Annotated in this window: 57 protein-coding genes (2 of these 57 cut by a window edge); 46 read left to right on the forward strand and 11 right to left on the reverse strand. The window is 39.4% G+C overall.

All coding sequences use genetic code 11. The features are described 5' to 3' along the window. The 4 genes from napA to PVK71_RS01185 all read left to right on the forward strand — a co-directional run. Positions 1 to 572: the final stretch of a periplasmic nitrate reductase subunit alpha gene (napA, locus tag PVK71_RS01170; protein WP_274417363.1), read on the forward strand. Its footprint begins 1,918 nt before the window's first position; 572 of the gene's 2,490 nt are visible here — the last part of the coding sequence; the start codon falls outside the window, past its left edge; its stop codon occupies positions 570 to 572. Between the two features lie 77 nt (positions 573 to 649). Further along, positions 650 to 1,123 (forward strand): nitrate reductase cytochrome c-type subunit, encoded by a 474-nt coding sequence (locus PVK71_RS01175; RefSeq protein WP_130047668.1) that lies wholly within the window; start codon positions 650 to 652, stop codon positions 1,121 to 1,123. Positions 1,124 to 1,155: 32 nt separating this feature from the next. Further along, entirely contained in the window at positions 1,156 to 1,731 is a 576-nt protein-coding gene (locus tag PVK71_RS01180; protein ID WP_274417360.1) for a NapC/NirT family cytochrome c, read from the forward strand. 9 nt (positions 1,732 to 1,740) lie between these two features. Beyond that, positions 1,741 to 1,872 (forward strand): TIGR02808 family protein, encoded by a 132-nt coding sequence (locus PVK71_RS01185; protein ID WP_069593672.1) that lies wholly within the window; start codon positions 1,741 to 1,743, stop codon positions 1,870 to 1,872. Positions 1,873 to 2,018: 146 nt separating this feature from the next. On the opposite strand, the gene PVK71_RS01190 is transcribed toward PVK71_RS01185, so the two are convergent. After that, on the reverse strand, positions 2,019 to 2,372 hold the full coding sequence (locus PVK71_RS01190) for a DUF2956 domain-containing protein (protein WP_274417359.1): 354 nt from the start codon (positions 2,370 to 2,372) through the stop codon (positions 2,019 to 2,021). Positions 2,373 to 2,597: 225 nt separating this feature from the next. Between PVK71_RS01190 and PVK71_RS01195 the strand changes: the two genes are divergently transcribed. The 3 genes from PVK71_RS01195 to PVK71_RS01205 all read left to right on the forward strand — a co-directional run bounded on the left by PVK71_RS01195 (position 2,598) and on the right by PVK71_RS01205 (position 4,444). Beyond that, on the forward strand, positions 2,598 to 3,047 hold the full coding sequence (locus tag PVK71_RS01195; RefSeq protein ID WP_130047667.1) for a DUF2919 domain-containing protein: 450 nt from the start codon (positions 2,598 to 2,600) through the stop codon (positions 3,045 to 3,047). Positions 3,048 to 3,063: 16 nt separating this feature from the next. Continuing rightward, positions 3,064 to 3,456: a hypothetical protein gene (locus PVK71_RS01200; protein ID WP_130047666.1), complete on the forward strand. Its 393-nt coding sequence runs from the start codon at positions 3,064 to 3,066 to the stop codon at positions 3,454 to 3,456. Positions 3,457 to 3,538: 82 nt separating this feature from the next. Beyond that, the gene (locus PVK71_RS01205) at positions 3,539 to 4,444 is read left to right on the forward strand and encodes a Dyp-type peroxidase (RefSeq protein WP_274417357.1); all 906 of its coding nucleotides are present in this window, start codon (positions 3,539 to 3,541) and stop codon (positions 4,442 to 4,444) included. Between the two features lie 148 nt (positions 4,445 to 4,592). On the opposite strand, the gene crr is transcribed toward PVK71_RS01205, so the two are convergent. The 5 genes from crr to cysZ form a co-directional block, all read right to left on the reverse strand. Continuing rightward, positions 4,593 to 5,102: a PTS glucose transporter subunit IIA gene (gene crr, locus PVK71_RS01210; RefSeq protein ID WP_130044093.1), complete on the reverse strand. Its 510-nt coding sequence runs from the start codon at positions 5,100 to 5,102 to the stop codon at positions 4,593 to 4,595. A 74-nt stretch (positions 5,103 to 5,176) separates the two neighbouring features. Beyond that, the gene (ptsI, locus tag PVK71_RS01215) at positions 5,177 to 6,901 is read right to left on the reverse strand and encodes a phosphoenolpyruvate-protein phosphotransferase PtsI (RefSeq protein ID WP_130044094.1); all 1,725 of its coding nucleotides are present in this window, start codon (positions 6,899 to 6,901) and stop codon (positions 5,177 to 5,179) included. Positions 6,902 to 6,957: 56 nt separating this feature from the next. After that, positions 6,958 to 7,215, reverse strand: a complete 258-nt coding sequence (gene ptsH, locus PVK71_RS01220; protein ID WP_005420435.1) for a phosphocarrier protein Hpr — start codon at positions 7,213 to 7,215, stop codon at positions 6,958 to 6,960. 319 nt (positions 7,216 to 7,534) lie between these two features. Next, on the reverse strand, positions 7,535 to 8,503 hold the full coding sequence (cysK, locus tag PVK71_RS01225) for a cysteine synthase A (RefSeq protein WP_274417354.1): 969 nt from the start codon (positions 8,501 to 8,503) through the stop codon (positions 7,535 to 7,537). A gap of 129 nt (positions 8,504 to 8,632) precedes the next feature. After that, a complete protein-coding gene (cysZ, locus tag PVK71_RS01230; RefSeq protein WP_274417353.1) occupies positions 8,633 to 9,391 on the reverse strand; it encodes a sulfate transporter CysZ in 759 nt (252 codons plus the stop codon). Between the two features lie 302 nt (positions 9,392 to 9,693). On the opposite strand from cysZ, the gene zipA reads away from it, so the two are divergent. The 7 genes from zipA to gltX all read left to right on the forward strand — a co-directional run bounded on the left by zipA (position 9,694) and on the right by gltX (position 19,034). Beyond that, on the forward strand, positions 9,694 to 10,647 hold the full coding sequence (gene zipA, locus PVK71_RS01235; RefSeq protein ID WP_274417351.1) for a cell division protein ZipA: 954 nt from the start codon (positions 9,694 to 9,696) through the stop codon (positions 10,645 to 10,647). A 91-nt stretch (positions 10,648 to 10,738) separates the two neighbouring features. After that, positions 10,739 to 12,745 carry an NAD-dependent DNA ligase LigA gene (ligA, locus tag PVK71_RS01240; RefSeq protein ID WP_274417350.1) on the forward strand — a complete coding sequence of 669 codons (2,007 nt, stop codon included), beginning with the start codon at positions 10,739 to 10,741 and terminating at the stop codon, positions 12,743 to 12,745. Positions 12,746 to 13,271: 526 nt separating this feature from the next. Beyond that, the gene (locus PVK71_RS01245) at positions 13,272 to 14,669 is read left to right on the forward strand and encodes a multidrug transporter (RefSeq protein ID WP_274417349.1); all 1,398 of its coding nucleotides are present in this window, start codon (positions 13,272 to 13,274) and stop codon (positions 14,667 to 14,669) included. Between the two features lie 70 nt (positions 14,670 to 14,739). Beyond that, entirely contained in the window at positions 14,740 to 15,096 is a 357-nt protein-coding gene (locus PVK71_RS01250) for a DUF2799 domain-containing protein (protein WP_274417348.1), read from the forward strand. A 364-nt stretch (positions 15,097 to 15,460) separates the two neighbouring features. Continuing rightward, the gene (locus PVK71_RS01255; protein WP_274417556.1) at positions 15,461 to 16,549 is read left to right on the forward strand and encodes a porin; all 1,089 of its coding nucleotides are present in this window, start codon (positions 15,461 to 15,463) and stop codon (positions 16,547 to 16,549) included. A gap of 93 nt (positions 16,550 to 16,642) precedes the next feature. After that, a complete protein-coding gene (locus tag PVK71_RS01260) occupies positions 16,643 to 17,437 on the forward strand; it encodes a hypothetical protein (protein WP_274417346.1) in 795 nt (264 codons plus the stop codon). 169 nt (positions 17,438 to 17,606) lie between these two features. After that, the gene (gene gltX / locus PVK71_RS01265; protein ID WP_274417345.1) at positions 17,607 to 19,034 is read left to right on the forward strand and encodes a glutamate--tRNA ligase; all 1,428 of its coding nucleotides are present in this window, start codon (positions 17,607 to 17,609) and stop codon (positions 19,032 to 19,034) included. Positions 19,035 to 19,108: 74 nt separating this feature from the next. On the opposite strand, the gene PVK71_RS01270 is transcribed toward gltX, so the two are convergent. Together PVK71_RS01270 and PVK71_RS01275 are read right to left on the reverse strand one after the other, a co-directional pair. Further along, complete coding sequence (locus tag PVK71_RS01270) at positions 19,109 to 20,578, reverse strand: tetratricopeptide repeat protein (RefSeq protein WP_274417344.1); 1,470 nt, start codon at positions 20,576 to 20,578, stop codon at positions 19,109 to 19,111. Positions 20,579 to 20,718: 140 nt separating this feature from the next. After that, a complete protein-coding gene (locus PVK71_RS01275) occupies positions 20,719 to 21,855 on the reverse strand; it encodes a flagellar assembly protein FlgT (protein WP_274417343.1) in 1,137 nt (378 codons plus the stop codon). Between the two features lie 162 nt (positions 21,856 to 22,017). On the opposite strand from PVK71_RS01275, the gene PVK71_RS01280 reads away from it, so the two are divergent. Both PVK71_RS01280 and PVK71_RS01285 read left to right on the forward strand, forming a co-directional pair. Beyond that, positions 22,018 to 22,653: a FlgO family outer membrane protein gene (locus PVK71_RS01280; RefSeq protein WP_274417342.1), complete on the forward strand. Its 636-nt coding sequence runs from the start codon at positions 22,018 to 22,020 to the stop codon at positions 22,651 to 22,653. Between the two features lie 11 nt (positions 22,654 to 22,664). After that, complete coding sequence (locus tag PVK71_RS01285) at positions 22,665 to 23,096, forward strand: LPP20 family lipoprotein (RefSeq protein ID WP_274417341.1); 432 nt, start codon at positions 22,665 to 22,667, stop codon at positions 23,094 to 23,096. A gap of 307 nt (positions 23,097 to 23,403) precedes the next feature. Here PVK71_RS01285 and PVK71_RS01290 read toward each other — a convergent pair whose 3' ends face one another. The 3 genes from PVK71_RS01290 to flgA all read right to left on the reverse strand — a co-directional run bounded on the left by PVK71_RS01290 (position 23,404) and on the right by flgA (position 25,141). Further along, a complete protein-coding gene (locus PVK71_RS01290; RefSeq protein ID WP_274417340.1) occupies positions 23,404 to 23,832 on the reverse strand; it encodes a flagella synthesis protein FlgN in 429 nt (142 codons plus the stop codon). Between the two features lie 52 nt (positions 23,833 to 23,884). Beyond that, positions 23,885 to 24,196, reverse strand: coding sequence for a flagellar biosynthesis anti-sigma factor FlgM (flgM, locus tag PVK71_RS01295; RefSeq protein WP_274417339.1), 312 nt, complete (start codon positions 24,194 to 24,196; stop codon positions 23,885 to 23,887). Positions 24,197 to 24,394: 198 nt separating this feature from the next. Then, a complete protein-coding gene (flgA, locus tag PVK71_RS01300) occupies positions 24,395 to 25,141 on the reverse strand; it encodes a flagellar basal body P-ring formation chaperone FlgA (protein WP_274417338.1) in 747 nt (248 codons plus the stop codon). Between the two features lie 74 nt (positions 25,142 to 25,215). Between flgA and PVK71_RS01305 the strand changes: the two genes are divergently transcribed. The 30 genes from PVK71_RS01305 to fliH form a co-directional block, all read left to right on the forward strand. After that, positions 25,216 to 26,136 carry a chemotaxis protein CheV gene (locus PVK71_RS01305; protein WP_130086015.1) on the forward strand — a complete coding sequence of 307 codons (921 nt, stop codon included), beginning with the start codon at positions 25,216 to 25,218 and terminating at the stop codon, positions 26,134 to 26,136. 83 nt (positions 26,137 to 26,219) lie between these two features. After that, a complete protein-coding gene (locus tag PVK71_RS01310; protein WP_274417337.1) occupies positions 26,220 to 27,047 on the forward strand; it encodes a CheR family methyltransferase in 828 nt (275 codons plus the stop codon). Positions 27,048 to 27,240: 193 nt separating this feature from the next. Next, positions 27,241 to 27,636, forward strand: a complete 396-nt coding sequence (gene flgB, locus PVK71_RS01315; RefSeq protein WP_130048968.1) for a flagellar basal body rod protein FlgB — start codon at positions 27,241 to 27,243, stop codon at positions 27,634 to 27,636. Between the two features lie 2 nt (positions 27,637 to 27,638). Next, positions 27,639 to 28,055 carry a flagellar basal body rod protein FlgC gene (gene flgC, locus PVK71_RS01320; RefSeq protein WP_045102654.1) on the forward strand — a complete coding sequence of 139 codons (417 nt, stop codon included), beginning with the start codon at positions 27,639 to 27,641 and terminating at the stop codon, positions 28,053 to 28,055. 15 nt (positions 28,056 to 28,070) lie between these two features. Further along, the gene (gene flgD, locus PVK71_RS01325; protein ID WP_274417336.1) at positions 28,071 to 28,781 is read left to right on the forward strand and encodes a flagellar hook assembly protein FlgD; all 711 of its coding nucleotides are present in this window, start codon (positions 28,071 to 28,073) and stop codon (positions 28,779 to 28,781) included. 171 nt (positions 28,782 to 28,952) lie between these two features. After that, the gene (gene flgE, locus PVK71_RS01330) at positions 28,953 to 30,251 is read left to right on the forward strand and encodes a flagellar hook protein FlgE (RefSeq protein ID WP_274417335.1); all 1,299 of its coding nucleotides are present in this window, start codon (positions 28,953 to 28,955) and stop codon (positions 30,249 to 30,251) included. A 213-nt stretch (positions 30,252 to 30,464) separates the two neighbouring features. Next, positions 30,465 to 31,214, forward strand: a complete 750-nt coding sequence (locus PVK71_RS01335; protein ID WP_130044117.1) for a flagellar basal body rod protein FlgF — start codon at positions 30,465 to 30,467, stop codon at positions 31,212 to 31,214. Between the two features lie 55 nt (positions 31,215 to 31,269). Further along, on the forward strand, positions 31,270 to 32,058 hold the full coding sequence (gene flgG, locus PVK71_RS01340; protein ID WP_130048971.1) for a flagellar basal-body rod protein FlgG: 789 nt from the start codon (positions 31,270 to 31,272) through the stop codon (positions 32,056 to 32,058). Between the two features lie 12 nt (positions 32,059 to 32,070). Beyond that, entirely contained in the window at positions 32,071 to 32,862 is a 792-nt protein-coding gene (gene flgH, locus PVK71_RS01345; RefSeq protein ID WP_130044119.1) for a flagellar basal body L-ring protein FlgH, read from the forward strand. A 2-nt stretch (positions 32,863 to 32,864) separates the two neighbouring features. Beyond that, on the forward strand, positions 32,865 to 33,986 hold the full coding sequence (locus PVK71_RS01350) for a flagellar basal body P-ring protein FlgI (RefSeq protein ID WP_274417334.1): 1,122 nt from the start codon (positions 32,865 to 32,867) through the stop codon (positions 33,984 to 33,986). 130 nt (positions 33,987 to 34,116) lie between these two features. After that, entirely contained in the window at positions 34,117 to 35,121 is a 1,005-nt protein-coding gene (flgJ, locus tag PVK71_RS01355) for a flagellar assembly peptidoglycan hydrolase FlgJ (RefSeq protein WP_274417333.1), read from the forward strand. 274 nt (positions 35,122 to 35,395) lie between these two features. Further along, positions 35,396 to 37,276: a flagellar hook-associated protein FlgK gene (gene flgK, locus PVK71_RS01360; protein ID WP_274417332.1), complete on the forward strand. Its 1,881-nt coding sequence runs from the start codon at positions 35,396 to 35,398 to the stop codon at positions 37,274 to 37,276. 16 nt (positions 37,277 to 37,292) lie between these two features. Then, entirely contained in the window at positions 37,293 to 38,486 is a 1,194-nt protein-coding gene (flgL, locus tag PVK71_RS01365; protein WP_130048974.1) for a flagellar hook-associated protein FlgL, read from the forward strand. 608 nt (positions 38,487 to 39,094) lie between these two features. Continuing rightward, positions 39,095 to 40,234 (forward strand): flagellin, encoded by a 1,140-nt coding sequence (locus tag PVK71_RS01370; RefSeq protein ID WP_274417331.1) that lies wholly within the window; start codon positions 39,095 to 39,097, stop codon positions 40,232 to 40,234. A 251-nt stretch (positions 40,235 to 40,485) separates the two neighbouring features. Then, positions 40,486 to 40,866: a hypothetical protein gene (locus PVK71_RS01375; protein WP_274417330.1), complete on the forward strand. Its 381-nt coding sequence runs from the start codon at positions 40,486 to 40,488 to the stop codon at positions 40,864 to 40,866. 56 nt (positions 40,867 to 40,922) lie between these two features. Further along, positions 40,923 to 42,056: a flagellin gene (locus tag PVK71_RS01380; protein WP_274417328.1), complete on the forward strand. Its 1,134-nt coding sequence runs from the start codon at positions 40,923 to 40,925 to the stop codon at positions 42,054 to 42,056. Between the two features lie 406 nt (positions 42,057 to 42,462). Then, positions 42,463 to 43,596: a flagellin gene (locus PVK71_RS01385; RefSeq protein ID WP_274417327.1), complete on the forward strand. Its 1,134-nt coding sequence runs from the start codon at positions 42,463 to 42,465 to the stop codon at positions 43,594 to 43,596. Positions 43,597 to 44,043: 447 nt separating this feature from the next. Continuing rightward, positions 44,044 to 45,171 (forward strand): flagellin, encoded by a 1,128-nt coding sequence (locus PVK71_RS01390; RefSeq protein WP_274417326.1) that lies wholly within the window; start codon positions 44,044 to 44,046, stop codon positions 45,169 to 45,171. Between the two features lie 242 nt (positions 45,172 to 45,413). Then, positions 45,414 to 46,550: a flagellin gene (locus PVK71_RS01395; RefSeq protein ID WP_274417324.1), complete on the forward strand. Its 1,137-nt coding sequence runs from the start codon at positions 45,414 to 45,416 to the stop codon at positions 46,548 to 46,550. Between the two features lie 124 nt (positions 46,551 to 46,674). Next, positions 46,675 to 47,094 carry a flagellar protein FlaG gene (locus PVK71_RS01400; RefSeq protein ID WP_274417323.1) on the forward strand — a complete coding sequence of 140 codons (420 nt, stop codon included), beginning with the start codon at positions 46,675 to 46,677 and terminating at the stop codon, positions 47,092 to 47,094. 23 nt (positions 47,095 to 47,117) lie between these two features. Next, positions 47,118 to 49,085: a flagellar filament capping protein FliD gene (gene fliD / locus PVK71_RS01405; RefSeq protein ID WP_274417322.1), complete on the forward strand. Its 1,968-nt coding sequence runs from the start codon at positions 47,118 to 47,120 to the stop codon at positions 49,083 to 49,085. 29 nt (positions 49,086 to 49,114) lie between these two features. Next, positions 49,115 to 49,405 carry a hypothetical protein gene (locus PVK71_RS01410; RefSeq protein WP_274417320.1) on the forward strand — a complete coding sequence of 97 codons (291 nt, stop codon included), beginning with the start codon at positions 49,115 to 49,117 and terminating at the stop codon, positions 49,403 to 49,405. Positions 49,406 to 49,420: 15 nt separating this feature from the next. Then, a complete protein-coding gene (gene fliS, locus PVK71_RS01415) occupies positions 49,421 to 49,831 on the forward strand; it encodes a flagellar export chaperone FliS (RefSeq protein ID WP_065624088.1) in 411 nt (136 codons plus the stop codon). Positions 49,832 to 50,047: 216 nt separating this feature from the next. Next, entirely contained in the window at positions 50,048 to 51,529 is a 1,482-nt protein-coding gene (locus PVK71_RS01420; protein ID WP_274417319.1) for a sigma-54 dependent transcriptional regulator, read from the forward strand. Between the two features lie 129 nt (positions 51,530 to 51,658). Then, positions 51,659 to 52,720 (forward strand): sensor histidine kinase, encoded by a 1,062-nt coding sequence (locus PVK71_RS01425; RefSeq protein WP_274417318.1) that lies wholly within the window; start codon positions 51,659 to 51,661, stop codon positions 52,718 to 52,720. Positions 52,721 to 52,722: 2 nt separating this feature from the next. Next, positions 52,723 to 54,156, forward strand: a complete 1,434-nt coding sequence (locus PVK71_RS01430) for a sigma-54-dependent transcriptional regulator (RefSeq protein WP_274417317.1) — start codon at positions 52,723 to 52,725, stop codon at positions 54,154 to 54,156. A 100-nt stretch (positions 54,157 to 54,256) separates the two neighbouring features. Next, on the forward strand, positions 54,257 to 54,568 hold the full coding sequence (fliE, locus tag PVK71_RS01435; protein WP_274417316.1) for a flagellar hook-basal body complex protein FliE: 312 nt from the start codon (positions 54,257 to 54,259) through the stop codon (positions 54,566 to 54,568). 17 nt (positions 54,569 to 54,585) lie between these two features. Next, positions 54,586 to 56,316 carry a flagellar basal-body MS-ring/collar protein FliF gene (gene fliF, locus PVK71_RS01440; protein ID WP_274417315.1) on the forward strand — a complete coding sequence of 577 codons (1,731 nt, stop codon included), beginning with the start codon at positions 54,586 to 54,588 and terminating at the stop codon, positions 56,314 to 56,316. Beyond that, on the forward strand, positions 56,309 to 57,361 hold the full coding sequence (gene fliG, locus PVK71_RS01445; RefSeq protein ID WP_274417314.1) for a flagellar motor switch protein FliG: 1,053 nt from the start codon (positions 56,309 to 56,311) through the stop codon (positions 57,359 to 57,361). Before fliF ends, fliG begins: the two co-directional genes overlap by 8 nt. A gap of 100 nt (positions 57,362 to 57,461) precedes the next feature. Beyond that, a protein-coding gene (gene fliH, locus PVK71_RS01450; RefSeq protein WP_274417313.1) for a flagellar assembly protein FliH crosses the window boundary here: on the forward strand, positions 57,462 to 57,671 show its beginning. The gene runs 588 nt beyond the window's last position; 210 of the gene's 798 nt are visible here — the first part of the coding sequence; its start codon is at positions 57,462 to 57,464; the stop codon falls past the right edge of the window.

A 57,671-nucleotide genomic window follows, 5' to 3' on the forward strand; every position in this document is an offset into this window, starting at 1 on the left:
ACGGTCATGATTTAGCTCCATATGATACCTACCATAATGTACGTGGTTTGCGTTGGCCTGTTGTTGATGGCAAAGAAACATTATGGCGCTTTAAAGAAGGTTCAGATCCATACGCTAAGAAAGGGTCGGATTGGGACTTCTACGGCAAGCCTGATGGTAAAGCGTTGATTATCTCTGCCCCATATGAAGCGCCACCAGAAATTCCTGATGATGAGTTTGATATGTGGTTATGTACGGGGCGTGTTCTTGAGCATTGGCATACCGGTACTATGACGCGTCGTGTTCCTGAGTTGTATAAAGCAGTTCCTGATGCGCTTTGTTATATTCACCCTGCGGATGCGAAGAAACGTAACCTGCGCCGTGGTGATGAAGTGTTAATTTCTAACAAACGTGGAGAAGTACGTGTTCGTGTTGAAACTCGTGGTCGTAACCGTCCGCCTGAAGGATTAGTATTTGTTCCATTCTTTGATGCTCGCATCTTAATTAACAAATTGATTTTGGATGCAACGGATCCTCTGTCTAAGCAGACAGATTATAAGAAGTGTCCAGTTAAGATCACTAAAATTGCTTAATTAATATATAGATAGGTTATTGGCCAAGATGTGAGTAACCTATTTCAAAGAGTTTGCCTTAAGGCGGAGAAATTAGAATGAAAAAATTCATTATAGCGCTTATGTCAGCAGGACTTTTGTTTGCTGGTGCAGTACAAGCAGAAACCGAACAATCTGCAGAATTGAATAATCCAGGAGGCATTGGTGGTGTTGAATCATTACGTGGTGCATCGGAATTAGAAACAACGCGTCCAGCGGATGATTTTAAACGTTTTCCACGTGATCACGCATTAGACAGTGATTACGTATACCAACCACCATTAGTACCTCATACTATTCGTAACTATGAAGTATCGTTAAATGCAAATAAGTGTTTATCATGCCATAGTTGGAAAAACGCAAAAGAAATGGGAGCCACTAAGATCAGTGTAACTCATTACGTAAACCGTGAAGATGCTGTACTTTCAGATGTATCACCTCGCCGTTACTTCTGTCTACAATGTCACGTACCTCAAGCTGATGCTAAACCATTAGTTGAGAATGAATTTGAACGTGTGGACTCATTGCGCTAGTTAATAGCCAATACCGTTAAGAGAGGCTATACATGAAATTTTTAAAAGCATTTTGGAAGCGTTTTTCATCACCAAGTAAAGCAGCGGTAGGTGTTGTCCTATTTATGGGCTTTATAGGTGGTTTGCTTTTCTGGGGCGCATTTAACACGGGTATGGAAGCAACCAACACAGAAGAATTCTGTTCTGGTTGTCATGCTCCAATCGTTAAGGAAATCCAAGAAACGATTCACTACTCTAACCGTTCGGGCGTACGTGCTATCTGTTCAGATTGTCACGTACCTCATAACTGGACTGATAAAATTGTACGTAAAGTTCAAGCGTCAAAAGAGCTGTTTGCGCATTATGTCACTAAAACAATTGATACTGAAGAGAAGTTCAAAGAGCGTCGTGGTCATTTAGCTGAGCGAGAATGGCATCGAATGAAAGAGAATAATTCTCAAGAATGTCGTAATTGCCATGAATTCGACTTTATGGATTTCTCAGAGCAAGGTCCACGTAGTGCGAAACAACATTCAACGGCATTAGCATCGGGTGATAAAACCTGTGTAGATTGCCATAAAGGCATTGCACATAAGCTGCCTGATATGTCTGGAATTGAAGGTTGGTAAGGAGATAGCATGAGTACATTAGAGTCTGTTATTTGGCATACGTTGGGTTACATCGCAATGCCGAGCATTATTCTTGGTGGTTTTGCTGCGGTTGCAGTGCTATCAATTTGGATATTGTCATTAAAAGCAGATAAAGAATAAATAATTTAGCTTAATCTAAGTAGATAACAAAAAGAGATGGGTATTTATAACTCATCTCTTTTTTTGTATCTGCTTGTTTGCAGTGGTCAAGTTAAAATCGACTTTTCCTACGCAATTATCTGAACAAGTACTGATTCAGAATGGTATTAGATACCTAAAAAAGTGTAGTAAATAAAGGCAGCCCAGCTTACCGCAAGTAAAATCCATGGCAAGTTTTTGCTTGATTCTTTATTAATGTGATCTTGTTGAGCTTGTTTACCTTCTACATCAGAGTGATTGTGTTTACTCTGCTTTTGACGCTGCGTCTTTTTCTTCAGCTTATCTGCTTCTCGTGATTTTTCTTTTTGCTGTTTCTTGTAAAGCGCAATACCTTTTTCTATACCTTGCGCAATCAATTTAGTTTGTTCTTTTGTTTGTGCTGGTTTTTGTGTAGCTTTAGCAATTGCCATTGCTTCTTGTTGAGATTCTATTGATATCTGTGCTTTATTGTTATTTTTCATACGGGCATTCTTAATTCTTCATATTTGATTTTATCTTTATACATCGTTGAAATGTAAACGATACAAAGTGTGACGGCAATATAGATTTTGAATTTAAAGGTGTATCTAGCTCAAAGTTTTTATTTTATTCAATCGTTATTTTTAATCATTTCAGTAGTCTGGACAAGTCTACTGAGAAGATTGTTAGTTAATTCTTTCGTCTGTTTAATGTTCAAAGGTAGATAAATGCTGTACTCGTTTGATGCATACGACCAACATGGATGGTTAAAACCACCTATTTGGTTATGGTTTGGTTGGGCTATTTTAATTCGCTCCGTTGTCGTTTTTGTTATGGCCGGCGCTAGTCGTGAGCAAGGTACTGATTTATTGGCCCTGTTTTACCCAAGTCATGCGCATTTATATACTAGTTTGTGTTTGAGCTTACCCATTGTATTTTATATGTGGTTAAGTAGTTTTAAAAAGCCCACACGCCCTTTTATGCTGACTCTTTGGAAGCAAGGACGGTGGCTAACCATTATGATGGTTTTGATCGATCTCATGATGTTAATTCAATCGGTTATTGTTAATCGAGGAGAGTTTCAGCCAGGAAGTGCAATGATTATCTTACTTCTTAGTTGGTTTCTTATATTTTTATGTCGCAGTAAACGAGTGAAAATATGCTTTAGTCTGACTTAATGAGAGGGGGCAGACAATGGATTTATCAACAGGTGCATTATTATTTAGTGCGTTATTAAGCCCGCTAGCAATGGCGGATTGGCAGTTAGATTTAGGATTAGAGATTAATCGTCCTAACTTGCAACACATTACTAATTCATCAGCGTCGTTAGTGCTGGGTGAAGAAACATTAGTGTTTAATTCATTCGATAAGAAATCTCAGGTACAAGCTTGGGCGGAGTTAAAAAACATTGATGCTGAGAATGTTGAAATTGCTTTTCGAGTAACAGAGGAGGAAGGGGAAGGTAAAGTAAGAACATTATGTGCGCCAACCATTATCACCAAGTTGAATAATTTAGAATCTTACATGGTGTCTGATTCATCAGCGAATGAAACCGTAAAGCTTTCAGTGGAAGTTATTTCTTCATAAACTCTTATCTTTTATCAAACAATCTTATGTTTTATTGCATATAATGAGCTCAGTTAATTCAAAATAGAAAGGAACTGAGTTCATGTCTTACACTCCTCAAACGGCATTACTGCCAGAACCAGATCGATTTGCATTATACGTTACCTTAAATATCAAAAGTAACCCTCAGCTTGTTTTAGAGCAGCTACAGACACTTCCTGCATTAATTGTCGAATTAAATGAGAATCAGCCAGACGCTAACTTAAGCAGTGCAGTTTCTTTTGGTGCTGATTTCTGGACTACATTGTCTGCACCTATGCCGCCAGAATTGGTAAACTTTAAGCAATTAGGTAAAGGTGACATCATTGCACCAGCGACGCATGGTGATGTGCTAATTCATATTCATTCAAATCGCCATGACTTACATTTTTATATCTTACGTAAGTTAATGAATGTGATTTCTGAACACGTTGAGATTAAAGAAGAAGTATCAGGTTACCGCTTTTTAGATTCGCGCGATATGACAGATTTCGTTGATGGAACAGAAAATCCTAAAAATGAAGCGCGCGCTGAAGTTGCATTGATTGCTGATGGTGAATTTGCTGGCGGCAGTTACATGATGTGCCAACGCTTTGTTCACAAACTACCTGCGTGGAACCGTTTGTCCGTTTCAGCTCAAGAAAAAGTGATTGGTCGTACTAAACCTGATTCAATAGAGCTAGAAGACGTTCCAGCTGCTTCACACGTAGGCCGTGTTGATATTAAAGAAGATGGTAAAGGGGTTAAGATCCTACGCCACAGCTTGCCGTATGGCTCGGTTTCTGGTGACCATGGTTTATTGTTTATTGCTTATTGTCACTCTGTACATAATTTCCAAGTGATGTTGGATAGCATGTATGGCGAAGTCGATGGAAAAACTGATCAATTATTGCGTTTTACAGATGCGGTAACTGGTGGTTATTTCTTTGCTCCATCACAAGAAATGTTCACTGAGCTAAAAGTTAAATAATTTTGTTCTAAAGTTTAAGTGGGTATCATTAGAAATAATGGTATCTGCTTGATTATTTATATTAGAGCAGATACAAAAAGGCCGCTGTTTTCTTTGAGATAACAGCGGCCTTTTTATTGTCTTTAATTAACTAGTTTATCTTTAAAGATTACTTAGTTACTTTAAGAACTGGAGATTCACCAACAGTAACAGCACCAGAAAGCTTAGTAAGCTCTTTGATTTCGTCCATGTTTGAGATTACAACTGGAGTAAGCGTTGATTTAGCGTGCTCTTCTAAGTACGCAAGATCGAATTCGATTACTGTGTCGCCAGCTTTAACTTCTTGGCCTTCTTCAGCGATACGAGTAAAGCCTTGACCTTTAAGTTCAACGGTATCGATACCAAAGTGAACGAAAAGCTCGATGCCGTCGTTAGATTCGATAGAGAAAGCGTGGTTAGTTTCAAAGATTTTGCCGATTGTACCGTTTACTGGAGCAACCATTTTGTTGCCAGCAGGTTTGATAGCAATACCGTCACCAACGATTTTTTCAGCGAACACTACGTCTGGCACATCTTCGATGTTTACAATTTCACCAGAAAGAGGTGCGATGATGTCGATTGCACCAGCTGCAGTGCTTTCAGAAGAAAATGCGCTTTTAATTTTGTCAAACAGACCCATTGTGTAGCTCCCTAAAGTTATATTAAATAGCCACTAAACTTAGTGGCTATATTTAATTCTTTGCAACTATACTATTACTTAGTATTTTCTGCGATAAATTTTTCAACGTGCGCTTCAATTTCTGCTGCTGTAGGCATTTGAAGAGCTTCATCTGCCATTGCTTTCACTGCTGCAAAGTTTGAGTTACGAACAATTTTCTTAACTAGAGGGATAGAGATACCGCTCATGCTGAACTCGTCTAAGCCCATACCTAGAAGAAGTAGACTAGCACGCTCATCACCAGCTAGCTCACCACACATACCAGTCCATTTACCTTCTTTATGAGAAGCGTCGATTACTTGCTTGATTACAAGCAAAACCGCTGGAGATAGTGGGTTATATAGGTGAGAAATCATTTCGTTACCACGGTCAACTGCAAGAGTATATTGCGTTAAATCGTTAGTTCCGATAGAGAAGAAGCTCACTTCTTTCGCTAAATGGTGTGCAATTGCAGCGGCTGCTGGCGTTTCAACCATAACACCGATTTCGATGCTTTCATCAAACGCATGGCCTTCAGCACGAAGTTCTACTTTGTATTCTTCGATTGCATTTTTCAGCTCACGGATTTCTTCAACAGAAATGATCATTGGGAACATGATACGCAGTTTACCGTGTGCAGATGCACGTAAAATACCACGTAATTGGTCACGTAGGATTTCACGACGGTCTAAACTGATACGGATTGCACGCCATCCTAAGAATGGGTTCATTTCTTCTGGGAGATCCATGTATGGTAGATCTTTATCACCACCGATATCCATAGTACGGATGATCACTGGCTCACCATGCATCGCTTCAGCTACTTCTTTATAAGCAACATATTGCTCTTCTTCAGTAGGAAGTGCATCACGATCCATGAATAGGAATTCTGTACGATACAGACCAACACCTTCGCCGCCGTTACGGATGATACCGTCACAGTCTTTAACTGTACCGATGTTACCGCAAACTTCAACTTGGTGGCCATCTAGAGTGATAGCAGGTAGGTCTTTTAGTTTTGCTAGCTCTTCTTTTTCTGCAATTTGTGCATCACGAATTTGCTTAGCTTCTGCTAGTTCTGCTTCTGATGGGTTGATAACAATTTTGTTGTTAACCGCATCAAGAATTAGCATATCACCGTTCTTCACTTGCTTAGTGATATCGTTAGTTCCAACGATAGCAGGTAGTTCAAGAGAACGAGCCATGATAGAAGTATGAGAAGTACGACCGCCGATGTCACAAGCAAAACCAAGAACGTAGTCTAGGTTGATTTGTGCTGTTTCAGAAGGCGTTAAATCGTTAGCAACCAGGATAACTTTTTCATTGATAGCACTTAGTGAAACAATGTTGATACCTAATGCATTTTTAACAAAGCGGCTACCGATATCACGGATATCTGTAGCACGCTCTTTTAGATAATCATCATCCAATGACTCTAGTGCACACGCTTGCTCTTCAATTACAGAGTAAATTGCAAAGTCTGCAGCCATTTTATCATCTTTGATAAGGGCTAAGATTTCTTCTTCTAGCTCTTCATCTTCAAGAAGCATAATGTGCCCCTCAAAAATAGCTTCTTTTTCTTCGCCGAAAGTAGCTAGCGCTTTTGCTTTAATAGCTTCTAATTGCTCAGAAGACTTATTACGAGCATCAAAGAAACGTTGAACTTCTGCTTCTACTTGAGAATCAGAGATTGGAGTTTTGTTTAGGACAATTTCATCTTCCTGAAGTAATAGTGCTTTACCAAAAGCAATACCTGGAGATGCTAGAATGCCAGAAATCATAGCTTTACCTTAAAATTGATCAAATTAGAGAATGAGAATAATAAAGAAAAAGCTGATTAGTGCAGCTCATCCATTAGTTTAACTAGGTGGTCTACTGCTTCTTTCTCTTGAGCGCCTTCAGCAGAGATAGTTACGTTAGTACCTTTAGTTAGACCTAAAGTTTGAAGTTTGAAAAGGCTAGTAGCACTTGCACTTTTACCGTTAGAAGTAACAGTGATTTTTGCATCAAAACCTTTAGCTTCTTTAACGAACTGAGCCGCTGGACGAGTGTGAAGGCCGTTTTCTGCAGTGATTACTACGTCTTGTGAATACATTGTGTATACCCCGATTTATATTTTATGTTGAATTAATGTCGTTAACCAATTCGGTTTGCGAATCTACTTTCGCATATCATAGACTCAGAAACAATCTATCTTCAATCAAATAAGTTAATGGCAGTAATTTATACATTCTTTCTTATTTTGTAATATTAAGTTGCCTTAATACTGATACTTTATACTGGATTGTAATTATTTTACACCTAAAAATAAAGTGGTTTGATTATTACTAAGGAGGGAAATGAAATCAACAAAAAAACCCCATAAGGGGCTTTTTTGGCGTAAAAATTGATTTGAACACATAGATATTACAAAATTATTGCTCATTTTCCTGTTCTGTAAACAATCCTGCAAAGAGTGCTGTACTTAAATAACGTTCACCTGAACTTGGTAAAACAACAACAATTTGCTTATTTTCAAACTCAGGAAGTTCTGCAATACGGTTAGCTGCTACAACAGCAGCACCTGAAGATATACCTGCTAAAATACCTTCTTCTTCCATTAAACGACGAGCCATGGTAATTGCGTCATCTGACGTAATCGCTTCAACACGATCAATCAGTGTAAGATCTAAGTTACCAGGAATAAAGCCAGCACCAATACCTTGTATTTTGTGCGGTGCAGGTTTGATCTCTTCACCAGCAAGGGCTTGAGCGATAACTGGAGATTCTGCAGGCTCTACAGCAACAGACAAAACGGCTTTATTTTGAGTGTGCTTTAGATAACGACTTGTACCTGTTAATGTACCACCAGTACCTACACCAGCAACGAATACGTCTACATTACCTTCTGTTGCTTCCCAGATCTCTGGTCCTGTTGTTTTTTCATGAATAGCAGGGTTTGCTGGGTTATTAAATTGCTGAAGAAGTAGATACTTATTTGGATCGCTCGCTACAATTTCTTCTGCTTTAGCTATTGCGCCACCCATGCCTTTAGGTGCTTCGGTTAATACAAGATTAGCACCTAGAGCTTTAAGTAACTTACGGCGTTCAAGACTCATTGAGGCTGGCATAGTTAGTGTTAACTTATAACCACGAGCTGCAGCAACAAAAGCCAGAGCAACACCAGTATTACCTGATGTTGGCTCAACCAGTTCGATCCCTTCTTTTAACGTGCCTGCTTTTTCTGCTTCCCAAATCATATTTGCGCCAATACGACACTTCACGCTAAAGCTAGGGTTACGAGCTTCTACTTTTGCTAATACGTTGCCGTTACTAACACGGTTAAGACGTACAAGAGGTGTGTTACCAATAGTTTGAGAATTATCTTCGTAAATCTTTGTCATGATCTGTTCCTTCATTTCACGTAACGCGTGATTCAATATGGAGTAAATTTTTGGTGATTCATTTGAGTAACTCGACCTACTTAGAATACGAAGAGTTTCTTAAATGAGAAAGGATCAAAAGGTTATAAGTTATGGATTAATAGCTTTATGTGTATCACGGTAAACATCAACCCACATAGCGGTTGCGCCACAAACTGCGATAGGCATAACAAATAGGTTTAAGATTGGTGTCATCGTAAAGAGAGTAACGAGTGAACCAAAAGATAAGCATTTACCGCGTTTGGTCTTTAGTTCATCACGCATTGTTTCAAAAGGGACTTTATGGTTATCAAACGGATAATCACAGTATTGAATTGCCATCATCCAAGCGGTAAATAAAAACCATAAAACAGGCGCTATACTTTGACCAATTGCAGGGATAAAGAAAAGAATAAACAAGCCAAGCGCCTTCGGAATATAGTATTTTAGCTTTTGCCATTCGCGCTTAAAGATCCGTGGTAAATCTTTTAATGCGTCTAAAATGCCACCACTTGGCGCAGGTTGCCCGGTTAACTTCGCTTCAAGGTGTTCGGAAAGTAAACCATTAAACGGCGCCGCTATCCAGTTAGCTATAGTACTAAAAAAGTACGAGAAAACAGCAAGAATACTAATAACAATTAATGGCCACAATATATAGGAGAGCCAATCAAGCCAACTTGGAATTTGAGCTAGGATCTGTTCAATCCATCCGCCAATTTGATTAAATAGATAAAAAAATGACCCACCTAACAACGCAATATTGATTAAAAGAGGGATAAAAACAAAGCGTCGAATACCTGGCGTCATCGCCAAAGATATCCCTTTTAAAAAATATTGTACGCCTGATTGAGTTTGCTTATATGTATTCATTATTCGCATTTATACTTAGGTATCATGTCTTCACTATACTCAAAAATGGGCATAAATAAATGCTGTTATTGCAGTTTATGCCATTCTAAATAGTTCAAATGTAAGATTTATGTCACCACTTTCATTTTGTTATTCAAAAATAGGGGTATTATTTGGTACATTACCAATAAGTAGTGGTAGATTATCGTTTATGGATAAACTACCTTAATAGTAGTTGAGAGTAGATTTCCCTTTTTATGTTCCTTTTATGGGATAAAAAACACTAGGGAAGTTCAATAAAGCAGAAGAGCAGAGAGTTAGCGATGCAAGAATTGCGATTAGTGTTGATACTTGTTGGGGCATTAGCCATTGCGGCGTTATTGTTTCATGGCTTATGGACAAGTCGAAAGGAAACAAACTCAAAATTTGGGAAAAAAGTAGACATAGATTTTGATATTGATGAAGAGCAACCTACACCAGAACGTAGCTTTGCTAAATCTAAAGATGACATTGCTGCGCCAAAAGAAAGAAAAGAACCTGCATTTGCTCGTGAGGAGCCTGCTTTTTCAAATGATCCTCTTTTCGATTATGAAGAACAAATTATTGAATCCAATAAACCAGAATCAATAAGCGAGTCGTTTATTGATGAACCTGTAGTTCAAACCAGTAATAAAGTTATTGATGAACCTACTGTTAAAGAGGAACCAACGATTTCATTCTCTGCGATTGATGATGCGGTTGTTGCACCAAAAGAAGAACCTCAAATTATTTCTCAACCAGAAGAGGTTACGGTTGTAGTACCTGAACCTATTATTGAGCCAATTCAAGAGCCAATTCAAGAGCCAGAGCCGGAACCTGAAGTTAAAGAAGACGCAATTATTATTAATGTGCACGGAATGGGAAGTGAGCGCTTTAATGGTAGTCGATTATTTAATAGTTTAGAGCAAAATGGCTTAGTATTTGGTGATATGGCTATTTACCATCGTCATTCAGATCTCTCAGGCGCGGGTAAAGTGTTATTTAGTGTGGCGAATATGGTTTCTCCTGGTCATTTCCAAGTATCAGAAGGCGAAGAGTTTTCCACTCCAGGTATTTCCTTTTTCTTACCTTTGCCTTGTCATGGCGAAGCTGAGCACAATTTTAAACTGATGCTACAAACAGCACAGCTAGTGAGTTCAGAGTTAGGTGGCAATATTCTTGATGAAAAGCGAGATATGTTGACACCAAATAAGATTGATGAATATAAGCAGCGAGTAAAAGTTTTCTGCCGTAAATAGATCGTCTATCATAGTATTATTGTGAATTGAGAAAGGCTCTTTATGAGCCTTTTTTTATTTTTAGAAAGACAGAACAAGAAGTTGATGAATCATGACTATTGAACAGACCTTAGATCAGCTAAGACAGCAATTGAATTACCACGCTTATCGATATTATGTAGAAGATAGCCCAGAGCTGCCTGATGCAGAGTATGATCGTATGATGCAGCAATTGCTTTCTATTGAATCTGAACACCCAGAATTTGTTACTGTCGACTCTCCAAGTCAACGCGTTGGTGGTGAAGCTCTTGATGGCTTTACCCAAGTTCAACATGAAATTCCAATGCTTTCTTTAGATAATGCTTTTAATGATGAAGAATTAGAAGCATTTGAGAAAAGAATGAATGATCGCCTCGTCTCTAAATCCGTTTCTCTTTTTTGTTGTGAACCTAAACTCGATGGCCTTGCGGTAAGTTTACTGTATGTAGATGGTAAATTAGTTCAAGCTGGTACTCGTGGTGATGGTGCTACTGGAGAGAATATAACCGAAAACGTAAGAACGATTCGTTGCATACCATTAACACTGCAAGGCGAAGGCTGGCCAACGCGATTAGAAGTACGTGGTGAAGTCTTTATGCCAAAAGCTGGTTTTGATGCTTTAAATGAGCGAGCGTTAAAGCGCGGTGAAAAGCCATTCGCTAACCCACGAAATGCCGCCGCAGGCAGTTTACGTCAACTAGATTCTAAAATTACAGCAACACGTCCATTGAGCTTTTATGCTTATAGTGTCGGTGTTATTGATGGTGGCGAATTAGAAAAAAGTCACTATCAGCGCTTTGTTCAGCTTAAAGGCTGGGGTTTACCTATGTGTGAAGAGACAAAACAATGTCACTCTTTAACGGAAGTAAAAGCCTATTATAAAGACATTCTTGATCGCCGAGATGCACTGAAATATGAAATCGATGGCGTTGTCATTAAAGTTGATGACATTGAACTTCAAGTACAATTAGGTTTTGTAGCTAGAGCACCTCGCTGGGCAATCGCTTATAAATTTCCAGCTCAAGAAGAGTTAACGGTTTTAAATGATGTGGAATTCCAAGTAGGTCGTACAGGTGCTATTACACCAGTAGCTAAACTTGAACCCGTTTTTGTTGGTGGTGTAACCGTAAGTAATGCCACATTGCATAATGCCGATGAAATCGCACGTTTAGGTGTTCATATTGGTGATACGGTTATTATTCGTCGTGCGGGTGATGTTATTCCGCAAATAGTATCAGTCGTCGAAGCTCGTCGTCCTATAGATAGTAAAGCCATTGTTTACCCAACCAATTGCCCCGTTTGTGATTCTAATCTTGAAAGAGTCGAAGGTGAGGCGGTTACTCGTTGTGGAGCAGGATTAGTCTGTCAAGCACAGCGTAAAGAAGCACTAAAGCATTTTGTGTCTCGTAAAGCACTCGATGTTGATGGTTTAGGCGATAAAGTTGTAGAACAGCTTGTTGATAAAGAAATGGTGGAGACGCCTGCGGATTTATTTAAGCTTTCAGCGGGTGTCATCACAGTATTAGAACGAATGGGGCCAAAATCAGCTCAAAATGTGGTGGATGCATTAAACAAAGCTAAAGCAACGACCTTACCTCGATTTTTATACTCGTTAGGCATTCGAGAGGTTGGTGAAGCAACCGCTGCAAACTTGGCCGCTCATTTCTATACATTAGAAGCGGTTCAAGCGGCTACGTTTGAGCAATTAATAGAAGTAAGTGATGTGGGGGATATCGTTGCTAAACATGTTTTAAACTTCTTTTCAGAACCACATAACCAAGCAGTAATTGAAGACTTACAAGCAATGGGAGTTCATTGGCCTGAAATTAAAGCGCTTGATGAGTCAGTACCACAACCATTAGCGGGAAAGGTGGTAGTTCTTACTGGCACACTTCATAAACTAAAACGTAATGAAGCTAAAGCGGCTCTACAGGAGCTTGGTGCAAAAGTCACAGGCAGTGTTTCTAAAAAAACCGACATTCTTTTTGCGGGTGAAGCTGCTGGCTCTAAATTAGCAAAAGCTGAAGAGCTTGGTATTGAAGTGATGAATGAAGAACAGTTAATTGAGTTATTAAATTAACAATAAAACAGCCATTCATTAAAGAAAAGGAGCTTAGAGCTCCTTTTTTTATATCTGAAATTAATGGTTTTCATTGTTTGGTATAACTTAAAAATTTTGTATCGACACTTGTTGTAACTAATTATATGGTTCGATCAACTGTTTTCAAAATAAAGTGACATTCGTCGCATTGAGTATTTTTTTATATTTATAACCTGCTGTTTTAGCTTTAAAAGCTGTTTTTTGAGGTTTTTTGATCTATTTAATTTGATCTTAATCACTAACGCGAAAGAAGTTTGCGCTCGCTCATATTTTTTTTATGAAAAATTAAGTTTTTGTTTTATGTTTTTTTAGCTGGGTTTAGTCTTAATTACATGGATGCACAGTGTGTATGCAGGAAAAAATATAAGGTAATTACGATTTTTAAATTTTCCTTTTCTTATTTAAAAATTGTGTGAATTAGGATAGTTATTTATTGCTTTCGGCGGCCAACTTAAAGCCAGTAAATAACGAACACAGCTATATCCATTTTTAGGAGCTTTATTCCATGGAAAACAAATTTTTTAAAGTATCAGCAATTGCAGCTGCACTTACAGGAGCTTTAATCGCTCCTCAAGTAATGGCAGAAGAAGTTGTCTCTGAACAATATACTAGTGAAGTGTCAAAATTCTTTGAAGAATCGACTATCAGCGGTAATGTTAACCTTTTCATGCGTGCTCGTGATCGTGGTGGTGTTGATGCTAACGGTAATGATACAAAGAAAACAACCAATCTTGATCACGGTTCAATCTTTGTTAATTTAGGTTTTAACTCTGGCTATGCTGGCGGTGTTGTTGGTACTGATATCGTTATCTACTCAACATTTGATATGTGGCAAAATGGTGGGCCAGATCATGAGATGAACTTTTGGGGTGTAAATAACCCATACGATAAGACACCAAGTGATAGTAATTGTTCAGGTACATGGGCGGCAGATTGTACTGATAATGGTGTATCTTTCGCTACAGCGAATGCTAAATTTAAATTTGGTGATAATGTTAATGCTAAATTAGGTTACTTCCAACCATCTGTTCCAAGCACTCTAGGTGTTAACTGGTCTTTCGCTCCTGGTACATATCGTGGTGGTGAGATTGGTGCTAATCTTGGTAATCTTTCTTTGGGTTTAGTTGCTGCGGATGAATATAAAGCACCTTGGTTTAAAGAAACGTATGAATTCCAAGACGGTCAAGGTAATGATGCAGGTACAGCAATTTCTGTTGGTGCACGTTATGTGCTAAACAATGGTATTTCATTTGATGCAGGTTACGGTACGTTAACTGATGGCGACCGTTCAAATATGCACTTTAAAGTGAAAGGTACAACAGACGGTGGTTTCTACTGGTCTCCACAAGTATATATCGTAAGCGATAAAAACCAATATGATGATGACATTGCTGCACAGTTAGCATTCCTATCTGCATTTAGTTCTGGCCAATATTCATTCCGTGCTGAAGCAACAATGACAATGGCGGATTCTACAGAAACTCGCGGTAATGTAGGTAATATGGCTTACCGTTTAACTGAGCAATATGGTGGTTCAAACGGTGCTTATGATATTTGGTGGAATAACCGTTCTGACTTTAACCATGATGGTGAAATTGCAGGTTTCGTTTCTGCTACTCGAGATTTTTCAGATATCGGTGGTACAGGGTTTAGCGCTGGTTTAAGTGCTGCGGCTGGTGGTGGTTCTTCATCTCCGGGTTACGATGACTTAGTTGAATATGCTTATAGTGCATTTGCAAACTATGCAATTCAAGCAGGTGCATTAAAAGGGACAAATGTTAGCTTCTACTACACTGAATACTTTAATGATTCAGATGCAGGTAACTGGGTGCCATACAGTAACGCATTCCAAGACGAAACAGATTTTAAACTTATGCTAACAATGCCATTTGCTGTTAAATAAACTATTATTTAATTAGTTATATATTTTAAGCTGAGCCTTTGTGCTCAGCTTTTTTATTGGGAGGCGTTAAATGAAAGAAATGATAGTTATTTTATCTATATTATTAACTTCTTGTGCCACGGTGCCAACAACTCCGAAAGAATACTGGTTCGGGCAAGGAGAGCGCTTTGGTAGCCGAGGTTACAGTATTGAAACTGATGCGTTAGAAAGCATGAAAGAAAAAGTTCCTTTTGATGAAGTTGCCTACCTTGAAGGCTACAAAAAAGGCATTAATATCTATTGTGATCCTTTTCAGGCTTTTAGTAAGGGAGTTAGTGGTATTAGGTATACAGGGCAATGTGATTCCCAAAAAGAAGTGATTATGATTAAAGCTGAATGGGAGAGAGGGTGGCAATCTTTTATTGCTTGGGATTTCGGTATAAGATAAACGAGTGCGACTTAGTTCGCACTTTTTTTTTATTTAAAATAAATAGTTATAATTTTAGCTAAATTCAACGTGATCTAGATCGACTTAATCTGCATGAATACGTTCTTTTTTTGAGGTTTTTGTCTCTTTTGTTTTATTTTTAATCAATGAGTTTTATTTTTGTTTGGTTGTAACTTTATGATATATAAGTATTATGTTTTTTTATAAATATTGATATTTGAGGTGCATCACTCAAAGAGCGTGACTATATTTTCTTTGTGAAAAAACATTGTCATAGTCCACCCCAGACAACAAATCTAGTGCATGGTTCATTTCGGCGACCAAGTTAAATGACTATGCATTACTTAATTAGTTAAATGAAGGAATTATGACTATGTTCAAGAAAACACTTTTAGGTGCTGCAATCGCATTAGTTGCTACTGGTGTTACAGCAAAAGAAGTTGGTGTTAACTCTGACTTTAATGTTGATGTTTACGGTGTGGCAGCTATTTCACTAGTTAACTATAACGTTACTGATAATGGCGACAAGAGTACTGGTTTTGTAGTAGAAAACGAATCTCGAATTGGTTTCCGTGCACATAAAGAGATGTTTGAAAATGTATTGATTACAATGCAAATTGAATCAGGTTATGTTGATAGTACGGACTGGCCACATGGTGGTGTTTCTGGTGGTGTGTTAGGTTTCCGTGATACCTTCATTGGTGCATCTGGTGATTGGGGTAACGTACGTGTGGGTCGTGTTTTAACACCGCTATATGAAATGGTTGACTGGCCTTTCTCTAACCCTGGTTTAGGTTCTGTATTTGATTGGGGTGGTATTGCTGGTCATTACGATCGTCAATCAAACCAAGTTCGCTATGATTCACCTAAATTTGGTGGGTTCTCTTTCGCAGCTTCTGTTGGCCGTGATGATAACGACAATGGCGGCGGCGTTGCTACTCGTGATGCTAACTTTTTTGGCGCAAACGCAAAATATAGCTTCGAAAAAGTTACATTTATGGGTGCAGTAGAGTCTGGTACTCGTGTAACTGGTGCTGTTGAAGAGCATTATGTATTTGATTCAGAAACTGGTGATAAAAAACTTGTTGAGGCGTCTGCAGCTAAAAAAGATGACGCTTTTGCTTACTTAGTCGGTTTTGAAGCAAGTTTACCAGCAGGTTTTGGTATTGCTGCAGCGTATAAAGGTGAAGAGTTAGGAAATACAACTCAAGATTCTTACTCTGTAATTGGTCAATACTGGAATGGCCCGATTGGCTTCAAACTGGGTTACGCAGCTAATTTAGAGTCAGAAACAAGTGGTAAAACAGATAAAGACTCTGATAGCAACACAATTTCAGGTCAATTAATGGCGGTTCATAACGGTTTCGTACCTTACCTACGTGTAGCTGGACGTACTGTAGGGGCTGCTGATACTGATATCGTTACACGTATCGGTTTAGAATACGGTTTCTAAGAAACGTTGTTACCTAGCTAACTTTAAAAGCGCTGGCAATCATATTGTCAGCGCTTTTTACTTTAAGAGCATTTAAAATTTAAGGTGTATAAAATGTATAAAAGAATTTTAGGACTAAGCGTAGTGTTACTTAGTGGATGCTCAACATTATCGAGTGATGATGATTTTTCTGATGCAATTAATGAGGTTGAAAGAAAGGCAAATTATATTTCGATAGAAGCAAAGAATATAAATCCAATAGAAAACAAAGCTGTAGGCGCTAATTCATTACGAAATACATCCCAATTGACAGCAAATTACAGTACAACAAATAAAGCAGCGCCAGAATCTTATGTAGCAGTAGAATTGAGTTATTTTAAATCAAGCTATGAATACAGCTTAGTATCATTCAATGACATAGAAGAAAAAATTACAGCTTACTCACCATCAACAGAATCTTGCACGGAGCATTGTACGGCTACTCAATATTTTACGTTTCCTATTGATAATGAAGACATCGTTTCATCTGCAAAAAATGGATTAACTTATACAGTTAAAACTATGAACGATCTTTCTAGGTTATCTTTCACCATCCCTGCAGGTTACTTTCAAGCAGTGCTAGATGAAAAAGCACTTCAATTTCAATACACGCCAGCCGTAGTTATGGCGCAACCAGTAATTGAAACAAAAGCAGAAGAAACAAAACCAGTAGAAATGGCCAAATATTGGTTTGATGAAGCGACAGCTGTAGAGCAAGAGCAATTTACTGAGTGGGCGTTCGCAAATAGAAAATCAATTAGTACACAGCTGAATTCTGATTCTAAATCATTAGAAATGTTGAGCTATTGGTATGAGAAAGCCTCTACCGAAGACAAAGCGCAAATACTAACTTGGTTATTAAATAAATAATTTTTGAATTTTAAAAGTGGCTGAGTGAGTAACTTGGCCACTTTTTCTATTTTTTAAATTAAACACAGTTCCTCTTTCCCATTGTAGAATTACCTTATAGTGCTAAAATAGCGCATAAATTATGTGGTGCTGACAGATTCAGCTCAACCTCTTCAAAAAGGTAATAACAATGACGGTTAAAACTCGTTTTGCTCCAAGCCCAACAGGCTATCTTCACGTTGGCGGTGCACGTACTGCACTTTACTCATGGCTTTTTGCTAAAAACCAAGGTGGCGAATTTGTTCTACGTATTGAAGATACGGATCTAGAGCGTAACTCTCAAGAAGCGGTAGACGCAATCATTGAAGGTATGCACTGGATGGGTATGGAATGGGATGAAGGTCCTTATTACCAATCTAAGCGTTTTGACCGTTACAACGAAGTTGTTGACCAACTGCTTGCTGCAGACAAAGCATACAAGTGTTATGCATCAAAAGAACTGCTAGATGAAATTCGTGCAGAGCAAGAAGCAAATAAAGAAATGGCTCGCTACGATGCAAACCACCCTAAAATTGTTGAAGCTAATGCTGCAGCAAAAGAAGGCGATGCGTGTGTTATCCGCTTCCGTAACCCTAAAGAAGGTTCGGTAGTATTTGATGACCAAATCCGTGGTCGTATCGAAATCTCAAATAGCCAATTAGATGATTTGATCATCCGTCGTACTGATGGTGCACCTACATACAACTTCGTAGTGGTTGTTGATGACTGGGATATGGGTATTACTCAAGTTATCCGTGGTGAAGATCATATCAACAACACACCTCGTCAAATTAACATCTATGAAGCATTAGGTGCTCCAGTACCTAAATTTGCACACTGTGCAATGATCTTAGGTGATGATGGTGCAAAACTGTCTAAGCGCCATGGTGCGGTTTCAGTAATGCAATACCGTGATGAAGGTTACCTACCAAATGCACTAAATAACTACCTAGTACGTTTAGGTTGGTCTCATGGTGACCAAGAGATCTTCTCACAAGAAGAGATGATTAACTTATTCAGTTTAAATGCAGTAAGTAAATCAGCATCAGCGTTCAACACTGATAAGCTTCTATGGTTAAACAACCATTACATTAAAACATCAGAGCCTGAGTACGTTGCAAAATACTTACAATGGCATTTAGATCAAAAAGAGATCTCTTTAGAGAATGGTCCAGCAATTACTGATGTAATTAAACTGGTAGGTGAGCGTTGTAATACGCTGATTGAATTAGCAGATCAATCTCGCTACTTCTACCAAGACTTTGAAGAATTCGAAGCGGGTGCTGCGAAGAAACACCTACGTGGCGTAGCAAAAGAGCCGCTAGAGTTAGCATTAGCAAAAGTTGAAGATCTAGAAGAGTGGACAACTGAAAATCTTCACAATGTGATTGAAGAAGTATGTGCTGAGCTAGAAATTGGTATGGGTAAAATCGGTATGCCATTACGTGTTGCAGTTACTGGTGGCGGCCAATCTCCATCGGTTGATGCGGTAATGCAATTAATTGGTAAAGAGCGCGTAGTTGCTCGTATCAAGATGGCATTAGCGTTTATTGCTGAGCGTGAAGCTAACGCACAGTAAAAATAAATGATTATATAAATAAACAAGGCCGTTGAACTAACCGTTCAGCGGCTTTTTTATTTACCACACATAAATTATGTGTTTTCATCATTTAGTGGCTTAACTGCCATACTCTTGTTCTTTAGCCAATGACTAGAGCGTAGAGCTATCGCAAGAACAACCATAGCAATGATAATTAGGATTAGAACGAATAAGTATTTATTTTGATTGAAATTTAGTTGTTGATTAGTTTGTTTTTGTAAAGTTTCAATCAATACCCCTTCTGTTTTAATTACACTATTTCGAAACTCAAGTGCTTCGTAGGCTTTTTGAGTATTTTTAGCGTAAATTAGATCTAGAGTTTCTCGATACTTTTTTTGAGCTTCTAGCGCTTCTTTGTAGTTCTGAGTAAGATCTTGAATTTTCGATTGAAATAAATAGGAGTTAGCGAGCTCTATTTGGTTTTGCGCCGTTTTTGATTTTTCTATAGCGATTTCTATGAACTCTAACGCTTTATTTGGATTTTGATACTCTAAATAGATCTGACTAAGAGATTGATGGATATTAATTGTCAGAGTGGCATTCGATTTTCTTTCTTGTGCTTTTAAAGCAAGTAATAGGAACTCAATACCTTCATCATTTAATCCTTTTTTATGAAGAATATTCCCCAGAGTATAATAAGCTAGGGAGATAGAGTAAGTATGTGTTGATTCTTGTAAGCCCTCTAACGCAGAGCGAACAAGACTTTCTGCTTTATCATATTTAGCTAATGTTAAATTAATTTTGGCTAATAAGATCTTTGATTGAGCTATTTTTTGAGGAATATTCCGTTTTATTCGAATATCCAGAGCTTTTTGTCCGTACTCTTCAGCCCTGCTTAAATGCCCCATATTGAGTAATAAAGTTGCAATGTTCGAATAACTGGTATCATTAATATCATAAGGCTTACTAAAGCTTAGGGCCTTTTCATTAGCTGTGAGTGCCGCTTCTAGGTTACTACTGCCTTGATAACTTAACGCGAGTAAGCGATAGGCCCACTTGATATCAATATAATGGCTGCTGGTTTTTTCTAACTGCTTGATACTTGATTGGCAATAAAATTCAGAAATAAAATAATTACCTAGAGCAAGATTAGTTTTACACTGTTTTAACAAGAGTAATGCATCTAAATCAGGATCATTGAGCGTTGCCGCCATGACTTGTGCTAGCTTAATGGTAGCGAGGGTCTTTTCTTGTTCTCCTTTATCATCAAGATCCATTGATTTTAGAATCAACCATTCAAGCTTTTCATAAGGATTTTTACTGCTCTCAGAGGTTTGATGGGGATAACTATCCCCACGGCGTGTGACAAAGCCATGAATGCGAGTCGCGACATAAATACGTTCAGCGCTGGGAGATATCGTTAAATATACCTCTTTAAGCATAGCTAATGCGCTGTGTGGAGAGGCGATTCTATTGTGATGATATTGTTTTTGCCACTCTTCATCCTCCATTTGTGTTTTGGCGGATAAAGAAAAGCTTATTAGCAACAAGGCACTAATAAGAAAGCCAAATTTTCTTAGCATAATATATAATTAGTATTTTGTTCTGATTGTATAGAAAGAATATCGCAAGATAAGTGGAAAAACGAGGGGTGCATAACTCAAAAAGAAAAGAAACCACATGAAAGTTGTGGTTTCTATTTTAAGAAAAGACGTCATTGAATCTATTGAATGTCGACTTTATGCATTACATCGCCGATTTGGATGCTGTTAAGCAATTGTGGTTGATCGATAGTTAGCTCAGCATTTTGCTCATACACACGAGCAACGGTTAATGTAATTTCTGTTTTAGATACTTTATTACGTGGTAAGCCGTTCTGATCAATAAATGATCCGGTATGCCAAAGTTCTAATTTATCGCCTTTCTTAACGCCGTGAATACGACCAAGATCCATCGATATACGATTATTATTGATACTGACAATTTGAGGCAGTGTCATTTTACATGCGAATTGGTTTTCCAAATCAAGCATCATATCTCGGTTAACTCTGAGCACCATTTCACCGAAAGCTGAAGTCCAAAAACGAGCACTTTGGGTATCAACTTCACTGGTTTTAGGAAAGTCCCACTGTGCAACTTCACGGTAATTATTGTTATAAATAGTTTGGCCTGTTTTGCCATCTAATACAGCAACTTCAATTGCAAATTGTCTATTTATCGTGTCGTTTTTAAGTAAGTTTTGCTCAACAGTCGCACTTAAATCGGTGATGTTTCCTGAGAAAATGTATTGTGCGCCATGATCATCAGCAATCATTTTGACAACGTCTGGTTGACGCTTATCAATACGAATATGAGAATTACCGACAGAAACAAAGCTTTGTGATTCTTTATCGAGTTGGCGTGAAAATACGGTACTTAGATCTTCACCTAATTGATATACCTTACCCATTACAGCTTGTTGCGGTGAGTCGATTGTGATCTCACTGGTCATAAAGGTTTTCTTATACTGCCCAATATGGCAACTGTTTGCCGAAGGGTAGATATCAATTCGAGTAGTGATATAGATCTTACCGTTTTTCTTCTTCTCTTTTATTACTTCAATGCTTCGAATTTCACTTCCACTGAACTGATAGTGCTTTTCATCATTTTCTAAAAAGGTTTTTAAATCTTTTAAGCGGCTAATATCAGCCCCTGAAAACAGCATAGCTTGGTAAGCGGCATCTTCTAGTGCGTGTGATCTTGCCGCACTTTTGCTAGTTAATACACTTGCAGAGCCAGTTACTTCAAACCATTCAGCCTTTGAAGGTAGTGCGTAACTCATTGTTAATATTGATGTAAGTAATAATAATGTTTTTTTCATTGCTGATATCTGCCAAGTGGGTATGAAATTTGCTAACTAATATTTGTTGATTGATAAAAGTACTTACAAATTGCGTTTCATAAACTACTGCAAGTTTTGTTCCTAGTTTGAATTTGACGCTTAACCAATAAGTATATTAAAACATTATCTGGAGATAATAGAATGAGAGTATTAGTTGTAATCCTGCTATCAATGGTGATAAGTGCGTGTGCCTACTCACCAATTTATAATGGTAAAGAACCTTATAATGGCAGTCCTTTTATGTTAGCGGATACGCCGCGACATACGATGGATTACTTCATTGAAAGTTTAACTGAACAGTTAGTAACATCAAATACGACGTTATCTGCTCGTTCACCAATTGCCATTACGTCTTTTGTAGATCTACAGCAAATGGATCAAACAAACTGGTTAGGTAATTCAGTAACTGAGAGCTTTATATTCCAGCTTCAGCGCCGTGGCTTTAAAGTTATTGATTATAAAACAACGGGCAATATCCGAGTTACTCAACAAGGTGATTTTGCTTTTAGTCGTGATTGGAAAGAATTAGTTCAAGAGCAGCAAGTTGATTACGTACTAACGGGTACAATGCTTCGTCAAGATGGCGGGGTGTTAATTAACGCTCGTGTTATTGGTATGCAAACTCGAGTTGTTGTCGCATCGGCACAAGGGTTCCTTCCGGCGGATAGAATTGGCCGTGATTTAGACACACTAAATACAGTGCGTATGGAAGATGGTGTGATTATTCGTTCTGATGTTCAAAAAGCAGAGCGTCATACCATTATCCTACGTCCATAGGAGAAGCAGATATGAAACATTGGTTTTTATTAGCTCTATTAGTATTAGTTGGTTGCCAACCAATTGGTGTCATGCGTGAAAGCGATCACTTGACTGCGGTCGGTTACGCTAGTATTAGTGAGCAAGCTGGAAAAAATATTGATGAAAAACGCATTCGTGCGATGCGAGCTTCAAAAGTAGACGCGTATAGAGAGTTAGCTGAACAAGTATATGGTATGCGTATCAGTGGTAAAGTTGAGATGAATGATCAACAGCTAGGGGAGGAAACAACCTCTGCTGGTGTTGATGGTATTATCCGCGGAGCTGAAGTGGTAAGAACTTACCTCGTTGGCGACAGTTATGTAACTGAATTAAAATTAGATTTGAAAAAGATGGAGCGCATGAAAAACCAAGGCCAGGTTTATGATGTACCATCAACCCAACGAAAAACAACGTTATTTTAATTAATGGTGATAATCACGGTTAGTTAGAAACTCTCATTCGACATAACGTTATTGCCCTTAGTGCTAAATAAAGTGCTGAGGGCTTTTTTTGTTTAAAACTAAAGGAGTAATACCAATTCCAATAATGTTCACCTAATTAGTTACATTGGTATAAATTTGAGTGTGAAATGGTAAGGGTAAAAAGTATGGGGGAAATAAAGAGAAAGGAAGTTTGATGGGAATTAAGGGTAGAACAATAATAGGCGCAACAGTGTTATATAAAAAACACTGTAGACATCAATAATATGCATTGGGAATAGCTAAGATGTTACGCTTTCACGTTAGTACCTAACGTAGTGATATTGCGAGTTTGGCCTTCTGCTGTATAAGTCATGCCATTCTTTCCACGGCTTTGTTGCATCAGGTTATTTAATTTATTGAAGCTTAATTGTGCGCGTTGAAGTGCTTCACCATTGACGGCGTTTTCTTCTTTACAGTCATGAATGATGGATTTAATTTCCGTCACTTTTTCTGTTAGTACATTGTCTTCAGAGAGGAGCTGTCTTTCTGCATGGCTACCTAACAGCTGATCATATTGGCGCAGTTGGTTTAGTAAGCCAAGTTTGTCGTGAGCAATACCTTCCATTTCTGCTGGTTTTCTACTGGCGATAGCATGCTTCTCTCGATGTAATACTGTCGAAAGAGACAAAGCAACACTGCGTTGTAGATCCAATAATTCAGTTAATGTTTGAGCCATATTCTCTCAATATTTATTAGGTTAGCGCTAGATAAGTAACCAGCCTAGGTTATTATAGGCCGGCTAATTCATCTTCAAATTTAATCATGTTGTCTGCTAGGCGCTCAGGGTCAACAGAATAAGAGCCACTTGCGATAGCTGCTTTAATTGCGGCAACTTTATCTTCGTTAAATGAAGGTTCAGTTGCTAGTTGTTGGTGCATTTGGCCAATCTCTTTACCTTGGTTACTTAAAGAGACAGCATCCATTTTCGCAGACATTGCAGGTGTCGAATTTACAGGTGACTTGTCACCAGAATCAACACGAGCTTGATTACGTAATGTTGCCATTGCTTGGCTAGCACGTAGTTGGTCAATACTTGTCATATATTCAAGCCTTTTAGCCGAGTTAATACATTTCTCTAATCTATCTATCGGCTGTCAAAAAAATAACTTAAGCAAATAATGAAATTTTTTGACGCTTTTTCATTATTTTCAGTTGTGGAAAAACTAAGCATAAATAGTGCCACAAAAAATATATCGGCATTGTTTGCAGATAGTTTAGAAAATAAAAGTGATTATTTGTTAAAGACGAATACTCACTTCACCTACAGCAGTAACAATACCGCTAACAATGCGTTTTGATTTGTCATTCTCAACATTTACTTTTTCACCAAGTACACCGTCACCGAGTGCTGTGCCTTTAGTGAGAATGCTTAATTCTCCTTTTACTGCTTTAATTATAACACTGTCATTGCGGCATACCATGCAGATGTCGTTTTTTTCGACAACTTCCCCGGCCCGAACGCTGCGTTTTATGCGTGCACCAATGATATCATCTTGATTAATATAACCTCCTCGGCGGTATACTCGGCTGCCAACGAGGGTTAATGTTAAATCTTGAGGTGAGATAGTGTGTCCGCGTGATAGGGAGGTGATAGCAGTAACTAATGGCATCATAAGCTCTGATTTAACAGGGACATAGACTTTCCAATCGTCCTCTGGGCACTCAACTAACACGGAGGTATTTCCACTCGTATTAAGTTTACCTGGCAAGGTAGTGGTTAAGGGGGTAGGGCAGTCTGTTGCGTGAATACGACTATCAACTCGAACAGCTTCTACTTGCAGAGTTCCATTTTTAGGAGTATCTATCTGCTGTTCAATGAAAGATTCTGCAGCCTGTTTGATTGCCTTTAGTTGCTCATCTGTGGCAGCATGAACATTCATACTAAAGAAACTTACAAATATGCCGATAAGGCTTACAAGTCGATAAAAATCGATTGGGTTACCCTTTCCTTTTTTTATCATTGAAGAAATTTTATAAAATGCCATGTGGTATACTGTGTTCTTAATGGGTTTATGTTAGGCTCACGGTTCATTAATAATGGCACAAGATGGAGTCACATATGACAGGCATACTGGATTCGGTGAATCAGCGCACACAACTTGTAGGGCAAAACCGTTTAGAGCTACTTACTTTTCGTCTTATGGGACGTCAACGTTATGGTATTAACGTATTTAAAGTAAAGGAAGTATTACAGTGTCCTAAGTTGACTTCAATGCCTAATTTAAACCCTTTAGTAAAAGGGATTGCTCACATTCGTGGTCAAACTATTTCTGTTATTGATTTAAGCCTTGCTACTGGTGGTCGTCCTACCACCGAAATTGATAAATGTTTTATCATTATTTCGGAGTTCAACCGTACTATTCAAGGTTTCCTTGTTAAGTCTGTTGAGCGTATTGTAAATATGCACTGGGAAGCAATTTTACCGCCACCGCAAGGCACTGGTCGAGCAAACTACCTAACGGCTGTAACAAACATTGATGATGAGTTGGTTGAGATTTTAGATGTAGAAAAAATCTTAGCTGAAATCGCACCAATCGACGAAACGATGAATGAAGAGTTAGTTGAAGAAATGACGGCGATGAGTCAAGAAGTTGTTCGTAGAGTGCTTATCGCTGATGATTCAAGTGTTGCCCGCAAACAAGTTCAACGTGCTGTTGAATCTATTGGTTTTGAAACCATTATGGTGAAAGATGGCAAAGAAGCGTTGAACAAATTGGTTGAAATGGCAAATGCTGGCAGTGTATATGAGCAAATTGGCTTAGTTATTTCTGATGTTGAAATGCCAGAGATGGATGGTTACACATTAACTGCTGAAATTCGTCGTGAACCAGCACTTAAAGACTTACATGTTATACTACATACTTCATTGAGTGGCGTATTTAACCAAGCAATGGTAGAACGTGTTGGTGCAAACCAATTCATCGCTAAATTTAATCCTGATGAGTTAGGTGCGGCCGTGAAAAGGGCTGTTGAAAAATAAACAGCATAAAGTAATAAGCTAAATCCTATTGTCGTAGTAATATTAGGCGGCAATTCATTTTTTATTTGGAAGTAAAAGCGTTAATGACAACTATAACTATCAACGAACAAGAGTATCGTGATTTTAGCCGTTTTCTTGAATCTCAATGTGGTATTGTCCTTGGTGACAGTAAGCAATATTTAGTGAGAAGCCGACTGAGTCCTTTAGTTGCTAAGTTTTCATTAGCTTCATTATCTGATTTATTAAAGCAAGTGATCTCAGGTAGTAATCGTGAGTTACGTGTTGCAGCGGTCGATGCTATGACAACCAATGAAACGTTATGGTTTAGAGACGGCTACCCATTTACAGTATTGTCTGAAAAGCTACTGCCAGAGTTAGCGGCAAATCGTCGCCCATTAAAAATATGGTCAGCGGCAAGTTCATCAGGCCAAGAACCGTACTCAATGGGAATGATTATTGCTGAGATTCAAGCACGTAAACCGGGTTTCCTTCCAAATATCAGTATTACCGCAACCGATATTTCACCATCAATGCTAGAAAACTGTAAAGCAGGTGTCTATGACAACTTGGCGCTAAGCCGTGGTTTGTCACCAGAGCGTCGTCGCGCATTTTTTGAAGATGCCGGTGATGGAAAGATGAAAATTAACGATAAAATCAAGCGTATGGTAAATTTCCGTCCGCAAAACCTAATGGACAGCTATAGCTTACTTGGTAAGTTTGACATTATCTTTTGCCGTAACGTACTTATTTACTTCTCGCCAGAAATGAAATCTAAAGTATTAAACCAAATGGCGGCAAGTCTTAACCCTGGTGGATATTTATTACTGGGTGCTTCTGAGTCATTAACTGGTTTGACTGATAAATTCGAAATGGTTCGTTGTAATCCGGGTATTATTTACAAACTAAAGTAATGTTATTGAATGATTATTAAACAAAAAGCGACTTAGGTCGCTTTTTTTGTGTCTGTAATCTATAGTTGGCGTAAATATTGCTAATTATTTATCAGTAGTATCGTCAATCTGCTCTGTGAGTTGAAAAGTTGGCATACAGGTTGCTATATAGAAATTATATATACTGCTAGTCAGTTCTTGTGGAGGGTTTGAAATGGCAATTTCTTTTGATAACGCATTAGGTATTCATCAGCATACTGTTGGTGTTCGTTCAGAGCGGGCAGAAATGCTAGCGACGAATATCGCTCAGGCGAATACACCTGGCTATAAAGCAAAAGGAATGGATTTTCAAAAAGCATTACAGTCGGCAACATCAAAGGCAAGCATGGGTCTTAGTCGTACAGATGGTCGGCACATTAATGCCTCAACACGAGTGGCAGGGGAAATTCAATACCGCGTACCAACTCAACCAGATACGGGAGATGGCAACACGGTAGATGTGGATTTGGAGCGTAATTTATTTATGCAAAACCAACTTCGTCATCAAGCATCATTAGAGTTTTTAGGTAGTAAATTCAAAAACCTAACCAAAGCAATTAAAGGGGAATAGAGATGAGCTTATTTAATGTTTTTAACGTTACGGGTTCTGCAATGAGTGCAGAGTCAGTTCGTCTTAACACCACTTCAAGTAACATGGCAAATGCCGACAGTGTTAGTAGTTCTGCTGCTGAAACTTACAAGGCTCGTCAAGCTGTCTTTGGTGCGGAATTGAGTAAAGCTAAATACAAACAAGAACATACAGTACCTGTAAAAGTTCTTGGTATTGTTGAAAGCCAAAAACCGCTACGTGCTGAATATAACCCTGACCACCCTATGGCAAATGACGATGGTTACATTTTTAAGCCAAACGTTAATGTAATGGAAGAAATGGCAAACATGATTTCTGCTTCTCGTTCATACCAAACGAATGTTCAAGTGGCAGATGCAAGTAAACAAATGTTGCAGAGTACTCTGCGAATGGGTCAATAAGGATAGGAGGTAGCTATGACTGGAATCAATAACGTTGGTCAAAATGGCTTGTCCTACATCGACCAGCTTAAAAGTCTTCAAGAGGCAAATAAACCTGAAAAAGCAACAGGTGGTAAAAATGAACTGAAGCAAGAAGACTTCCTTTCATTATTAACCAAACAATTGTCTCAACAAGACCCGTTTAAGCCGGTTGAGAACGACCAGATGATTGCGCAAATGGCATCATTTGCAACCGTCGATGGTATTGGCAAGATGAATACACAGTTTGATAGCTTGAATTCATCAATGACATCTAACCAAGCATTGCAAGCGTCTTCGCTTGTTGGTCGTGATGTTCTAGTACCGGGCGCTAAAGGTTTAAAAGAAGCAGATAAAGGCATGGCGGCAATGGTTAAATTGCCACAAGCGATTAATAATTTAATGGTTCGTGTTGAAAACGAACAAGGTCAATTAATTCGCACTTTAGATGTGGGCGCTAAACCGGCAGGCGATACTCGAGTCGAGTGGGACGGCAAAGATGACAAAGGCAATGCAATGCCAGCTGGCCGCTATAATATTAAAGCAGCTGGTGTGCTTGATGGGAACAACCAAGAGTTTGGTGTATCAACATACGCTAACGTCAACAGTGTTCTTCTAGGCAAAGGCGATGGCAATGTTCTGCTAAATCTTGCTGGTTTCACCTCACCTATGAAATTAGCGGAAGTGCTAGAAGTAGGTAAGGCATAAAGGGCGAATATTCAGTGCAGCATTGTTGCTGCCTGAATACTCCATTAGTGTCAAAATAAAAACTAAACCAATTCATTCATAGAGCTATGCCAATTCCATTAACATTCCTCATTAACCCTGATCGTTAATGGAATTGGAAAAAATTACGCGTAGCTAGATAGGAGATATTCAATGTCATACGTAGCATTAAGTGGTCTAGCAGCTGCTCAAAAAGACTTAAATGCAACATCAAATAACTTGGCGAATGCGAACACATTTGGCTTTAAAGAATCTCGTGCAGAATTTGGTGATGTGTATTCAACATCGTTATTCTCAAATGCAAAAACCACAACAGGTGGTGGTGCACAAACGACGAAAATAGCACAACAATTCCATGAAGGTTCAAGTGTGTATACGAACAACCCAATGGATTTACGTATAGCAGGCCAAGGTTTCTTTGCAGTAGCAAAAGATCGTATGCAGCCGGGTACAAACGAATTAACACGTAATGGAGCATTCCACCTAGATAAAGATAACTTTATTACTAACTCAAATGATGAGTTTTTATTAGGTTATAGTGTAGATGAAGAAACGGGTACTGTTGGATCTTATGAAGCAAAGCCTATGAGTATCCCTGATCAATTTGGTACGCCAAAACGCAGTGATAACATTGAAATTGGCATGAACTTACCATCAGGAGCTCCATCAAAAGACGTTGCTTTATTTGATATGAATGATCCTGATACATACAACAAAGCTACGTCATCAACGATTTATGATTCATTAGGTCAATCGTACAAGTTAACGTCTTACTACGTTAAAGATGCGGTACAACCAAACCGTTGGAATGTGTTCTATTCAGCAACGGATGCGAGTGGTGAAAAGGCTATTAATATTAATGGTGGTGATGTTGCCACGGCTACAGGCCATTCAGGCCATTCAATTGCCTTTAATAATGATGGTTCAACACAAAGTATTAATGCCGGAAATCCAATTCAAACCACAACATTTGGTGAGAATGGTATGGATCTTAATGGTTCAGATCCATCACAAACGCTAACGATTAATTTTGATGAACCAACCCAATTCTCAGCACCATTTGAAATGCGCCGCTTTAGTGAAGATGGCGCAACTACGGGTTACTTAGCAAAAGTAGATATTGATGCCAAAGGCAATATCATTGGTTCATACTCAAATGGCAAAGATGTAACATTAGGTCGCGTAGCAATGGCTCGTGTAACAAACCAACAAGGCCTTGCTCAAAATGGTGGTACTCAATGGTCTACGACTCAATCGTCTGGTAGTGTTATTTGGGGCGAAGCAAACCAAGGCTCATTTGGTGACATTAAAAGTGGTACCCTAGAGCAATCAAACGTTGATATGACACAAGAACTGGTTGATTTGATTTCTGCACAGCGTAACTTCCAAGCGAACTCACGTTCATTGGATGTACACAACCAACTGCAACAAAATATTCTGCAAATTCGTTAATCTAAACGAGATTGCTATTATCGAATTGCCGCCAATGTTGACGGCAATTTTTTACCCAAATTATTTGCCTCTCCTCCCCCAAGTCTTTCCTCTTTGAATCTCTTATATTCATAAAATCATCCTGTTATACATTTAATTTATTGAAAAATATAGAAAGTAAAAGTTGGCACACTCATTGCTATTATAACTTCAGATAGATTATTGGAGTTCATTATGGATCGCGCATTATTTTTAGCCATGAGTGGCGCAAAGCAAAACATGCAAGCTATGCAGCTGCGTTCAAACAACCTTGCCAACGTAAGTACGACTGGTTTTCGTGCCGATTTAGAGCAAGCGCGTTCAATGCAAGCGTATGGTGAGGGTTTGCCTACTCGTGTGTTCAATATGACTGAGCGTCCAGGAAGCAGTTTTTCTCAAGGCTCTGTGATTACAACAGGTCGTGATTTAGATTTAACGATTGAAGGCGATGGCTGGATTTCAGTGATGGACAACACGGGCCGTGAAGGTTTGACTCGTGCCGGTAATCTAAAAATTGATGAAACAGGTTTATTAATGAATGGCAGCGGTCATCTAGTACTAGGTGAAAATGACGCGCCAATCACTTTGCCGCTTCCTATCTCAAAAATTCAAATTGCTAAAGACGGTACTATCTCTGTTCTTGAGCAAGGTGCGCCAGCAGAAGCGATGGCAGAAGTTGACCGTATTAAATTAGTAAAAACCGATAATCGTGATTTATTTAAAGACACGAATGGTTTGTTCCGTTCGAAAAATCCTAATAATGCATTCCAAGCGGATGCTAGTGTCACTGTATTAAAAGGTGCATTAGAAGGCAGTAACGTTAATGCCGTAGGTGAAATGACCAATTTAATTGATTTGCAACGTCAATTCGAAATGCAAGTCAAGATGATGAGTACCGCTGAAGAAATGGATAAAGCATCAGACTCATTATTACGTATGGGTTAATTGAATAATTAACTTTGATTAACTTAATACATTAAAAAATTTAGAGGAACATACAATGAATCCAGCATTATGGGTAAGTAAAACAGGTTTAGACGCACAGCAAACAAACATTGCTACTATCTCAAACAACTTGGCGAATGCCTCAACGGTTGGCTTTAAAAAGAGCCGTGCCGTATTTGAAGATCTGTTTTACCAAAACGTAAACCAAGCCGGTGCTCAATCAACTCAAAATACCGAGTTACCAACTGGCTTAATGCTAGGTGCTGGTTCTAAAGTTGTGGCAACTCAAAAAGTATTCACTAACGGTAATGCTCAAACCACATCAAACGGTATGGACATGATGATCGAAGGTAAAGGCTTTTTCCAAGTGACTATGCCTGACGGCAACATTGGTTACTCTCGTAATGGTCAATTTACACTGAACGATGAAGGCGCAATCGTAACAACAGGCGCTGGCTACCGTTTAGAACCAGAAATTATCGTTCCTGAAGATGCAATTAATGTAACGGTAGGTACGGATGGTGAAGTTTCTGTTCGTTTACGTGGCCAGCAAGATAACCAAGTGATTGGTCAAATTACAACGGTTGACTTTATTAACCCAGGTGGTCTAGAGCCAGTAGGGCAAAACCTTTACTTACCAACAGGTGCAAGTGGTGATCCGCAAGAAGGAACACCAGGCCTAGAAGGTTTAGGTGCCATTCGTCAATCTATGCTTGAAGCATCAAACGTAAACGTAACAGAAGAGTTAGTAAACATGATCGAAGCGCAACGTGTTTACGAAATGAACTCAAAAGTAATTTCTGCTGTTGATAAGATGGCAAGCTTTGTTAACCAACAACTGTAATTGGTGATTAGGATGAAACGTCTTCTTTGTTTATTAATGCTAACTGCTTTAACTGGCTGTGAATCATTATTGGTGCAAAATCCAAACTTACAAGAGAGCGAAGTCACTTCTGCGACAACCAATGTTGATGCAGTAGAGGGAGATAAAGCAAAAGAAGAGGGCGGCGGCATTATTGATACACTGCGTGGTCGTAATGATCCTATATCAGGTGATCCTGCTTGGGCTCCAATTCATCCTAAAGAAAAACCAGAGCATTATGCAGCAGCAACTGGATCTCTGTTTAATGTTGATCATGCACAAGATATGTACGATGACACAAAACCACGTGGGTTAGGTGACATTGTTACGGTTACTTTGGCTGAAAACACCAAAGCGGCAAAAAGTGCCGATGCAGAATTATCAAAATCGAATGATTCAAGCATGGACCCACTGCAAGTTGGTGGGCAAGAATTGCAGATGGGCGGCCAATATAACTTCTCTTATGAATTATCAAATGACAATAATTTCACAGGGAATACATCAGCCAACCAAAGCAACAGTTTAAGTGGGTCAATTACGGTTGAAGTGATTGAAGTATTATCAAATGGTAACTTGCTGATCCGTGGTGAAAAGTGGTTAACACTGAATACGGGTGATGAGTACATTCGATTAAGCGGAACCATCAGACCTGAAGATATTGGATTTGATAACACCATCGCATCAACACGAATTTCAAATGCTCGTATCCAATATTCAGGTACGGGTGATCAACAAGATATGCAAGAACCTGGATTCTTGGCACGATTCTTTAATGTAGCACTGTAATAATGACGAATCGTTGGAGTTTTGACGTGAATAAAAACCTAGTTACCTTAATTTTTACTTGGTTATGCCTAAGTATCTCTACAGCACAAGCGGCACGTATTAAAGACGTAGCAGAAGTTGCTGGGGTTCGTAGTAACCAATTAATCGGCTATGGTCTGGTCTCAGGCTTACCGGGTACTGGTGAATCAACACCATTTACCGATCAAAGCTTTAATGCCATGCTGCAAAACTTTGGTATTCAATTACCACCTGGTACAAAACCAAAAACAAAAAATGTTGCGGCAGTAATGGTAACTGCAACGTTGCCAGCCTTTTCAAAACAAGGTCAAGTAGTTGATGTTACTGTATCTTCTGTTGGTTCAGCGAAAAGCTTACGTGGTGGTACTTTGCTACAAACCTTCTTGAAAGGTTTGGACGGTAAAACTTACGCAATTGCACAAGGCAACTTAATTGTAAGTGGCTTTAGTGCTACTGGTGCCGATGGTTCTAAAATTGTAGGTAATAACCCAACCGTAGGCCGTATTTCTGGTGGTGCAATGGTTGAACGTGAGATCCCATCCCCATTTGGTCGTGGTGACTTTATTACCTTTAACTTATTAGAGTCTGATTTTACTACCGCTCAACGCATGGCTGATGCAGTAAATAATTTCTTAGGTCCGAACATGGCGTCAGCGGTTGATGCAACCTCTGTCCGTGTGCGTGCTCCACGTGATATTAGCCAACGTGTCGCTTTCTTATCTGCGGTAGAGAATGTCGATTTTGACCCTGCAGATGGTTCTGCAAAAATCATTGTTAATTCTCGTACCGGCACTATTGTCGTTGGTAAACACGTGAAATTAAAAGCAGCAGCAGTGACCCATGGTGGCATGACGGTTGCGATTAAAGAAAATTTACAAGTAAGTCAACCAGGTCCTTTTAGTGACGGTCAGACAGTCGTTGTTCCTGACTCTGATATTGAAGTAACTGAAGAGCAAGGAAAGATGTTTAAGTTTGAGCCGGGACTTACTCTTGATGATTTGGTTCGAGCTGTGAATGAGGTTGGTGCTGCACCATCAGATTTAATGGCGATTCTACAAGCATTGAAGCAAGCGGGTGCCATTGAAGGGCAACTAATTATCATCTAATAGCTGCTTGGTTAAATAAAGACAATAAACGCACTTCTTAGGGAGTGCGTTTTTTTTGGCATTAAATTTGCTCTATTAGTAACGTAGAGGCAGTAACTTTATTACCCTGATTAAAAGAGTAAGTGTAAAGATGAATAATTCAGTAAACATGACAGACGTAGGCTTTATCCATGATGTGGGTGGTCTAGATAAATTACGTAAAAGTGCGGTGAGTGGCGATCAAGAAAGCCAAGACAAAGCATTGCGTGCGGCGGCTGAGCAATTTGAATCAATCTTCACACAAATGCTTTTTAAATCAATGCGTAATGCCAATGATTCATTCAAGTCAGACATGATGAGCAGTGATAATCAGCAGTTCTTTGAGCAAATGCGTGATGATCAAATGGCAACAGAGTTGTCGAAAAAAGGGTCATTAGGCTTAGCAGACATGATTGTTGCTCAACTTGGTGCATCAATGAATCAAGAGCCACCTGTACATAACGGCAAGAATTTAGAGCAAGATGCTCGCATGGCAATGCGTAAAGCGGCAACCGACGAAACATTACGTTTGCCGGTTGATTATCAATATCCGGCAATGTCTGAAGCCAAAAAAGCTTCACAAACAGAATCAGGGTCTGTCGCTCAATTAGAAAAAGCTTTAGCGGCAAGACCTGTACAGCAGCCTCAGAAATTCGATTCACCTCAGCAGTTCGTTGAAACCATGAAACCATACGCAGAAAAAGCAGCAAAAGCTCTGGGTATTGATTCTAATGTATTGATCGCTCAAGCGGCCTTAGAAACGGGTTGGGGTAAGAAAGTTATTCAAAACTCAGTGGATTCAAGTCATAACTTATTCAATATTAAAGCAGATAGAAGTTGGCAAGGTGATAAGATCGCTAAGAATACCTTGGAGTATCACGATAATATTGCAGTTACTGAAAATGCCGCTTTCCGTTCATACGATAACTATGAAGAGAGCTTTAGTGATTTTGTTCGATTCTTAAATCAAAACCCACGTTATGAGCGAGCGCTACAACAAACAGAAAGTTCAGAAAGCTTTATTAAAGGGATCCATAGTGCAGGTTATGCAACGGATCCAAATTATACGAGTAAAGTAATGAGTGTAATGAAGACCGTAGAAAGCTTAGCTAAATAAACTTAACTAAAAAATTAAACCATTAAAATCCTGCATCTTAGCCATATTGACTGGCTAAGCGGCAGGATTTTTTGTTTTATTGCCGCTTAAAAACCAAAAGAGGCAAAGAAAGGCAATAAATACAGAATTTTAGTGGCAAAGATAAAGTTTTAAGTCTGAGTTTTTGGTTATCTTATTGAAAGTAAAGGGTTTAAAAGTTGGCACACTGATTGCTATATTAGATTCGTTAGGAAATTTTTATCGCATCTTTTATAGAGTTTTTTTTGGAGGCAACATGGGACTTGATCTGCTAAATCTAGGTACACAAGGTGTGCTTACGGCGCAGCGTCAACTGAATACGACCAGTCACAATATTAACAACGTTAATACTGAAGGCTTTAGTCGCCAATCGGTAGTTCAAGAAACAGATATGCCTCTTTGGGTTGCTGGCTCAAAATACGGCGCAGGCGTGCATGTAGCCGCTGTGCGACGTTCGTTTGATCAGTTTGCTACAAACGAACTGAATCTATCGACAACCAATTTAAATTACTCTATGGATACAGAGGCAAATCTTGATGTTCTAACGAATATGATGTCGTCTATTGGCGCAAAACGTATTCCAGAAAACATTAATGATTGGTTTGATGCAGTAAAAACACTTGCCGATAGCCCTAACGAAATCGGTGCGCGTAAAGTAGTCCTTGAAAAATCACGTCTTGTTTCGCAAAGCTTAAATGACTTTTATGAGAACGTACGTCAGCAAAATTCAGACGTAAATAAAAAGATGGATCTAACGGTAGAGCGTATGAATGGTATTGCTCTAGAGTTAAAAGATATTAACAAAGTGATGATCAAGACCCCAGGTCCGCACAATGACCTAATGGATCGTCATGAAAAATTAATTAAAGAACTGTCTCAGTACACAAAAGTAACCATTACTAAGCGTGATAATGAAAACTCATTCAATGTATTAATTGGTGGTGGACATATGCTAGTGTCTGGTACTGAATCAAGTCAATTGAAGATGATTCAAGGCTCTCCAGATGTTTTACAGCGTCGACTAGCAATGGTTGAAGGCTTAGGAGTGAAGGCGATTCAGCACGACAGCATTGGTGGCAAATTATCATCATTGTTTGAATTGCGTGATAACACCATTCCTACCATTATGGATGAGTTAGGCCGAGTGGCTGTGGGCTTTAGCAGTGAAGTTAACCGTCTACAAAGTCAAGCGATTGATTTACGTGGTCAAATTGGTGCTAATATTTTCTCTGATGTGAATTCAGAACAAGCAGCACGTAGTCGTGCCATCGTACAAGGTGGTTCGTCTGCTGAAGTAGGCGTATTTATTGATGATATTAGCTTACTAAAAGCGGGTGATTACACACTAAAGTATGACGGCAGCCAATATACGGTGACCCGACCTACAGGTGAAGTTCAACGCTTAGACCCAACCGGTAACCCATCGACCTTTTTCCTAGACGGTATGCGAGTTGAAATTCGTGAACCACTAGGTGCCGGTGAGCGTGTATTACTTCGCCCAACCCGTATTGCGGCTGGCGAAATGAAGCTTGAAATGAATGAAGCAGAGAAAATTGCTGCACAAAGTTACGCAAGCTCTGCCACTTTTGCGACAGGTAATGCGAAATTTAAAGTGTTACAAGCAGGTGAGCTAAAAGAGTTCCAAGTCGTTATCTCTCCAGCAGCGAATCAGTTTGCAGTGTTAGATATGAAAGGAAAAATGTTACTAGAACCACAAACCTACCCACCAAAAGGTCCGGTAAGCGTTGGTGGTACAACGTTTGAGCTAACAGGTGGTGCAGCTGCAAATGATAAGTTTGCTGCTAACTTAGTGCCATCAGAAGGTGATAACGGTAACTTATTGTTAATGCAAGGCTTACAAACTCGTAAAGTAATGGACGAAGGCCGCTCAACGGTGATTGACCTATACGAAAACGTAAATACTGAAATTGGCCTGAAAAAAGCAACAGCGTCTCGTTTATCTGAAGTTTCTCGTGTAGAAAACGAAGCAGCACAAAGTCGTGTCGCTTCTGTTGCTGGTGTAAACTTAGATGAAGAAGCGGCAAATATGATGAAGTTCCAACAAGCGTATATGGCTTCTTCTCGTATTATGAAAGCGGCAGACGAAACGTTTAACTCAATCTTGCAACTTTCGTAACTAGGAGGCATTCAATATGTTAACTCGTATTTCAAGCTTTCATAATTACCAATCAGTTCAGAATGATATTTCGCGCCAAGAAGCCAAAGTGCATCAAAACAGCGCACAATTAGCGTCAGGTAAAAAGCTATTAACGGCAGGAGACGACCCCGTTGCTGCGTTATACGCTCAAAACCTAACGCAAAAGAAAGAAGAACTACGTCAATACAGCGATACCATTATTCTTGCTCGCAACCGCTTAGAGCGTCATGAAGTGGCGATTGCCAATGCGGAGCAGTTTGCCGATGATGCAAAGCGCAGTGTAATGGAAATGATTAACGGCTCTCTTGCACCAGAAGACCGTTACGCTCATGCTCAGGACGTAAAAGGATTAGCAGATAATTTCTTAAACCTAACTAATATGTTAGATGAATCAGGAAATTACCTTTTCTCTGGAACTAAGCCTAAAACCCAACCATTTTTTAGATCAAATGATGGGACTGTTGCTTATGCCGGAGATGAATACCAACGTAATTTAAAAGTATCAGGTTCGATTGAAGTTGCTGTTAATGATTCTGGCAGTAAGCTGTTTACTGAAATCAAAAATCCATTTGGAGATTATGATCCACAGTACGCACTGCAAGAAGGTTCAGAGCTTTTGCTATCAAAAGCGACTAATACCAATTACACCGACCCTGCAACTTATGAAATCACTTTTAATGCAGCGGCTAACGGTCAGTATAACTATGAGCTATCAAAAGATGGCAGCACGGTAAAAACGGCTCAGTTTGACCCTTCTGAAGGCATTAAATACGAAGGGGTTGATATTCAAATCCGTGGTCAATTAAAAGCGGGTGATACCATCACCTTAGAGCCAAAAAAGACCATTAGTATTTTTGATTCGTTCAAAAGAGCACAAGAATTAGCATTAAATGATGTGTCTGATGCCTCAACAACGGCAGAATTACATCAAGTAACGGATGAATTTCACGCGGCATTCATTCATTTAAGCCAAGCGCGAGCAGAAGTTGGTACGAGACAAAATACGCTAGATCAACAAGAGATGCAGCATCAAGATTTTGATTTAACTATTTCTAAATCATTAAGTTCTATTGAAGACTTAGACTATGCGCAAGCGGTTATCGAGTTTAATGAAAATACTCGTGCACTTCAGGCATCTCAACAAGCGTTTGGTAAAGTAAAGGACATCACTTTATTTAACTACGTGTAAATACCACCATTAAATAAAATAGAGAGCTTAGCAGCAGTGTTAGGCTTTTTTTATGCCCGTAACCAATTGAATTATCAGTGTATTGCATGGGAAATGTCTTGCCGCATCGTTTGTGTTTTTGCCGCTTTTTAGTCGCAGGCAAATAGTCATTTGTTGATTGAGGCAAAGGTGCAAAAAAGCGGCAATACCTATTAATGATCAAGCGGCAAAATTATTTTTTATTCTTGTTTTTCTATAAAAAGCGAAAACAAACAAAGATTACCGTTTACTTAAGTCTTTGTTATTTAAGGGTTTTATTTATTTTTTCTTGTGCTGAAGTTTTGAGTGGAAAAACTGGCACGCCTTATGCTAATAGATAACTATGACTGAGACGCTCACAGTTTGCCAATGGTAAATAGTGGCATAGCAGTTGCAAAGTAGAGTTAATGACTTTGCTTTTGTATGTCAGTCATTAATGTGCATATTTTTCTCATCTTGGCATGAGATTTGATATGTAAATTACATGACACTTAATAACTATTGGTCAATTGTGGCTGATATGAATTTTAAATATTTCTGAATAGAGCAGAAATGAGTTTTCGCGAAAGCGAAGCCAAAGGAGAGCAACGATGGCTGTAAATGTAAATACTAACGTATCTGCGATGACTGCGCAGCGTTACCTAAATAACGCAACAAACGATTTAAACAATTCAATGGAGCGTTTGTCTTCAGGTACTAAGATCAACAGCGCAAAAGATGACGCTGCTGGTCTACAAATTTCTAACCGCCTAACAGCTCAGACTCGTGGTCTTGATGTTGCTATGCGTAACGCGAACGATGGTATCTCTATCGCTCAAACAGCTGAAGGTGCGATGAACGAATCGACTAACATCCTTCAACGTATGCGTGATTTATCACTACAAGCGGCAAATGGCTCTAACTCAGACCAAGATCGTGCTTCTATCCAAGAAGAAGTTCACGCGCTGTCTGATGAGCTTAACCGTATCGCAGAAACTACATCATTCGGTGGTCGTCGCCTACTGAACGGTACATTCGGCGAATCTGCATTCCAAATTGGTGCAAACGCGGGTGAAGCAATTCTAATCGAATTAACCTCTGTACGTGCTGATGATAGCCGCATGGGTGGTCAACGTTTCGTTTCTGAGAACGGCAAAAGCGCGTCTTGGAATGTAGAAGCTGGCAAAAGTGACATGAAACTAGAGTTCACAACTCAAAAAGGTGAAATGGTTTCTATCGATATCAACGCTAAAGCTGGTGATGATATTGAAGAGTTAGCAACATACATCAATGGTCAATCAGATAAGATCTCTGCATCTGTTGGTGATGAAGGTAAACTTCAACTGTTTGTAGCGGAACCATCTATCCAAGGTGAGTTAGCGGTGTCTGGTAACCTTGCTTCTGAGTTAGGTTTAGCTGGCGGTGCTGGTATTAAAGCAACGGTTGATAAACTAGATGTAACGTCTGTAGGTGATGCGCAAGTATCTATCGGTGTTATCGATTCAGCTCTTGCTTACATCGACCGTGAGCGTGCTGATTTAGGTGCTAAACAAAACCGTTTAGGTCACAGCATCAACAACTTGTCAAACATTCAAGAGAATGTATCTGCTTCTAACAGCCGAATCAAAGATACTGATTTTGCTAAAGAAACAACAAATATGACAAAAGCACAAATCCTTCAGCAGTCTAGTACGTCTATTCTTGCTCAAGCGAAACAGTTACCAAACGCTGCATTAACTTTACTGCAGTAATTGAGTAACTAACAACAGTCATCTTAGTGAACAAGAGGTGCTCTCATCTCTCATCATCCTCTTGTTCATTTGATTGTTGGCAAGCTTCAGGTAACTGGTTTTTTGTGTTCTTCTCACAGATCTCCTCATAAAAAACCAGCCTAGCTTTATGCCCCTTAATTGGGGCTACCCTTCTAAAAACATTCTTTTTAATTTAGAAAATCTTATTTCAGTCGATGACTTACTGTCTATTCTATAAGTAAGGTCATGTTATGAGTTCATTCTTACGATTTTTATTATTAACTTCTTTATCTTTTTCTACGTTTAGTGCCCAGCTGCACAATAATGATATTTTATCCTATGTGAAATATGATTCATTTATTTTAGTGAAGTCATGCCTCGATCCAGATGTCGAGCGTTATTTTGAAGAAAAAGCCATCACTCCTAAAAATAGTCATATTAAAGGCTATGGAGAATGTTTTAATTCTCCTATTCATAAAGTAAAACGTAAGGCCAGAAAAGATCTAAAGCATTATTTAGGAGAGGAATGTTCAGATCCTGCTCTTATTAACTTATTGAAGTCTGAAGGTATTGATCCTAGCCATTATCAAATAGAAAGCAGTAGCCGCTGCCATCATCAAAATATCAGTTAAGCTTTGAGTTATTTGGCCGCTATAATTATTAAGATTAAATATATTAAGAGATTGTTATGTCTGTAACGGTAAACACCAATGTGTCTGCAATGACGGCACAGCGATATTTAAATCAAGCGACGGAGCATTTAAACCAGTCAATGGAGCGTCTTTCCTCAGGAAGTCGAATTAATAGTGCGAAGGATGATGCGGCAGGTTTGCAGATATCAAACCGTTTAAAATCACAAATGAGTGGTTTGGATGTGGCGGTTCGTAATGCTAATGATGGTATTTCTATTGCCCAAACAGCAGAAGGCGCAATGAATGAAAGTACCAACATTCTTCAACGTATGCGTGATTTAGCACTGCAGTCATCAAATGGCTCTAACTCTTTACAAGATCGTCAGGCAATACAAGAAGAAGCGGATGCTTTAAATGATGAATTAAATCGTATTGCAGAAACCACCTCTTTTGGTGGTCGCCGCTTATTGAATGGTCAATTTGGAACATCAACCTTTCAGATTGGCGCTAATGCGGGTGAAGCAGTGCAGTTAACGCTTGGTAGTATGCGTTCTGACACCTTAGCAATGGGGGGCTTTCATTACACCTCTCAAAACCAGCTAAACAAAGGGTGGACAGTACCAGAAGGCGGGCAGACGCTTACCATGTCATTTAATGATGAAAATGGTAAAGCTCAAGAAATCACAATTGAAGCGAAAGCGGGTGATGATATTGAGGAATTAGCAACCTACATCAATGGGCAAAATGATACTGTTAAAGCCTCTGTCGATGAGAACGGTCAGTTACAGTTATTTACCGCAGGGGATTTAGTTTCTAGTGCGGTGACCTTTGGTGGTTCGCTATCTGCGGAATTGGCTATTGGTGGTGCTGTATTTGATACTGTGAATGATTTGGATTTAACCACGGTGGGTGGCTCTCAAAAGGCTATTGCAACGTTAGATGCCGCTATGGGGTTTGTCGATAAAGAACGTGCGACATTAGGGGCGTTCCAAAACCGTTTTGGTCATGCGATTAATAATTTAAACAATATTAATGAAAATATCTCGGCATCAAACAGTCGAATTGAAGATACCGACTTTGCAAAAGAAACGGTTGAGATGATGAAAGCGCAAATCTTACAGCAAGTAAGCTCAACAGTACTCGCTCAAGCTAAACAAGTTCCTGATCTTGCGTTAAAACTGCTTGGGTAACTTATACCTACAGATATAACTATTTAAAAACCAGCAATGACAGCTGGTTTTTTTCGTCTAAAGAAAATAAAGGTACTAAAGTGAAATAAATAAAGAAATGAAGTATCAAACTGAAAGTAAGGCTAAAGGAGAAGTAAGTAACATCCTTTTGTATCAAGGTTTTGATTAATACTTGGTCAAAAGCGAAAAAACTTTAGCTGTTTTTTAGTCAATTGTAAAAAACTTTGAAGCATGATCATAGTTCATAAAGTAATCACCTGTTTTATAAAAAAAAGCATAAAGGTTTATTTTTAACCGTCGCTAAGCTAAGTATCAGGCACTAATAGCAACGTTGTTAGTTCCAAATAATAAAGCTCAGTTTTCCGAACTACGGAAAACAATCGGAAAACTAAACGGAGATACCACTATGTCGATTACAGTAAATACTAACGTATCAGCAATGACTGCTCAGCGTTACTTGAACAATGCAACGGATGGCGTTAATCAATCAATGGAACGTCTATCTTCTGGCTTTAAAATTAACAGTGCGAAGGATGATGCAGCAGGCCTGCAAATTTCAAATCGTTTAACTTCTCAATCTCGTGGTTTAGATGTTGCTGTTCGTAATGCAAATGATGGTATTTCTATTGCACAAACAGCTGAAGGTGCGATGAACGAATCGACAAACATCTTACAACGTATGCGTGATTTATCGCTTCAGTCTTCTAACGGTTCAAATACGTCTGCAGATCGTGAAGCGATTCAGCAAGAAGTGGGTGCACTTAATGATGAACTTAACCGAATTGCAGAAACGACCTCTTTTGGTGGCTCTCGTCTTCTAAATGGTCAGTTTGGTACTAAATCATTCCAAATCGGTGCTGATTCTGGTGAAGCGGTAATGCTAAGCCTAAATAATATGCGTTCTGACTCGGCATCAATGGGGGGTACAAGCTATAAAGCCGAAACCAAGCTTGATGCTGACTGGGGTGTTAATGCAGAAAATTCAGAATTAATAGTTTCGTTTGTTAATAAAGCGGGCGAAGAGAAAGAACTGACAATTAATGCCAAAACGGGCGATGACATTGAACAAGTAGCGACTTACATTAATGGCCAGACTGATTCTATTAATGCTTCTGTCTCAGAGAACGGCGAGCTACAAATTGTAACGTCGAATGATAAAGTGCAAGGTGAAGTGCAATTTGGTGGTTCACTAGCAAGTGAACTAAACATGGGTGCAGCACAAGCTGAAACCGTTAAGAGTATTGATGTAACAACCGTTGGTGGCTCACAAAAAGCAGTTGCTGTCCTTGATGCGGCAATGCAATTTGTTGATGAGAATCGAGCTGGTTTAGGTGCTTTCCAAAATCGCTTTAGCCATGCGATTAATAATCTAGATAACATTAATGAAAATGTATCAGCATCAAATAGTCGAATTAAAGATGTCGATTTTGCGAAAGAGACCACTGAGATGACTAAAGCTCAAATCCTTCAGCAAGCAAGTTCATCTATTTTAGCTCAAGCTAAGCAAGCGCCAAATGCTGCTCTTGGCCTGTTACGCTAATTATATTGGCTAATTAAAGAAACTTCTAAGGTAGTAGTGCTCTCACACTATACCAAAGCCGGGGACTACCTCGGCTTTTTTTATGTCAATATAAAGCATGATGAACTGTATATTGGCCTGTAATGTGTTTATCTGTATGTTATTTGAGTTACCTTTGTTCTGTTTTTGTTGATTTATAGCGTTTTTTCTTACTTTTCCCCCTTTATTTAAATTAATTTCATTTTTTTTGCATTTTTTCCTAAAGAGTTTCCGAGTTTGAGCGATAACCTAAGTACAAAGCAGAACGACTGAATAAACAGAAAGTGCTTTAAAAAGAAAAACTTAAAAAAATTAAAAGTTTTTCTAAAGTAAATTGAAGTCAGGTCGTTAAGTTAAGTATCAACGATGAATAATACGGTTTCCGGTCCAGGAGCGGAGTGATTCGGAACCAAAGTGGAGAAATAAAATATGTCTATCAATGTAAACACAAACGTATCAGCAATGACAGCACAGCGTTACCTAAACAACGCAACGAATGACTTAAACAGCTCAATGGAGCGTTTGTCTTCTGGCTTTAAAATTAACAGTGCAAAAGATGATGCAGCGGGTCTACAAATTTCTAACCGTCTAACATCTCAAACTCGTGGTTTAGATGTAGCAGTTCGAAATGCAAATGATGGTATCTCAATGGCGCAAACTGCTGAAGGTGCGATGAACGAAACAACGAACATCCTTCAACGTATGCGTGATTTATCACTTCAATCTTCTAACGGTTCAAATACAACAGCTGACCGTACAGCAATTCAAGAAGAAGTGGTTGCTTTGAATGACGAATTAAACCGTATTGCAGAAACAACATCGTTCGGTGGCTCTCGCTTACTTAACGGTCAGTTTGGCACTAAATCTTTCCAAATCGGTGCAGATTCAGGTGAAGCAGTAATGCTAACGTTGAATAACATGCGCTCTGATACAACGGCAATGGGTGGACACACTTACTCAGCGACGGAAGGTAAAGATGCAAACTGGAAAGTAGATGTAGAAAGCACAGAATTAACAATGAACTTTGTTGATAAAGATGGCCAAGAACAAAACATCACTATTAACGCAAAAGCGGGTGATGACATTGAAGAAGTAGCAACTTACATTAATGGCCAAAGCAGTGCAGTAAATGCTTCTGTAACAGAAGATGGCAAACTGCAAGTATTTGCAGCAGCTGAAGCAACTGACATTGCATTTAGTGGTTCACTAAGCAGCGAACTAGGTATGGGTAACAAGGTTACTGATACGGTTAAGAGCATCGATGTAACGACGGTTGGTGGTTCACAAAAAGCAGTCGCGATTCTAGACTCAGCAATGCAATATGTTGATTCAAATCGTGCTGACTTAGGTGCTTTCCAAAACCGTTTTGGTCACGCTATCAACAACTTAGAAAATATTAATGAGAATACGAGTGCAGCAAACAGCCAAATCAAAGATGTTGATTTTGCGAAAGAAACCACTGCAATGACGAAATCTCAAATCCTGCAACAAGCGAGCTCGTCTATCCTTGCTCAAGCTAAGCAGGCACCAAATGCAGCATTAGGCCTGTTGGGCTAATCAGCATAGTAAACACTTGTGAGAATGAGAGCTAAGCTATCTGCAAAGTTCTATCCCAACAGGTTATAAGTAAGTCTGACTTACTTTATAAAATTAAACTTAGGCTATTTCATGATGTATTTTGTAGAGGTGAGAGTCTGCAAAGTGCATAGAGATACGCTTTTAAATATATGTGAGAAACAATGGTTGGTTCGGAGGATGAGACCAAACCACCATTGAACTATCCCTTAGGAGATCTATTTATGTCTATTACAGTAAATACTAACGTATCAGCAATGACAGCTCAGCGTTACTTAAACAGCGCAACATCTGACGTTAACCAATCAATGGAACGTCTGTCTTCTGGCAACAAAATCAACAGTGCTAAAGATGATGCGGCTGGTCTACAAATCTCTAACCGCCTAAACACGCAAACTCGTGGTCTAGACGTAGCGGTTCGTAACGCAAATGACGGCATCTCTATGATGCAAACTGCTGAAGGCGCAATGAAAGAGACTTCAAACATCCTTTCTCGTGTACGTGACCTAGCACTGCAATCGTCAAATGGTTCAAACACTGATGCTGACCGTAGCGCAATCCAACAAGAAGTAACGGCTCTTTCTGATGAAATGAACCGTATTGCTGAAACAACTTCTTTTGGTGGCACTCGCCTACTAAACGGTAGCTTCGGTACTAAATCTTTCCAAGTTGGTGCTGATTCAGGTGAAGCGGTAATGCTTACTCTGAACAACCTACGTGCAGATGAGTCAAACATGGGTGGCCAATCTTTCACTGCGAAAGAAGGTGTTGCTGCGGGTTGGACTGCTGGTAAAGATGCAGAAATGACTATTTCTTTCACAGATAAGTCTGGTGAAGAGCAATCAGTATCAATCACAGCTAAAGCTGGTGACGATATTGAAGAAGTAGCAACTTACATCAACGGCCAAACTGATAAAGTTAGCGCTTCTGTTGGTGAAGATGGCAAACTACAAGTATTCGCAGCTAAAGGCACAATCGAAGGCGAAATCGAATTCTCTGGTGCTCTAGCTAACGAAACTGGTATGTCTGATGCAGTTAAAGCACAAAAAACAGTAGGTAACATCGACGTTACAACTGTAGCTGGTTCTCAAGATGCAATCGCAGTTGTTGATGCAGCAATGAAATTTGTTGATAGCCACCGTTCTGAGCTGGGTGCTGCTCAAAACCGTATGGGTCACACAATCAACAACTTAGATAACATTAACGAAAACGTTTCTGCTGCTAAGAGCCAAATCAAAGACGTTGATTTCGCGAAAGAAACAACTGAAATGACTAAAGCACAAATCCTACAGCAAGCAAGCTCTTCTATCTTAGCTCAAGCTAAGCAAGCGCCAAACGCAGCTCTAGGTCTATTACGTTAATCTTTTTGATTAAGTGATAATACCAAAATAGGTAGGTGGGCGGCTTCATCGTCAACCCACTTACTGAAATATGACAGCCGGACCGCTCTCCTGCTGTCTTTTTTCGTATTAGGAGGAAAGAGTTATGAACCCTTCATTTGTACCTTCCCCAATCCTTACCTCTCCACCTTCCAATAACGGCACGCAAATTGCTAGTTCTTATGTGCAGCCAACATCATCTGTGAATACCAATAATCAAACAGTAAAAGCTGAACCGTCAGAACTATTGACGCCAAGCCAAGCAATTGTGGTAGAAGCAGAGCAACAGCTTGAAACGAAAAAGAAAGAAGAACTTTATCATGCAGTGAAAGAGCTGAATGAATACGTTAAAAGCATGGGTCGAGGATTATCATTTCGTCTAGATGAAGAGTCTGGGCGGCAGGTTATTACCGTTTTTGAAGTTAGTAGCGGTGAAATCATTCGTCAAATCCCCGATGAAAAAATGTTGGAAGTTGCCAGAGAATTAGCTGCCAGTGCATCTGGATTAATAGCTGAGAAGATATAATCGTTAATTGAGGAAAATGCTTCATGAGTATGAGCCCGATGGGGATGGGTGGTGGCCTAGATATTAATTCTATGGTGAGCAAAATAGTTGAAAGCGAGCGCTTACCAAAGCAGCAGCGCATCGACCGTGAACGCTCAGATATAGACATGAATATCAGTGGTTATGGCCGTCTGCAAGAATCGTTAGATACCATGAAAAACCTCATGTCGACGTTTCGCCAAGAGGATACGTTTGCATCTCGAACTATTTCAAGCAGTGATGATGAAGTAGTCAGTGCGACAGCAACACCAGAAGCCTTAGCGGGTCGATACACAATTGATGTTTTACAATTAGCTCAAGCTCAAAAACTAGCATCATCGCCAATTCGTGATGATGCTAAATTTGGTCCAGGTAAATTGGATATTTCATTAGGTGATAAAGAGTTCACCATTGAAATTATTGGTAAAAATAACAAAATCACCGATCTGTTAAAGCAGATCAATAGTGCACCATCAAATCCAGGTGTACAAGCCTCTATCGTTAAAGACGATGGCGGTTCACGTCTTATTCTCGCTTCAGATAAACCGGGCGAAAGTCATAAAGTTAAAATTGAAGTCGATGCTGAATACAATAATCAGCTGCATCGCCTTGCTTTTAATCCTAATTTTGATCCTACGGTATCAACAAAATTTGATATTCCAACCTTGCTTGAATATCAAAATGTACCAGAAATTGCCGCTCAGCAAATGCAAGAGCCAATAACGGCACAAGAAGTTCCGGAATTAAGTGATGAAGAAAAATACGCGTACTTTAAGCCGCTAATTGATTATGCCAATCGTGAATTAGCGCGAGAAGAAAAAGCGGCAAAAGAGATCATGCTTCAACAAGAAGCTACAGCTGCATTATCGACACTAGAAGACCCAACCGATCCAACATCGGGCATGTCAGGCTGGAGTGAGCGTACAGCGGGTACCCTGCAAGCGGCACTTCCAAGTGAAGATGAAAAGATCGAGTTAGCTAAAGCAGCAAAGCAAGGCGATCAAGATGCTGCAGAAGCCTTAGCTGAAATCGGCCAAACGCCAGATGTTGTTTTTCAAGCGGCAGGCATTACTTATGAAGCACCTCAAGTAGCACCTAAAAAAGAATTGGTTGAAATAGCTAAAGAAAAAATTGAGCAGTTACCGCCGACAATTAAAGAAATAGCAAAAGAAAAATTAGAACCGATTGAAAAAGTCGTAGAGGCAATTAAGCCTGAAGGCCCACGGAAACCTTTATTTTCTGGCCTTCAAGAAGTGCAAACAGCAAGTAGTGCAAAAGTAGTATTAGATGGTGTTGCTCGAATAAGCAGTGATACCAATGTGATTCAAGATGCGGTTCATGGCGTAGATATCACATTAAAAGGTACGACAGCAGAAGCAAGCAAGCGTGTTGAGCTTGATGTACAGTTTGATAGAGATGGCGTAAAAGCCGCGATTGAACAATTTGTTGCTACTTATAATCAGTTTTACGAAACGACTCAAGCACTGAGTGGTTTTGATCCGGCAACTGGTCAAAGTGGCCCTCTTGCCGGTGATAGTGTTGTTCGATCTGCTGAATCTCGTTTGAAATCTGCTTTTGTAGCACCAGTAGAATCGGCACCAAAAGATGTAAAAACACTTATTGAACTAGGTATTTCGACCACTCGTCAAGGGACGTTAGAAATAAACCATACGATGCTTGATCGACAATTGAATGAAAACTTTGGTCAATTGTATACATTTTTTGGTGGTTCTAAAGGGTTTGCTAAAAAAATTGAAGACGTAATTCAGAGTATGACAGGGGTAACAGGCCCTATTCGTACCAGAATGAATACCATGCGAGATCAAAATTACCGCTTAAATGACCAACAAGTGGATTTAGATCGTCGTATGGAGAGTTTACAAGAACGAACTCGAAACAAGTTTGCCAATATGCAAGACGTTACTGGGAAAATGAAAGCTCAGTTGTCAGGAATGATGAACGCATTAGGTTAATGAGTGTCAGTGATAATTAGGTGTTTTCGATGATTTTATTACAGCAATTAGAAAATCTGGATCAAGAGTTACAAAGTTTATATCGTGCAGATGATATTAATTTTGAACAATTGGCGATATTTTTATCAAATCGGGAACAACTTTTGCATCAATGTATACAAGTGTCAGAAATAGTGCATTCCACTGGATGGCAAAGCGCAATTGCAAGAACTCAATTGATTATTGATGAAATGAGTCAATTAGGACAGCAATTTGCTTTAGATTATCAAAAATTGAACCATGGACAAAAGTCGGTTCAACTTTATAGAAAATTTCAATAATACTGAGGAAATACAATGAGAGGTTCACTACAAGCATATAAAAAGGTATCAATTGATAGCCAATTAAGTGCTGCATCACCTCATAAGGTAATTCAAATGCTAATGGCTGGCGCGATTGAGCGTTTAATCCAAGGTAAAGCAGCAATGCAGCAAGGTAATACTCCTGTAAAAGGCGAACGTCTTGGTAAAGCATTAGATATCGTGATCAGTTTACGTTCTTGCCTTTCAATGGATGATGGTGGTGACATTGCAAGTAATCTTGATTCTTTATACGACTTTATGATCCGTCAGATCTCACATGCGAATCAAAATAACGATGGTCAAGCTATTGATGATGTTGTGGAAATGTTGCGTGAAATAAAGTCAGCATGGGATCAAATTCCTGCAGAGTTCCATAACCTTACTGCAGACCAAGTTGGTATCTAAGTTCACGTCACGTAATTTGGTATAAACTACCATTAGTTTTATAAATCAAGTTTATTTTTGATTTTTTATACTAACCTCTCATTTACCGTATGACTGTCCATTTATTGACAGTCATAGTTGCCTTATTTTTCTTATGCTATAAAATAGCGGTATAATTTCGTTGCTGTTCAATGAATAGGCCACTTAAATCAAAGAATTAAGGCACATAACACATCTATGCAAGGTTTAGCAAAGACACTAATTATTGAAGATGATGAGCAAAACCGTCACAATCTTAAGATCATTCTTGAGTTTATCGGTGAGCATTGTCATGCCATTTCGACTTCAGAATTGTCTACTTTTGACTGGAATGCTCCTTGGAGTGCCTGTTTTTTAGGTAACGTAACAGAGAGTTCACAACAAGAATTAATCAAACAATCCTTAATTACTAATAATCATATCCCTATTATTATGCTTACGGGCGCTGCGTATGATCTTGAGGATTTAACGAACTATGTTGGTGAATTAAATCAACCAGTTAATTATCCTCAATTAACGGATGCACTGCGTCATTGCCAAGAGTTTATGGGGCGTCGTGGTTTGGGTGTTCCCCAGCTTGGACGAAAAAATACGTTATTCCGCAGCATGGTTGGGCAAAGCCCAGCTATCAGTATGGTTCGACATTTAATTGAGCAAGTCTCTGGTACTGAAGCAAGCGTTCTTGTTTTAGGGGAGTCAGGCACCGGTAAAGAAGTTGTTGCACGTAATCTTCATTATCATTCACCACGTCGTAAGGGACCGTTCGTACCTGTAAACTGTGGTGCTATTCCACCAGATCTTTTAGAGAGTGAGCTTTTTGGTCATGAAAAAGGGGCATTTACAGGAGCAATTACCGCTCGTAAAGGTCGTTTTGAACTGGCTCAAGGCGGTACGCTGTTCTTGGATGAGATCGGTGATATGCCAATGCCGATGCAAGTAAAACTGTTGCGAGTATTACAAGAGCGCTGTTTTGAACGTGTTGGTGGCAATCAAAGTATTAAAGCGGATGTTCGTATTGTAGCCGCAACACATCGCAATCTTGATGAGATGATAGAGAAAGGGACCTTCCGTGAAGATCTGTATTATCGATTAAATGTGTTTCCAATCGAAATGCCAGCATTGCGTGAACGTAAGCAAGATATTCCATTATTACTGCAAGAATTGCTAGCGAGAATGGAGGCGGAAGGCAGTGCTCGTGTACGTCTAACACCACGTGCTGTGAACTCATTAATGGAGCATCATTGGCCGGGTAATGTGCGTGAGCTAGCAAACCTAATTGAACGCTTAATGATCTTATTCCCTGGGGAGTCGGTTGACGTTAATCACTTACCGACAAAATACCGTTATAGTGATATACCGGAGTTCCAACCAGAGAATAACAATAAACAAAGTATTGAAGAGCAAGAGCAAGCCGCACTAGCAGATATGTTTGCTAATTTTAGTGATGGCGGAGTCCCTCAAATATCAAATCAAAACTTTGGTCCAGCATCAAATGATTTACCTGAAGACGGGTTAAATCTAAAGGAGATGTTGGCTGATGTAGAAGTTAATATGATATGCCAAGCGCTTGAAGCACAGGCGGGAGTTGTTGCTCGTGCTGCTGATATGTTAGGTATGCGTAGAACGACTTTAGTTGAGAAAATGCGTAAATATAATCTAAACAAAGATGATATGCGTTAATAATCTGCACTGACAAATAATTGACTCATTAAAGATGTTATTTTGATGTAACCTTATGATTTAAAACAATAAAAAGGGCTGGCATGTTAAATGCATTAGCCCTTTTGTTGTTTTGGCGGGGATCAAATTATGCAAGGTAACTCTGAGAGTGAGATCAATTCACTCCTTGGCACAGTAGAAGAACAAAATACACGTTATAAGCAAGTATTAGATGTTATGCCTGCGGGGGTAATATTGCTTGATACACAAGGCGTTGTATGTGAAGTAAACCCAGAAGCCATTAAGCTTCTTGGTACCCCATTATTAGGTGAACGTTGGTTTGAAGTCATTCAACGCTCATTTGATCCAAGAGAAGACGATGGGCATGAGATCTCATTGCGTAATGGACGTAAAGTACGTTTAGCCATCTCAGCCTCAGAAACGGGCCAACTGATCCTTATTACCGATCTAACCGAAACCCGTTTACTGCAATCTCGTGTCAGTGATTTGCAGCGTTTGTCATCGTTAGGAAAAATGGTTGCCTCCCTTGCTCATCAAGTAAGAACGCCACTTTCAAGTGCGATGCTTTATGCTTCAAACTTAGGTTCCCCAAATTTACCCGCAGCAACACACAAACGTTTTCAAACCAAATTGGTTGATCGTTTACATGATCTCGAAAAACAAGTGAATGACATGTTGTTGTTTGCTAAAGGTGGCGATAACAAGGTTGTTAAATCATTTACGATTGAAGAGCTTGTTGCAGAATATCGTCCAATGGTAGAAACCGCTTTGCAATCAAATCAAGTGGATTATCACTTAGAAGTAGAAGAACAAGATACATTATTAATGGGTAATGCCAACGCTATTGCCAGTGCCATTAGTAACTTGATTATGAATGCGATACAAGCCATTGGAAAAGAATGCCAAATTGATGTTTTCTTTAGACCGGTTAATGGTTATTTGAAAATATCAGTACAAGATAATGGGCCAGGTATCCCATTTGATTTACAAGATAAAATTATGGAACCATTTTTCACTACACGCTCTCAAGGCACGGGTCTTGGTTTAGCGGTGGTGCAAATGGTTTGTCGAGCACATAAAGGACAACTTGAATTGTATTCAGAACCAGATGATGGTGCGTGCTTCACCATGTCTATTCCATTAACAGCAACCTATGCTGAATCAGCAACTCAAACAGAATCTGGAGAATAATCATGGCTCAAAGTAAAGTATTGATCGTAGAAGATGATGAAGGCCTACGCGAAGCCTTGATCGACACCTTAGAGTTAGCTGGTTACGAATGGGTAGAAGCGGATAGCGCAGAAGCCGCGTTGCTTATTTTGAAAAAAGAGTCTGTTGATATAGTAGTGTCTGATGTTCAAATGGCAGGAATTGGCGGTTTAGCATTGTTACGTAGCATCAAGCTAAATTGGCCTAATTTACCCGTTCTTCTAATGACAGCTTATGCCAATATTGAAGATGCGGTTTCTGCAATGAAAGACGGCGCAATAGATTACATGGCGAAACCTTTTGCGCCAGAAGTGTTGTTAAACATGGTTAGCCGTTATGCACCAGTTAAAAATGAGCAAACAGGCGATGCCATTGTTGCTGATGAAAAGAGTCTTAAATTACTTAAGTTAGCAGATAAAGTAGCACGAACTGACGCAAACGTGATGGTCCTTGGGCCAAGTGGTTCAGGCAAAGAAGTGATGTCTCGTTATATCCATAACAACTCACAGCGCAGTGAGGGCCCATTTGTAGCTATTAACTGTGCTGCTATTCCAGACAATATGCTAGAAGCAACCTTATTTGGTTATGAGAAGGGTGCATTTACAGGCGCGGTTCAAGCGTGTCCTGGTAAGTTTGAACAGGCACAAGGTGGCACTATCTTATTGGATGAGATCAGTGAAATGGATCTTAATCTACAAGCTAAGTTACTGCGTGTACTTCAAGAGCGCGAAGTTGAGCGTTTAGGTGGCCGTAAGAGCATTAAGCTTGATGTCCGAATTTTGGCGACCAGTAACCGAGATTTAAAAAAATACGTAGAAGAAGGTAATTTTCGTGAAGATTTATATTATCGCTTAAATGTATTCCCAATTGCATGGCCTGCGCTTAAAGAGCGTAAAGGTGATATCGCACCTATTGCTAAGCACCTTATTGAACGCCACTGTCAAAAACAAGGCTTACCCGTACCTAGTTTTAGTGTTGAAGCTACTCAAAAACTGGAAAGTTACCCTTGGCCAGGGAATGTGCGTGAACTAGATAATGTGGTTCAACGAGCATTGATCTTGGCTGAAGAGCACCAAATTACCGCTGATGATATTTTATTAGAAGGCGTTGACTGGGTAGATGCTCGAGGGTTGCAACAAGTGGTTAGTGGTGAAGCGCCAACAATTAAGCCTGAGCAACAAGCACCGTCAATAAATGACACAGTTGCAATGCCATTATCTGAAGACGGTGAGATTTTAACCGCATCTAGTGGGTTGGGTGGTGAACTTCGCGAGCAAGAATTCATCATTATCCTTGAAACTATAAAAGCGTGTGATGGTAAACGAAAAGATGTCGCAGAAAAATTAGGCATTAGTCCACGAACGTTACGCTACAAATTAGCGAAGATGCGTGATGCTGGAATAGATATCCCAAGTTAATACAATGACTTATGCTTGTTGATATTTTGGTATGTAAATTGCTTTATATACTTCGGGTCGTAAAATAAAGTCAATTAGTTGACTGGGTCGGAGAATAAAAATGAAAATTGGTGGTTTACAGGACGAAATGCAAGCAATGATGCTTGATGCGTCAAATACAATGCGTCCAGCAACGGGTAAAGAAGTTGGTGCGGACTTCAGTGCCATGTTTGCAAAAGCAGTTAATAACGTAAATGGCTTACAACAAGCTTCAAGCGATTTAGCTGTGCGCTTTGATCGAGGTGATGAAGGGGTCTCATTATCCGATGTAATGATTGCACGTAACAAATCAAGCGTAGCATTTGATGCGACAATTCAAGTGCGTAATAAGCTAGTTGATGCTTATAAAGCACTCATGAATATGCCAGTATAATTTCTAGGAATTAAAGCGTGTCAGAAGAAAATAAAAACACAGATTTAGCAGTATCTGATGGGGTATCCGCCAGTGGTTCAATGGCGCTAGATAATTCAATGGATGTTCAAAATCCAGATACTGATGAGCAAAGTTCTTCGAAGTTAGATTCAGCGTTGGGTAATCTTGATTTATTGCGTCAAGTTATCCTTGTGTTATCTGTATCTATCTGTGTCGCATTAATAGTTATGCTTTTCTTTTGGGTTCAAGAACCTGAAATGCGACCACTTGGTGCGTATGAGACGGATGAATTAATTCAAGTTCTTGATCACCTTGATGCGCAAAAAGCAGAATACAAACTAGAAGGCAATACCATTCTCGTTCCTGCTTCTGAATTCAGTAAAATGAAGCTTGATCTTTCTCGTGCCGGTTTAAACCGAGAAGTAGGAGAAGGTGATGATATCTTACTGCAAGATATGGGTTTTGGTGTATCACAGCGCTTAGAACAAGAGCGTCTAAAGTTAAGTCGTGAACGCCAATTAGCAAGTACGTTTGAGCAAATGCGTCCAATTCGTAAAGCTCAAGTATTACTCGCAATGCCAAAACAAAGCGTATTTGTTCGTCATAACCAAGAAGCATCAGCAACGGTATTCTTGACTATGCGAATGGGTGCAATGCTAAAACAAGAAGAAGTTGATTCGATTGTTGATATGGTTGCAAGTGCGGTTCCTGGAATGAAACCAACGCGTGTTACGGTTACCGATCAACACGGTCGTCTACTGAGTTCTGGTACGCAAGACCCAATGGCAATGGCTCATCGTAAAGAACAAGAGTTAGAGCGTAAGCAAGAGCAATCACTGCGTGATAAAATTGATGCGATTCTTATCCCGATTTTAGGCTTGGGTAACTATACCGCTCAAGTTGATGTATCAATGGACTTCAGTGCGATTGAACAAACACGTAAACAATTTGATCCACAAACACCATCAACACGAAGTGAGTACACATTAGAAGATTACAACAATGGTAATGTGATTGCTGGTGTTCCGGGTGCCCTAAGTAATCAGCCACCAGTAGATTCAGCAATCCCTCAGGATATTGCTGAACTAAAAGATGGTTCAGTACTAGGCCAAGGCTCTGTTCATAAAGAGGCAACTCGTAACTTTGAATTAGACACAACCATCAGTCACGAGCGAAAACAAACGGGAACGGTTGCACGCCAAACGGTTTCAGTTGCCGTAAAAGAGCGTCAAAGTGTTAACCCTGAAACAGGCGAAGTGACTTACACTCCAGTGTCGGCAGAGCAAATTGAAAAGATCCGTCAAATCATTATTGGTAGTGTTGGTTTAAATGAACAACGCGGTGACTTATTAAACGTATTAAGTGTTAAGTTTGCGATTGAAGAGCAACCAATTACTATTGATGTACCGATTTGGGAGCATCCAAACTTCAACGATTGGATTAAATGGTTAGCAGGTGCTTTAGTTATAATTGCTGTGCTACTTATTCTTGTTCGCCCAGCAATGAATAAACTACTGTTCCCTAACCAAGCAGAAGATGATGCCATTGCGAAAGGCGAAGGCGTTGAAGGCGAGATGGGCTTAATTGGCAGTGATTTGGATGGTGACGGCTTCGAGTTTGGTTCCGGCATTGATCTACCAAACTTGCATAAAGACGAAGATTTATTAAAAGCGGTTCGTGCTCTTGTAGCAAATGAACCAGAGTTAGCAGCACAAGTGGTTCGTAACTGGGTATCTGAAAATGGCTAATGAGATTGTAGAAGCAGAAAAAAAAGATGAAGACAACCAAGAGTTTGATCTTTCATCACTAGCAGGCTCAGAACGTGCTGCCATTTTACTGCTTAGTTTGAGCGAGGATGATGCCGCAAGTATCATTCGTCACTTAGAACCAAAGCAGGTTCAGAAAGTAGGTGCAGCAATGGCAACCGTATCTGATTTAAATCAGATTAAAGTGTCAGCTATTCACCGTGCTTTCTTAGAAGACATTCAGAAGTACACCAGCATCGGCATGGGCAGTGAAGACTTTATGCGTAATGCATTGGTTGCTGCTCTTGGTGAAGATAAAGCGAATAATCTAGTAGATCAAATTCTACTAGGTAGTGGCTCTCAGGGGTTGGATTCATTGAAATGGATGGACCCTCGTCAAGTGGCAAGCATCATTATGAATGAGCACCCACAGATCCAAACTATCGTATTATCGTACTTAGACCCAGATCAGTCAGCAGAGATTTTATCTCAGTTTCCAGAGCGTAGCCGCTTAGATTTGATGATGCGAATTGCACACCTTGAAGAAGTTCAACCATCAGCTCTGGCTGAACTGAACGAAATCATGGAGAAACAATTTGCGGGTCAATCAGGTGCTCAAGCTGCGAAAATTGGCGGCCTGAAAGCAGCTGCAGAAATCATGAACTACCTAGATAACAGCATCGAAGGTATGTTAATGGATCAAATCCGTGATCAAGATGAAGAGACTGCAACACAGATCCAAGATCTTATGTTTGTATTTGAAAACCTTATTGATGTACAAGACCAAGGTATTCAAATGCTACTGCGTGATGTTCCACAAGAAGTACTGCAAAAAGCACTTAAAGGTGCCGATGACGCACTTAAAGAGAAAATGTTTAAGTGCATGTCGAAACGTGCAGCGGAACTTATGCGTGATGATCTTGAAGCGATGGGACCTGTTCGTGTGGCAGATGTTGAAGCCGCTCAGAAAGAGATTTTGGCAGTGGCACGTCGAATGGCAGACTCTGGTGATCTAATGCTTTCTGGTGGTGCAGACGAATTCGTATAATACGTTTTTGCTTCATTGAGTTATAATTATACGGCTATTTAAGAGTTAATCTAAATAGCCGTTATGCTTTTTAATCTTCTTCTTTTTACGGGTTATCATCATGAGTATCAGCAAAAAACGTGGCTTTATTCGCATTACCGATGAGAGTGAACTACAAAAAACCAATATTTGGGAATCTCCTGATTATTCTGATCCTAACCAGCCAGCTCGTGAAACTGCATTAAATTATGATCCTAGCTGGACACCATCACTTCCTCAAGAAGAAGAGCCTGAAGAATTTGTGCTCACCGAAGAAATTATCGAACAGATA

The organism is Aliivibrio sp. S4MY1 (genome assembly GCF_028765545.1).
Classification (GTDB): Bacteria; Pseudomonadota; Gammaproteobacteria; order Enterobacterales; family Vibrionaceae; genus Aliivibrio.

What these genes read in the sequence shown, in the direction of transcription:
- cysK (WP_274417354.1), bottom strand. Translation starts at nt 8,503, where the DNA reads ATGACAAAGATTTACGAAGATAATTCTCAAACTATTGGTAACACACCT.
- PVK71_RS01410 (WP_274417320.1), top strand. Translation starts at nt 49,115, where the DNA reads ATGATTTTATTACAGCAATTAGAAAATCTGGATCAAGAGTTACAAAGT.
- flgB (WP_130048968.1), top strand. Translation starts at nt 27,241, where the DNA reads ATGGCAATTTCTTTTGATAACGCATTAGGTATTCATCAGCATACTGTT.
- ligA (WP_274417350.1), top strand. Translation starts at nt 10,739, where the DNA reads ATGACTATTGAACAGACCTTAGATCAGCTAAGACAGCAATTGAATTAC.
- PVK71_RS01335 (WP_130044117.1), top strand. Translation starts at nt 30,465, where the DNA reads ATGGATCGCGCATTATTTTTAGCCATGAGTGGCGCAAAGCAAAACATG.
- PVK71_RS01195 (WP_130047667.1), top strand. Translation starts at nt 2,598, where the DNA reads ATGCTGTACTCGTTTGATGCATACGACCAACATGGATGGTTAAAACCA.
- PVK71_RS01280 (WP_274417342.1), top strand. Translation starts at nt 22,018, where the DNA reads ATGAGAGTATTAGTTGTAATCCTGCTATCAATGGTGATAAGTGCGTGT.
- fliS (WP_065624088.1), top strand. Translation starts at nt 49,421, where the DNA reads ATGAGAGGTTCACTACAAGCATATAAAAAGGTATCAATTGATAGCCAA.
- fliD (WP_274417322.1), top strand. Translation starts at nt 47,118, where the DNA reads ATGAGTATGAGCCCGATGGGGATGGGTGGTGGCCTAGATATTAATTCT.
- PVK71_RS01420 (WP_274417319.1), top strand. Translation starts at nt 50,048, where the DNA reads ATGCAAGGTTTAGCAAAGACACTAATTATTGAAGATGATGAGCAAAAC.
- PVK71_RS01400 (WP_274417323.1), top strand. Translation starts at nt 46,675, where the DNA reads ATGAACCCTTCATTTGTACCTTCCCCAATCCTTACCTCTCCACCTTCC.
- PVK71_RS01270 (WP_274417344.1), bottom strand. Translation starts at nt 20,578, where the DNA reads ATGCTAAGAAAATTTGGCTTTCTTATTAGTGCCTTGTTGCTAATAAGC.
- PVK71_RS01260 (WP_274417346.1), top strand. Translation starts at nt 16,643, where the DNA reads ATGTATAAAAGAATTTTAGGACTAAGCGTAGTGTTACTTAGTGGATGC.
- PVK71_RS01185 (WP_069593672.1), top strand. Translation starts at nt 1,741, where the DNA reads ATGAGTACATTAGAGTCTGTTATTTGGCATACGTTGGGTTACATCGCA.
- flgG (WP_130048971.1), top strand. Translation starts at nt 31,270, where the DNA reads ATGAATCCAGCATTATGGGTAAGTAAAACAGGTTTAGACGCACAGCAA.
- ptsH (WP_005420435.1), bottom strand. Translation starts at nt 7,215, where the DNA reads ATGTATTCACAAGACGTAGTAATCACTGCAGAAAACGGCCTTCACACT.
- flgJ (WP_274417333.1), top strand. Translation starts at nt 34,117, where the DNA reads ATGAATAATTCAGTAAACATGACAGACGTAGGCTTTATCCATGATGTG.
- PVK71_RS01310 (WP_274417337.1), top strand. Translation starts at nt 26,220, where the DNA reads ATGACAACTATAACTATCAACGAACAAGAGTATCGTGATTTTAGCCGT.
- PVK71_RS01275 (WP_274417343.1), bottom strand. Translation starts at nt 21,855, where the DNA reads ATGAAAAAAACATTATTATTACTTACATCAATATTAACAATGAGTTAC.
- PVK71_RS01425 (WP_274417318.1), top strand. Translation starts at nt 51,659, where the DNA reads ATGCAAGGTAACTCTGAGAGTGAGATCAATTCACTCCTTGGCACAGTA.
- PVK71_RS01385 (WP_274417327.1), top strand. Translation starts at nt 42,463, where the DNA reads ATGTCGATTACAGTAAATACTAACGTATCAGCAATGACTGCTCAGCGT.
- flgK (WP_274417332.1), top strand. Translation starts at nt 35,396, where the DNA reads ATGGGACTTGATCTGCTAAATCTAGGTACACAAGGTGTGCTTACGGCG.
- flgH (WP_130044119.1), top strand. Translation starts at nt 32,071, where the DNA reads ATGAAACGTCTTCTTTGTTTATTAATGCTAACTGCTTTAACTGGCTGT.
- cysZ (WP_274417353.1), bottom strand. Translation starts at nt 9,391, where the DNA reads ATGAATACATATAAGCAAACTCAATCAGGCGTACAATATTTTTTAAAA.
- PVK71_RS01175 (WP_130047668.1), top strand. Translation starts at nt 650, where the DNA reads ATGAAAAAATTCATTATAGCGCTTATGTCAGCAGGACTTTTGTTTGCT.
- PVK71_RS01350 (WP_274417334.1), top strand. Translation starts at nt 32,865, where the DNA reads ATGACGAATCGTTGGAGTTTTGACGTGAATAAAAACCTAGTTACCTTA.
- PVK71_RS01290 (WP_274417340.1), bottom strand. Translation starts at nt 23,832, where the DNA reads ATGGCTCAAACATTAACTGAATTATTGGATCTACAACGCAGTGTTGCT.
- flgL (WP_130048974.1), top strand. Translation starts at nt 37,293, where the DNA reads ATGTTAACTCGTATTTCAAGCTTTCATAATTACCAATCAGTTCAGAAT.
- gltX (WP_274417345.1), top strand. Translation starts at nt 17,607, where the DNA reads ATGACGGTTAAAACTCGTTTTGCTCCAAGCCCAACAGGCTATCTTCAC.
- flgM (WP_274417339.1), bottom strand. Translation starts at nt 24,196, where the DNA reads ATGACAAGTATTGACCAACTACGTGCTAGCCAAGCAATGGCAACATTA.
- PVK71_RS01430 (WP_274417317.1), top strand. Translation starts at nt 52,723, where the DNA reads ATGGCTCAAAGTAAAGTATTGATCGTAGAAGATGATGAAGGCCTACGC.
- PVK71_RS01190 (WP_274417359.1), bottom strand. Translation starts at nt 2,372, where the DNA reads ATGAAAAATAACAATAAAGCACAGATATCAATAGAATCTCAACAAGAA.
- PVK71_RS01305 (WP_130086015.1), top strand. Translation starts at nt 25,216, where the DNA reads ATGACAGGCATACTGGATTCGGTGAATCAGCGCACACAACTTGTAGGG.
- PVK71_RS01200 (WP_130047666.1), top strand. Translation starts at nt 3,064, where the DNA reads ATGGATTTATCAACAGGTGCATTATTATTTAGTGCGTTATTAAGCCCG.
- PVK71_RS01245 (WP_274417349.1), top strand. Translation starts at nt 13,272, where the DNA reads ATGGAAAACAAATTTTTTAAAGTATCAGCAATTGCAGCTGCACTTACA.
- PVK71_RS01205 (WP_274417357.1), top strand. Translation starts at nt 3,539, where the DNA reads ATGTCTTACACTCCTCAAACGGCATTACTGCCAGAACCAGATCGATTT.
- fliE (WP_274417316.1), top strand. Translation starts at nt 54,257, where the DNA reads ATGAAAATTGGTGGTTTACAGGACGAAATGCAAGCAATGATGCTTGAT.
- flgE (WP_274417335.1), top strand. Translation starts at nt 28,953, where the DNA reads ATGTCATACGTAGCATTAAGTGGTCTAGCAGCTGCTCAAAAAGACTTA.
- crr (WP_130044093.1), bottom strand. Translation starts at nt 5,102, where the DNA reads ATGGGTCTGTTTGACAAAATTAAAAGCGCATTTTCTTCTGAAAGCACT.
- PVK71_RS01285 (WP_274417341.1), top strand. Translation starts at nt 22,665, where the DNA reads ATGAAACATTGGTTTTTATTAGCTCTATTAGTATTAGTTGGTTGCCAA.
- fliG (WP_274417314.1), top strand. Translation starts at nt 56,309, where the DNA reads ATGGCTAATGAGATTGTAGAAGCAGAAAAAAAAGATGAAGACAACCAA.
- PVK71_RS01395 (WP_274417324.1), top strand. Translation starts at nt 45,414, where the DNA reads ATGTCTATTACAGTAAATACTAACGTATCAGCAATGACAGCTCAGCGT.
- zipA (WP_274417351.1), top strand. Translation starts at nt 9,694, where the DNA reads ATGCAAGAATTGCGATTAGTGTTGATACTTGTTGGGGCATTAGCCATT.
- PVK71_RS01375 (WP_274417330.1), top strand. Translation starts at nt 40,486, where the DNA reads ATGAGTTCATTCTTACGATTTTTATTATTAACTTCTTTATCTTTTTCT.
- flgD (WP_274417336.1), top strand. Translation starts at nt 28,071, where the DNA reads ATGACTGGAATCAATAACGTTGGTCAAAATGGCTTGTCCTACATCGAC.
- flgA (WP_274417338.1), bottom strand. Translation starts at nt 25,141, where the DNA reads ATGGCATTTTATAAAATTTCTTCAATGATAAAAAAAGGAAAGGGTAAC.
- PVK71_RS01370 (WP_274417331.1), top strand. Translation starts at nt 39,095, where the DNA reads ATGGCTGTAAATGTAAATACTAACGTATCTGCGATGACTGCGCAGCGT.
- flgC (WP_045102654.1), top strand. Translation starts at nt 27,639, where the DNA reads ATGAGCTTATTTAATGTTTTTAACGTTACGGGTTCTGCAATGAGTGCA.
- PVK71_RS01250 (WP_274417348.1), top strand. Translation starts at nt 14,740, where the DNA reads ATGAAAGAAATGATAGTTATTTTATCTATATTATTAACTTCTTGTGCC.
- PVK71_RS01380 (WP_274417328.1), top strand. Translation starts at nt 40,923, where the DNA reads ATGTCTGTAACGGTAAACACCAATGTGTCTGCAATGACGGCACAGCGA.
- PVK71_RS01180 (WP_274417360.1), top strand. Translation starts at nt 1,156, where the DNA reads ATGAAATTTTTAAAAGCATTTTGGAAGCGTTTTTCATCACCAAGTAAA.
- ptsI (WP_130044094.1), bottom strand. Translation starts at nt 6,901, where the DNA reads ATGATTTCTGGCATTCTAGCATCTCCAGGTATTGCTTTTGGTAAAGCA.
- PVK71_RS01390 (WP_274417326.1), top strand. Translation starts at nt 44,044, where the DNA reads ATGTCTATCAATGTAAACACAAACGTATCAGCAATGACAGCACAGCGT.